Here is a 49,139-nt window from a genome sequence, read left to right on the forward strand (position 1 = left end):
CCGGCCCGAGCTCGACGACCTCGCCGAGATACATCACCAGCACGCGGTCGGAGATGTAGCGGACGACGTTGAGATCGTGGCTGATGAAGAGATAGGTCAGTCCGAACTCGCGCTTGAGATCGGCGAGCAAATTGAGCACCTGCGCCTCGACCGATTTGTCGAGCGCGGAGACCGCTTCGTCGAGGATCACCAGCCGCGGCGACAGCGCCAGCGCGCGGGCGATGTTGACGCGCTGGCGCTGGCCGCCGGAAATCTCGTGGGGATAGCGATTGGCGAAGGTTTCCGGCCGGAGGCCCACCTTGCCGAGCAGCTCGCGCGCCAGCGAGCGCGCGGCAGCGTCGGCCATGCCATGGACCTTGGGCCCGAACGCGATGGATTCTTCGATGGTCAGGCGGGGATTGAGCGAGGCATAGCTGTCCTGGAACACCATCTGCATGCCGCGCCTGAGCTCGCGCAGCGAGAGCGACGGGCCGACCTGCATGCCGTCATAGATGATGTCGCCGGCATCGCGCGCCATCAGATGCATCAACAGCCGCGCGGTGGTCGATTTGCCGCAGCCGGATTCGCCGACGATGCCGACGGTCTCACCCTTCATCACCGCGAACGAGACGTCATCGACGGCACGCACCGTCTTGCGCGGACTGAACAGCCCGCCGCGGACCGGGAAATGTTTCGTGAGTCCCCTGACCTGCAACAGCGGCTGCGCCGCTCCGCCGATGTCGGCGACCGGCTCCAGCATGTCGGCTGCGAGATTGGCGTCGCTCATAACTAGTTCCTGATGTCCATGGCGCTGCGCATGCCGTCGCTCAAGAGGTTGAAGCAAATTGAGACCGCAAAGATCATCGCGCCCGGCAGCGCGGCTACCCACGGGTTGACGTAGATCGCGGTGCGCAGCGTGTTCAGCATCAAGCCCCATTCCGGCTCCGGCGGCTTGGTGCCGAGGCCAAGAAAGGACAGACCGGCGGCCAGGATCATGGAGACCGAGATCAGACCGGTGGCGTAGACGAAGATCGGGCCGAGCACATTGCCGAGCATGTGTACGCGCATGATGGTGAAGGGACCGGCGCCGGAGGCGCGCGCCGCCTCGACGAAATCCATGTTGCGCACGCCCGTCGTCACGCTCTCGGCGACGCGGGTGATCTGCGGCACGAACACAATGGTCAGCGACACGATCGAGTTGACGATGCCGGCGCCCAGCGCGCCGGAGATCGCGATCGCCAGCAGCACCGAGGGGAAGGCGTAGAACACGTCGACCGTGCGCATGATCGCGGTGTTGAGCTTGCCGCCGACATAGCCGGCGACAAGGCCGAGCGAGGTGCCGATCACGAAGGCGAGGATGACGGGCAGGATGCCAACGATCAGCGACAGCCGGCCGCCATAAATCAGCCGCGCCAGCATGTCGCGGCCAAGCTCGTCGGTGCCGAGCGGATAGCCCGGCGCGCCGATATGGCGGAGGCGGCGGATCATCGAGCCCTGATAGGGATCGGCAAGGTGCAGCCACGGCGCCAGCAGCGCCGAGGCGAAGATCAGCACCAGGATGAAGGCACAAGCCATGCTGACCTTGTCGCGCGTGATGCGGCGCGCGACGGTGGACCAGTAGCCGCGCGCTTTCGTCGTCGGTGCGGCCTGCAAGGCAGCGTCTGTCATGATACTCATTGGTCAGCTCCGCTTGATGCGCGGATCGATCGCGGCCTGCGCGATATCGACCAGGAGGTTGAGCAGCACGAAGAACAGCGCCAGAACCAGGATCGTACCCTGCAGCAGCGGCAGATCGCGCTGGAAGATCGCCGAATTGAGCAGCAGGCCCGAGCCGGGCCACGAGAACACCGTCTCGATCAGGATCGAGCCGCCGAGCATGTATCCCAACTGCAGTCCCATCACCGCGAGCGCGGTCGGCGCGGCATTCTTGACGACGTGGCGGAACACCTCGGTCTCGCGCAGGCCCTTCGCGCGCAGCGCCTCGACAAAATCCTGGCTCAGGATATCGCCGGTCAACGCACGGACGGTGCGGGTGACGATGCCCATCGGGATCACCGACGTGGTGATCGCCGGCAGCACCAGATAGCGCAGATGCTCCCAGTCCCACGCCCAGGCGCCGGAGCCGCCGGGCCCGGCGCCGACCGCGGGCAGCCAGTTGAGCTGCACCGAGAAGATGATGACCAGCACCATGCCGAGCCAGTAATGCGGCAGCGAGACGCCGGCGATGGCAACCGATGTCGCGACCTTATCGACCCAGGTGTCACGGAAATAGCCGGCGATCAGGCCGAACAGCAGGCCGAGCGTGAAGCCGATCATTGCCGCCGCAACGGCCAGCATCACGGTGTTGCCGACCGCGCGCATCACCTCGGAGAGCACCGGACGCCCGGTCGCAATCGAACTGCCGAGGTCGCCGTGCAGCGCGCGCCACAGCCACAGTCCGAACTGCACCGGCAGCGGGCGATCGAAGCCGTAGGCCGTGCGCAGCTGCGCGGCAAGTTCCTGCGAGGCGTCGGCCGGCAGCACCGCGACCAAGGGATCGCCGGGCGTGATGTGCACCAGGAGGAAGCACACCAGCGCCACGCTGAGCACGATCGGAATGACGTAGACGATCCGTCTGGCAGTGTAGGCGAACACGTTGCACTCTTTCTTCCTTCTCCCCTTGTGGGAGAAGGTGGCGCGCTTTAGCGCGCCGGATGAGGGTATCTATCCGCGGATGCAATTCACATCGTCGGTGCGAGGGGCATCCGCGGAGACAACCCCTCACTCGGCTTCGCTTCGCGAAGCCACCCTCTCCCACAAGGGGAGAGGGTGCACCGGTCACCTGGCTAGCTTCTCACGGTGCGACCGTGACCGGCGAGAAGTCGACGAACCAGCTCTTCGGCTGCACGAAGCCCTTGATCTTCGGGCTCATCGCGCGCGGGGCGACATCGTGGGCGACGTAGAGGAACGCCGCGTCGTCGACCGAGGCCGCATGCAGTTCGGCGAGCGCCGCGTCGCGGGCCGCCGGCTCGAAGGTCTGGCGCGCTTTCTTCACCAACTCGTCGAATTTCGGGTTGTTGTTGAAGCCCCAATTGTTGGAGACCGGCGGCGCCATGCCCGACTGCAGGAAGCGCACCAGCGCGAAGAATGGATCCATCGCCGCATAGGTGACGTTGATCGCGTTCGAGCCGTTGGCCGTCGGGTCCTTGGCGCCGCGCCGCCAGTTGGTGAACAGCGTATTCCACTCGATAACGTCGAGCTGCACATCGAAGTAGCACTCGGCCAAAGCCTGTTGCAGGTACTCGTTCATCGGCAGTGGCAGCATCTGGCCGGAACCCGACGCCGAGGTCTGGATCTTGACCATCAGCTTCTTGCTCGGACCGAAGCCCGCCTCCTGCATCAGCTTCTGCGCGGCCGGCTTGTCATACTTGATCTGGAAAGTCGGGCTGCCGCGCCAGGGATGACCGGGCTCGAACGTGCCGGTCGCCGGCACCATCAGCCCCGCGAGCAGTCCATCGCGCAGGCCTTCGCGATCGATGCAGAGATTGGCCGCCTTGCGGACGCGGATGTCATTCCACGGCGAGCCCTCGACGCGGGAGAACTGCCAGGGCCAGACATGCGGCTCCTCGTTCGAATACAGCACGAAGCCGCGCTGTTTGATCTCGGGCAGCGCGTCCGGCGCCGGCGCCTCGACCCAGTTGACCTGCCCCGACAGCAGTGCCGCGGTGCGCGCGTTGGCTTCCGGCATCGGCAGCAGCACCATCTTGTCGGTCTTCGGCACCCGCGCCTTGTCCCAGTACTTGTCGTTCTTCACCAGCTCAAGCCGCTCGCGCGGGGTGAAGCTCGACATCTTCCAGGGGCCGGTGCCCGAAGCGTCCTTGGCGAACGCGGCCCAGGCGGCCTGCGACTTCGCCTTGGCATCGGCGCCCTCGGCCTTGTCGTAGAATTGCTGCCACTTGGCCGGGCTCGCCATGAACAGATTGGTGAGGTTGATCGGCAGGAAGCTGTCCGGCTCCTTGGTGGTCAGCTCGACCGTCATGTCGTCGATCTTGCGCGCTGAGACCAATGTCGGCATGCGCGAGGCGGTGACGCCGACCTGGCTCGGATCGAACTGCGGCGCATCCTGCTTCAGCACCTTCTCGACGTTCCAGACCACGGCGTCGGCGTTGAACGGCGAGCCGTCATGAAAGGTGACGCCGGAGCGCAGCTTGAACACCCATTTGGTTTTGTCGGCGTCGTCGACCTTCCACTCAGTGGCGAGGCCCGGGATCATCGCGCTGGCCTTGTCGGCTGACGAGAGGTCCCACATCGTCAGCGCGTCGTACATCGTGAGGCCGGTGAAACGGTTGCCTTCAAAGCCCTGGTCTGGCTGGCCGAGCGTGCGCGGAATGTCTGCAGCCGTCATGCCAATACGCAGCACGGTCTCGGCGCTGGCGATCGCCGGCATTGCCGTGGCCAGCGCAAACGCCAGCATCATCGCTGTCGCATTGGTCTTCCTGTTACGCATCTGAGCAACCCCTTCTTGTGACCCGGTTTGGGCGATTGTTCTGGTGACTATTTCTTGGGCAAGCGTATGCAATGCGTGTGCCAAGGGGAATAGTTAGTCACCAAATAACCGCAGGGCGCGTCAATTCTTCCCACCTTGCGCCTGAGCGGCACGAAGATGCCTATTCTGGCATCATGCTTGCAAGCTTGGCTCCGACTTCCCAGCAACGGAGCTTTTGTATGCGTGCGCGCAATTCGATCCTGATGGCGGCGGTCGCGCTTGCCCTCACAGCAGGCTGGCCGGCGAAGCAAGCACGAGCTGAATCCATTGTGCGCTACGGCATCTCGATGGCTGACATCCCGCTGACGACGGGTCAGCCCGATCGCGGCGCCGGCGCCTATCAGTTCACCGCCTACACGATCTACGATCCGCTGGTCGCCTGGGAGATGGACGTCGCCGACCGCCCGGGCAAACTGGTGCCGGGACTCGCGACCGAGTGGAAAGTCGACGACAACGACAAGACCAAATGGCGCTTCAGCCTGCGCAAAGGCGTGAAGTTCCACGACGGCAGCGACTTCAATGCCGATGCCGTGATCTGGAATCTCGATAAGGTGCTCAACGACAAGGCACCGCAATTCGACAAGCGGCAGAGCGCGCAGGTCAAGACCCGCCTGCCCTCGGTCGCGAGCTACGCCAAGATCGATGACTTCACCATCGAGATCACCACCAAGACCGTCGACTCCTTCTTCCTGTACCAGATGCTCTGGTTCCTGGTCTCGAGCCCCGCGCAATATGAAAAGCTCGGCAAGGACTGGGACAAGTTCGCGAGCCAGCCCTCCGGCACCGGCCCGTTCAAGCTGACAAAACTGGTGCCGCGCGAGCTCGCCGAATTGACAAGGAATCCGGACTATTGGGACCAGAAGCGGCTCGCGAAGGTCGACAAGATGATCCTGATCCCAATGCCGGAAGCGCTGACCCGCACCAATGCGCTGCTCGCCGGGCAGGTCGACCTGATCGAGACGCCAGCGCCCGACGCCGTGCCGCAGCTCAAGGCGGCCGGCATGAAGATCGTCGACAACGTGACGCCGCATGTCTGGAATTATCACTTGAGCGTGCTGCCCGGCTCGCCCTGGACCGACATCCGCCTGCGCAAGGCGCTCAACCTCGCCATCGATCGCGACGCGGTGGTCGGCCTGATGAATGGGCTGGCAAAGCCCGCCAAGGGCCAGGTCGATCCGTCGAGCCCGTGGTTCGGCAAGCCCACCTTTGAATTGAAATACGACGTCGCGGCGGCCAGGAAGCTGGTCGAGGAGGCCGGCTATTCAAAGGAGAAGCCGCTGAAGGCGACCTTCATCATCGCCCAGGGCGGCACCGGGCAGATGCTGTCGCTGCCGATGAACGAGTTCTTGCAGCAGAGCTTCAAGGAGATCGGCATCGACATCGACTTCAAGGTGGTCGAGCTCGAGACCTTGTACACGCATTGGCGCAAGGGCGCGGCGGACGAGATGAACGCCGGCATCACCGCCAACAACATCGCCTATGTCACGTCGGACCCGCTCTACGCCATTGTGCGCTTCTTTCATTCCGGCCAGGTCGCGCCGGTCGGCGTCAACTGGGGCGGCTACAAGAACCCGAAAGTCGACGCGCTGATCGACGAGGCCAAGCAGACCTTCGACACCGCCAAGCAGGATGCGCTGCTGGCGCAGGCGCACGCGCTGATCGTCGACGACGCCGCGCTGGTCTGGGTGGTGCACGATACCAACCCGCATGCGCTGTCGCCGAAGGTGAAGACCTTCGTGCAGGCGCAGCACTGGTTCCAGGATCTGACGCAGATCGGGTTGCAGTAGACCAATCGTCATTGCCGGGCTTGACCCGGCAATCCATCCCTCGGCAAAATTTCTTCTCGCGATGGATGCGCGGGTCAAGCCCGCGCATGACCGAGCGCGTCACTTCGTCAGCAGCGCGAATGCGCCGTTCCAATCGTCCGGCGGCGGCTGTTGCTGGAACGCCCGGATGCGGGCTTCGTAAAGATTGTAGAGATATTGCAGCGCCTGCGCCTCGTCGGTCTTGCGGCCGCGCTCGATCGCGGCGAGTGCGCCGTGCCAATCGCGGCTGCGGTAGCAGGCCAGCATTTCGATGGTCAGGTTGCGCAGCCGCTGGAAGCGGCCCGAATTGGCGACGTCCTCGCGGCCGGCGATCGCGTAGATCACCTCGGGCTCCTTCTTGCCCTTGACCATGATGAAGTCGAGCTCGAGGATCGCGAACCTGTCCTTCACCGCCAGCGCGGTGGTCGAGCCCACGATGATCGGGAAGCCGTATTCCTTGGACTGCCCCTCGAGCCGCGAAGCCAGGTTGACGCTGTCGCCGAACACCGAATAGTCGAAGCGCACGTCGGAGCCCATGTTGCCGACGACGCAGGTGCCGGTGTTGAGACCGACGCCGATATTGAGTGGCACGTAGACGTGGCCGCCCTCCCTCGCCTCCTCCTCGCGCTCGCGGTTGAGCGTATCGACCCGCTCTAGCATGTCGAGCGCGGCCTCGCAGGCGTTGATATGATGCTCCTTGTCGTCGAGCGGTGCATTCCAGAACGCCATGATGGCGTCGCCCATATATTTGTCGATCGTGCCCTTGCGGGCGAGGATCGCGTTAGAAAGCGGCGTCAGGAAACGGTTCATCAGCGCGGTGAGACCCTGCGGGTCACTCTTGTAGGTCTCCGAGATCGAGGTGAAGCCGCGCATGTCAGAGAACATGATGGTCATCTCGCGCTCCTCGCCGCCGAGCACGAGCCGCTCCGGCGCTTGCGCCAGCTGCTCGACTAGCGCCGGCGACATGTAGCGCACGAATTGCGTGCGGATCTGCCGTCGCTGCTGCTGCTCGCGCACGAAGCTCGCGAAGATCAGCGTGAGGTAGATCGCCGTCGTCGAGAACAGCGGATAGGTGAAATCGATCAGCAGCCGGTAGTTGATGTAGAAGAACCAGGACGTGCCGACCAGGACCGACGCGAACAGGCCGCCGACGAACACCAGCGTCACCGCGCCGAATCGCGGTGCGAACGCGATCACCAGCAGCCCCATGACGATCGCACCGATGAACTCCAGCGCGATGCCGTAGCCCGGCTGCTGCACCACGGCGCCGGTCAGCGCGCTCTCCAGCAACTGGGCGTGGATCTCCACGCCGGGCATATTGGATGACGCGGGCGTGGCCTTGATGTCGTTCAATCCGACCGCCGAGGTCCCGATCAGCACAAGCTTGCCGGCAATCTTGTCGGCCGGCACCTTGCCGTCGAGCACATCGGCGGCGGACACATAGATCGACGGATCCTGGCTCGCGAAATGCACCCAGAGCTGCCCGTTGCGATCGGTCGGGATCTCCAGCCCCCGCAGCGCGATGCTCTTGACCCCGACCTCGTCCGTCTTGATCAGCACCGTCGGCGTGGTGGTGACGACCCGCAGGATCTCGAGGCTGAGCGATGGCATCAGCTTGCCCTGCGCCACCATCACCATCGGCACCCGCCGGATGATGCCGTCGCGCTCGGTCTTGATCGTGAACAGGCCGCGCCCCGCCGCGGCACGCTCCAGCACGGGCACATTCCGCAGCAAGCCGGCAAACTCGTACAGGAACGGCTCGGCTGCACTGGCGGCGGCGCCTGGACCCGATGCAAGCGTCCCGAATCCCGTCGTCGGCAGGGTTTCGTCGAGTTCCGACCAGGCTTGCGCAAGCCCCGTCTCGCCCAGCACGACGCGCGAGCGGCGGATCGCATCGGATAAAATCTGATCGTTGCTCGGCAGCTCGCGCAGCCGCGTCCGGGTGACCTCGTCGATGAAGCGCATCTGTCCCGCGACCTTGTCCGGGTTGAGGCGGTCCGGCTCCGAGAACACCACGTCGAAGCCGATCGCAACCGCGCCGAGGCTGGTCAGATTGATGATGATGTCGGCGATGGTGGTCCGCGGCCACGGCCACTGGCCGAGCTTGGCGAGACTCTTCTCGTCGATATCGACGATGGTGACCGGACGGATCGTCTTCTTGCGGGGATCGATGCGCTGGTAGGCGTCGAAAACGCGGACGCGCAATTCTTCGACCGGCGCACCAGAATAGGCCCGGCTCTCCGGGCAGCCGTCATGTATGGCCGCCACTATTCACCATCGGGGCCGCTTCGTCTATGAAATGACGCCAACCCTGGATCACGGGCACCGATGTCCACCCCCCTGAGCGGAACGCTCCCGCAGCCTGCAGGTCGCTATGACGGCGTCCGCGCGCTGCTGCGGGCCGGCAAGAACGACCAAGCGATCGTGCAATTGTGCGCGATGACCGTCAGCCGCCCCGACGATCTGGTCGCAAAGGAATTGCTGTTCGATGCGTTCTTCCAGAAGCGCGACTGGCTTCCGGCGCTGGCCCTCGCCGAGGAGCTGAGCCGGCGCCAGCCCGACAATGCACGGCTGGAAAAGGCACGGATCGCCACCCTGACCAACCTGAAGCGCTATGACGAGACGATCGTGCAGGCGCTGCGCTACCTGGAGCGGCACGGCGACGATCTCACGGTCCTGGACACGTTGAAGGTCGCCAGCTTCTATCTCGGCAAGATCGACGACGCGATCCGTTATGGGCAGCACACCCTCGACCTGCGGGATGCCGAGGCCTGCCGCAATCCGCCTCCGTTCGCGTTGCAGGAGCCGCAGGGCCCGCCGTCGGGTGCGAACGTCATCTCGTTTTCGCTGTGGGGAGCTGCGCCGTTCTACGCCTACGGCGCCATGATCAACCTTGTGCTCAGCCGCACGGTCTATCCGGGCTGGACCTGCCGGTTCTATGTCGACGGCACCGTGCCGCCGGCCTGCGTCGCATTCCTGCGGGACAACGGCGGAGACATCCGCAACATCGAGGACGAGTATCCTCGCGTCGGGCTGTTCCAGCGCTTTCTGGTCATGAACGATCCGGCCGTCGGGCGCTTTCTCGTGCGCGACTGCGATGCGCGGTTGTCCACGGCGGAAGCCGACCTGGTCCAGCAATGGATCGAAAGCGATTATCCGTTTCACGTCGTGCGCGACCACGTCATGCACAACGAACTGATGATCGGGTGCACCTGGGCCGGCCGCACCGATTGCGGGCTCGACATCGTCGCGCTGATGCGACGCTACTTCCACGCCGGCCCGACCGCGAAGTATGGCCACGACCAGCGCATGCTCGGCCTGATGCTGTGGCCGCTGATCCGCAGCCGCTGCCTCGTCCACGACAGACATTACCGGCTAGAGGGCGTGCACACGCGGCCGCTTGCCGAGCGCAAGGGGCACTTCGGCGCCGGCCATCAAAACCTCGCCGCGGTGCTCGCCGAGGTCGACCGGCTTGGCATCCCTCGGCTGCCCTGACATCAGGTAATCACGCCGGGATGCAGAATGAAGTCGTTGGCGTGCAGGCTGCTGCGACTGACGTTCGAGAGCCGGATCGAGTCGCCGATGTCGAGATGGATCAGCGTGTCGTTGCCGACCTGCTCGACCGCGGTGTTGTCGCTGATCCACGCATTGAAGGACTCGGTATCGCCCGACGTGAACGGCATGCTGTCGAGCAGATCGATCTTGTCCTGACCGGGCGTGAAGTCGGTGATGGTGTCGCTGCCGGTGCCGGCCCTGAACACGAACTGGTCTGCGCCCGCGCCGCCCGTCAGCGTATCGCTGTAGCCGGTCGCGATGATGACGTCCTTGCCGCCGGTGCCTTGCAGCGAAACGTTACCCTCGCCCGCCACGTTGAAGATCAGGTTGACGATGTCGGTGGCGCCGAGGCCGTCCTTGACGGTTAGCGTAATCTTGTCGCTGAGTGGCACGTCCGGACCCGGTGCGTAGGTCAGGCCGCTATTCAGCGTCCCGCTGATGTCGTCCACCGAGCCTGTCTCATTCGAGGGCGTCACGAAGCCGGCGGTGGATTCCGCGTCGAATGTAAAGAATTCGGTGGACCCTGCATCAGGGTCGGAAACCGACAATCCGCCGATCGTAATCGTCTGGCCTTCCTCGAATATCTGCAGATTGTTGGTCACGATCAGCGGCGCCTGGTCGACATCGACCGTCGCATACAGGGTGCCGCTATCGTGGCCATTGTGATCGATGCCGTCGCCGTCGTTGAGCGTGAACTCCACGGTGCGCTGGCCGCCGACAGGATTGCCGTCGATGCTCTGGAAATGGATCGCCTGGATCAGATGCGCGATGGCGTCGCTGGTGGCCTTGTCGTTCAAGTCGATCGCCGGATCGACGCTGTCACTCAGCGTCCCGATCGCGACCGCGGGGGCCGATCCGTCACCATCGGCGTCGAACATCACCGTGGTTCCGGACACCGAGATGAAGTCGTCCGCCGTGATGGTCAGCAGATCGCCGTCGTGCCTGCCATCCGTAATGGTCGCCGTCAACGATCCGCCGTCAAAGTCGCTGCTGTCGATGTCGCTGACCGAGACGGTGTCAACGATAGCAACCGCGTCCCCGTGCGGCACATAGGTCAGCAGGAGATCGTTGGCGGTCACGACAGGTGCGTCGTTGGTGCCGTTGACCTCGATCGTGATGGCCTGTGTCGTGCCGTCGGCGGTCGTCACCGTGAGTGTGTCGTATGCGATCTGGCCCGCGGCCAGCTGGTCCACCCGATCGTGGACGAGGGCATAAGTCCAATGGCCGCTGTCGGGATCGAAGGTGAAGTCGCCATAGAAGCCGGTCAGCGCCGACTGATCCACCGGCAGGAAATAGTCCTGGTTGGGGTCGACGTCCTGTACGCTCAAGGTGCCGCTGTCAACGTCGTTCGCGATGGTTTGACCACTGGGGATCACGACGTGATCGTCTTCGTAGACGACGCCGGAGATATCGCCGGTGATCGTCGCCGGGTGATTGCCGTCGACATCGACCGATGCCGTGAAGGAGCTTGAATCGTTGGCGGCGCCGCTGCCGTCACGCAGCGTGAACGTCACTGTGCGTGTGCCGCCCTCCGCCGCCGTATCGGCGTTCTCGAATTCGATCGCTTGCGCGAGCGCCGCGACCGCCGCTGGATCGGCGTTGGCATTGAAGTCGACCGTCAGGTTGTCGAGACCGCTAGTCATCGTTCCGATCAGGACGGCACCCTCGCCGCCGACTCCGTCGGCATCGAACAGGACGTTGTTGTCGGCGTCGAGGAAGATGTGGTCGTTGCCGACGATTGTCAGCGTGTCGCCCGCGTGGCCGCCGCTGGTCACCGCCACCGTCAGCGACCCGCCGTCGAAGACGACGTTGTCGACATCCTGGGCCGCGACGCCGTCAACGAGCGCAACGGCACTGCTCCCCGGCATATAGGTGACCGCCAGATCGTTCCCGGTGAAGATCGGCGCATCGTTGATGCCCTCGACCTTGACGACGAGATGTCCATAGGTCCCGAGCGCGCCGTCGAAGGCCTGATAGGTGAACTGCTCCACCCCGTTGACGCCGCCGGGCAGGGCCGCGACCGCGGCAGCCTGCGCAGCCGTGACGCCGAGCGTATAAGTGTAGGTGCCGGTCAACGGGTCGACGACAAGCTCGCCATAGATCCCCTCGACCGTGAACTGACCGGACGTCGCGACCTCGTTGCCGACACCGCTGATCGAAAGCGCATTGTGCTCGGCATCGCTGTCATTGGCGAGCAGGCTGCCCGCGGCACTGCCGGTGTTGCCGGGGATCGAGACGACGTCATCTGTTGTGACCGGAGCGTCGTTGACGCCGGTCACGTTGATCGTCAGCGTCGCAGTCCCGTGTGCGCCATGCGCATCGATGGTCTCGACGGTGAACGTATCGGCATAATTGCCCGCGGTGAGCGCATCGATCGCCGCGGCGTCCGGAACATAGGTGTAGCTGCCGTCGGCATTTACGGTGAGCGAGCCGTAGAGACCGGTGACGGCGGTATTGACCGGATGGTCACCTGCATCGAGTGCCGCGTAGGTCAGCGTCGCGGTCTCGCCGTCATCGACGTCGTGCCCCTGGAGCAGGCCGGTGATGGAGCCGAAGCTGTCTTTTGCCGCCGTATCTGTGAGCGAGCCGGCATTGACGTCCGCAAGGGTCGGCGCGTCGTTCGAGCCGTTGATCGTGATCGTGATCGGCTCGGTGGTCACCGCGCCATGGTTGTCGGCAAGCTGGACCGTATAGGTCAGCGTCAATGTCTCACCGACGGCGAGGTAATCGAAATTGTGGTCGGCGGCCGTGAAGGTCCAGGCCCGCGAACCGGTGACGCCACCGGTCGAATCCGTCAGCGTCCCGAGCGACAACCAGCTCAGCACCGTTGCGTGGTCGGCGAGACCTGCGGTCGCGCCCTGCTCGGTCACACCGGTGATGGTCAGGCTGTGCGTGTCGCTGCGGTCGGCGTCGGCGAACGTCACAATGCCCGATGCCGTGTCGGGCTGCGCGGAACCGGTGGTGCCGTCAATCTCGGTGATCGCCGCGGTCTGCGGCGCCGAGGTGATGACCGGCTTGTCGTTGGTGCCGGTGACCGTGATGGTGACGGGCACGGTCACTACGCCGCCCTGCTGATCGTCGATCTGGATCTGATAGGTCAGCGTCAGCTTCTCGCCGGCGGCGAGATAGTCGAAATTCCGGTCGGCGGCCGTGAAGGTCCAGTCGCGCGATCCCGTCACGCCGCCGGTCGAATCGGTCAGCGTGCCCAGCGACAGCCAGCTCAGCACCGTCGCTTGGTCGGCGAGGCCCGAGGTGACGCCCGATCCGGTCACGGAGGCGATCGTGACGCGGTGGGTGTCGCTGAGGTCGAGATCGACGAAGCTCACCGTGCCGGATGCGGCATCGAGCTGCTGCGAGCCGGTCGCCCCGGCAGCTTCGGTGATCGCGGCCCTCTGCGCCGGCGAGGTGACCACCGGCGTGTCATTGGTGCCGGTGACCGTGATGGTAACGGGCAGCGTGACCAGACCGCCCTGATGATCGTCGATCTCGACGGTGTAAGTCAGCGTCAGCGTCTCGCCGGCGGCGAGATAGTCGAAATTCCGGTCGGTGGCCGCGAACGTCCAGTTGCGCGATCCTGTCACGCCATCGGTCGAATCGGTCAACGTCCCCAACGACAGCCAGTTAAGCACCGTCGCATGGTCGGCAAGGCCCGAGGTGACGCCGGACGCCGCGACGCCGATGATGGTCACCGTGTGGGTATCGGTCAGATCTGCATCGGTGAAGGTGAGCGTGCCGCTCACCCTGTCCGGCACGGCCGAATGCATCGCGTCGGGAATCTCAGTAATCGCAGCCGTCTGCGCTGCCGACGTCACCACCGGCGTATCGTCGGTGCCGGTGATCGTGATGGTGAAATCCTTGAATGTGGTCTCGTTGCTCGGCGCGAAATTGTTGTCGACGCGCGCCGTATAGGTCAGCACCAAGGTTTCGCCGGCGGCCAGGAAATCAAAGGCGCCGTCGGCAAGGCTGTAGGTCCAGGTCGCGGAGCCGACATTGGTGTTGTCGGGCGCGTGCACGAGAAGCAGCGGAGCCTCGACGGCCTTGATCGCGGCAATCTGCGCCGCCGTCAGCGACGAGGTGACGTCATTGCTCGCTGCATCATGGTAGGTGAAGTCGGCAAACGTCACCGTGGCGCTTGGCCTATCGCCCTCGTTGACGTCCAGCCATTTGATCTGGTTCACGACCGTGTCGAGCAGCCCGCTGTGGGTCACACCGGCCCGCTCGGTGAAGCTCTCGTTGAACGTCGCGACCGCCGGCGGTCCGGGGATGTGGTCGGCCAGACTGCCCCCGGCGTGGCCACCGTGGTCCGATCCGTCGGGAAGGATGCGCAGCAGCAGAGTTTGCGTGACGACGTCGCCGCTGGCCAGCTTGAAGGTGGTCGTGATCGGGACGACGCTGTCGGTGAAATTCGTCGTGAGCTTGGTGTTGGGATTGTTGTTGTCGGTGAACTTCAGCGCGAAGACGTCGGAGATCAGCTTCTGCGCGTCGGCCGACAGGTTTGCCGACGAGATGAAGCTGACGCTGCCCTGACCGTTGACGACGGTCTGGGTGCCGGCCCGATCGACGGTCGCGATCGGATTGAGCGTCGTCTTGTCGAACAGGATGTAGGAGCCGGTGGTGCCGTCGGGCTCGACCAGCACCTGGAATTTGGCCGGCGGCACGCCGCCGGTGCCCTGCACGTCGAAGTCGATTTCGACCAGCACCGCGGTGCCGCGAATGCCCATGGTCGCGACCGGGGTATCGACCTTCATGTCGCCATGCTTGGCGGTCGCGCCGGCGACGAAAGAGATAGTACCCTGAACGAGGCTGAGCAGCGCCGAATTGCTCGACCCGTTCGGGTCGTAGACCATCTCGTTCAGCACCATCTTCGCATTCGGTCCGAGACCGAACACGGTGCCGTCGATGAAAGTGATGCCGAGCGTCGAATCGGAGCCGGACTGGACGACGTCGCCCTTGTTGACGTTGTCGCCCTGGTTGAGGACGATCGCGACGCCGTTGCGGATCGCCGTGGCGTTGCCGATCAGCTTGGTGACGTGACCGATGACCTTGGCCGAATCGGGAGCGCCGCCGGCCTGGGCATATTGGGTGTATCCGGTGAGCGCGTTGACGAGGTCGCCGGTGAGATGCGCGCCGTCGGGCGATGCCAGCGCCGCGCGCTTCTCGCCCTTGAAGTAGTCGTGCAGCACCAGTTCGCGGTCGTCCTTCGACAGCACGAGGTCGAGGCCGGCGCGCTTGAAATCCGCGGTGAAGAGGAATTTACCGTCCTCGACGACGATCGCGCCCGGCGGTGCGTGCGCAGAAACGCTGTCGACATGGACGGACCCATGCGAGTGAGCATCCAGCTTCGGTAAAAAGCCGTCGAATTTCTCGACAAAGTTCACCGGGGGGTCACCGCAATGAGGTTAATATTACGAAGAATATGCAAAGAACTAAGCTTGCATATCATCGGACAGCACCTGACGAAACTGTCCTGTGCTTGTCCCGCCAGCCGCCCGGCGGCTGACCATAACGAATCGATCGCCGGCCTCTCGACCCGATTCCAAGTATTCCGGATTTATTGTTAGGTATCGTAGGGCGGGATTCGAACCTGAATTCGTATTCATCCACGTATTCGTGGTATTGGCTGGCATTTCTCTTCTGTACCTCTATTCCATCCGGGATTCCGTGCGGGACTTGAACCCATTTTTGCGGCTAAAGCTGTGAATTGGTTTACAAATCGTGGAATTTTCGCGCCGGCCGCCCATTAACCAGAAAGTCAGCATAAGGCGTCGCGAGTCGGCAAAAGGTTCGGCGAAACCTGTTCACAAAACCGGTAAAGTTTTCGGGACTCGCACGAGGCGACCTTTAGGGTCTTTGCGGCTCTCCCTACATGTTTAAACGGATTCGAAGCGCCGTCTGCCACGCTGACGGAAAGGAAACGATCTGGTCGCGTGCGCGGTAACATCATCCGCCGATGCCCGGACGGGGGTGTCAGATGGGAATCGCTTGTTACTCGCGTGCGCTGCGCGCCGTCGTGCTGGCTTGCGGCCTCGCTTTGATCGCGCCGCTCGGCCAACTCAGCGCAGCCTCGCTGCTCTCGCCCGGCCCGGCCGAACTAATGAAGAAGTCGGGCGAACCCTTCGGGCAGCCGACCAGCCTGCTCGCGGAAGGCGGGCTGCGCGACAAATGGCTCGGCCTGCAACACCATCTCACCGACGATCTGGTGCAGCTTGCGATCTGCGAAGGCAACCGTGCCGGCTGCGGATCGCCCGAGGCGCTGCGCTTCCTCGCGATCGTCGATGCCGGACGGGCGCGCAGCGGCCGTGCCCGGCTCGGCGAGATCAACCGCGCCATCAACCTTGCGATTCGCCCCGGCACCGATCTCGCGCAATACGGCGAGATCGATGTCTGGAGTTCGCCGCTCGCGACCTTCGGCCGAGGTGCCGGCGACTGCGAGGACTACGCGATCGCGAAATTCGTGGCCCTGCGGATGGCCGGCGTCGCGGCGGAGGATCTGCGCATCGTCGTGATGCACGATTTGCTCGGCGGTGAGGATCATGCCGTCGTCGCAGCGCGGCTCGACGGCCACTGGCTGACGCTCGACAACCGCCGCATGGCGATGATCGAGGACACCTCGATCAGGAGCTTTCGCCCCAGCTTCGTCATCGATCAGCGCGGCGTCAGCAAATATGTCGATGCGCTGCCCGTTACCGAGGTTGCATTGCGGCCGGCGACGCGGGTGAATTGACCGATCGACACTCTATTCCGTCATTGCGAGGAACGAAGCGACTAAGCAATCCACTGATCCGCATGTGGCGGCGTGGATTGCTTCGCGGAGCGTGTCATCGGGCGCGCATTCGCGCGACCCGTTGGCTCATAACGACGTCCGGAAGAGATCTCCTCAGAACATCAGATTGTCCTTCACCAGAACCCAGCGGCCGCCCTTGACCTGCTGCACCTGGGTGATGGTGTTGGCGAGGTGGTCGGTCTTGGAGAACTTGGTTGGCGGCGAGTTGAAGATGTCGAGGAACTTATCACCTGATTCCAGCGCGTCGAGCATCTTCTGTCCGGTGAGGTCCTTGCCCGCCTTTTGAGCGTAGAAAGCGAAGGTCATCACCGCGTTGTAGCCGATGATCGCCTGGGTATTGGCGTCGGCGTTGAACATCTTCTTGTAGTTGATGAGCCAGTCCTTCACCTTGCCCTTGGCCGTATCCTCATAGGGAATCTCGAACCCCGACGCGGCATAGAGCCCTTCGACCGCCTCCTTGCCGAGCGCCGGCACTTCGAGCACGTTGGTCGGCGTGGCGCCGAGGAAAGTGACATCCCAACCGAGCTTCTTGGCTTCGCCCATCGCGCCGATGGTCTCGCGGATCACGGTGCCGAGCACGACGAGGTCGCAGCCGTCGGCCTTCATCTTGGCGACCTGGGCCGAGAAGTCCGAGGCGCCGCGCTTGTAGCTGGTGACCGAGGCCGGCTGCAGCTTCATCGTTGTGAGCTGCTGGGTGAAGCCATCGAGCACATTCTTCCCGTACTCGTCGTCCTGATGCATGATGCAGGGCTTCTTGAAGTTCTTCCACTCCACCATGTATTTCAGCGCGGCACGCGTGCTCTCGACATAGGGCAGCAGGTTGTTGAACTTCAGCCGCTCCTGCGGCTTGCTCGGATCGAACTTGAAGGTGAACTCCGCAGCGGTGAGCGGGAACAGTTGCAAGACGCCGGCATCGAACAGCACATCCTGCGCGGCGAGCACGGTCGGCGAGCCCATCGCGCCGATCATCGCGAAGATCTTGTCGCGCTCGACCATTTTCTGCGACGCCAGCACGGCCTTCTTCGGATCGTAGCCGTTGTCTTCGAGGATCAGCTTGATCTTGCGGCCGTTGATGCCGCCCGCGGCATTGATCTCCTCGACTGCCATCTTCATGCCGTTGGACACCGGAACGCCCCAGACCTTGATCGGGCCGGAGAGGTCCTGATGCGTGCCGATCACGATCTCGGTCGGCGAGATCCCCTCGTTGGTCACCTTGGTCTGGGCCGCGGCGGGCAGGCAGGTCAGCGCCAGAGCGCTCACCGCAAGGCCCAGCGCTTTCAGCGATTTCGACATTGCAGTCTCCTCCTTCAATGGCCCCTTGTTGAGCGAAGGGTCGGGCCTGCTCAGGCCTTCGCCGTTTCGGTTTGCCGCCTCCTCGACGCGGCCGCTCTAGGCGACTGCGCGTTCGCCATACATGGCGTCGATCTCGGCGGCGTAGCGCTTGTTCACGAAGCTGCGCTTCAGCTTCATGGTCGGCGTCAGCTCCTCGTCCTCGGGCGTGAGCTGGCGCTCGATCAGATAGAACTTCTTGATGGTCTCGACCCGCGCGAACTTGGCGTTGACCGCCTCGATCTCGCGCTGGATCAGATCCTGGACCTCGCGGGCGCGGCACAGGCTGGCGTAATTGGTGAATGGGATGTCGTGATCCTGCGCGAATTTCTCGACATTCTCCTGATCGATCATGATCAGGCAGGTGAGGTACGGCCGCTTGTCGCCGATCACCACCGCATCCGAGACGTAAGGTGAGAATTTGAGCTGGTTCTCGATCTCCGACGGCGTGATGTTCTTGCCGCCCGAGGTGATGATGATGTCCTTCATCCGGTCGGTGATCTTGACATAGCCTTCATTATCGATCGTACCGACGTCGCCGGTGTGCAGCCAGCCCTTGGCGTCGATCGTCTCGGCGGTCTTCTCCGGCTGGTTGAGATAGCCCATGAACAGGAAGTCGCCCTTGATCAGGATCTCGCCCTTCGGGCAGATCATCACCTCGCCCCAGGGGGCGGCCTTGCCGACCGAGCCGAGCTTTATGCGCTCCGTCGGCATGATGGTGGCGACGCCGCAATTCTCGGTCTGGCCGTAGACTTCGCGCATGTCGATGCCGAGCGCGAGATACCAGCGGATCAGGTCCGGCGAGATCGGCGCCGCGCCGGTGAAAGCGATCCGGCAGCGGTCGAGCCCGAGCATGCGGCGGATGTTGCGGAACACCAGCCAGTAGGCGGCTCGGTTGGCGAGCCGCAGCGACAGCGGTGGCGTCTGGCCTTCGAGCCGGCACTCGGTCATGCGGTTGCCGATCGCGAGCGCGCGGGCATACATCCAGTTCTGGAACGGGGTCGCGTCCTTCAGCGCGATGGTGATGCCGGAATAGAATTTTTCCCAGATCCGCGGCACCGCGAGGAACGCGGTCGGCTGCACCTCGCGCAGATTGTCCGGCACGGTTTCGGGGCTCTCGGCGAAATTCATCACCGAGCCGAGCGCGACCGAGATGTAGTAGCCGCCGACCCGCTCGGCGACGTGGCACAGCGGCAGGAACACCAGCCGCTCCTCGCTGTCGGTCGAGGGGAACAGATCGTTGGCATGGCGCATCTGGTGCGTCACGCTGCGATTGGCGTGCATCGCACCCTTGGGCGGGCCCGTGGTACCCGACGTATAGACCAGGATCGCGAGGTCGGATGCGGTGCGGCTGCCGATCATCTCGTCCCACAGCGCCGCGTTACCCTGCGCGTGGTTGCGGCCGAGCGCCGTGAACTCGGCGAGCGACAGCACCATCGGATCGGAGAAGCCGCTGAGGCCCTCCATGTCGAACACGACGATCTTCTCCAGTGTCGGGCAGCGCGCCCGGCAGGCCAGCACCTTGTCGAGTTGCTCCTCGTCTTCGACGAAAATGACCTTGGTACGGGAGTCATTGACGAGGTATTCGACCTGCGCCGCCGAGTCGGTCGGGTAGATGCCCGACGACACGCCCCCGGCGCACAGGATGCCCATGTCGGCATGGACCCATTCCGGCACCGCGTTGGCGATGATCGAGGCGACATCGCCGGGGCGGAAGCCGATCGCATGCAGGCCGTAGGCGATGTCCTTTGAAATCTGCAGCCATTCGCGCCAACTGGTCGGCTGCCAGATGCCGAACTTCTTCTCGCGGATCGCGGGCTTGTCGCCACGCGTCTCCACCGCGCGCAGAAAACTCCTTGCGATCGTGTCGGCGACCGTCAGCACCGCCGGTCCGGCCATGCGCGTTCCCTCCTCTGTCGCCCGCCGCGCGCGCCGGTCTTGGTGCCGGTCTTGTTCGCTCAGCAGGCCTGAAATCTAGCTCCAAGTCCCTCGCGACGCCAAATCTACCTTAGTCGTCCCTGGCGCTATCCCGGATCACCAGGCCGGCCTAGCGCCAGGTCTTCTTCTTCTTCCAGCGCCGCTCGCCCCGCGCGCCTTGCTCCTTGGCGCCGAGATAGAACTCCTGGATGTCGGGCGAATGCATCAGCCGCTCGCAGGTGTCATTCATGACGACGCGGCCGATCTCCAGCACATAGCCGTAATGCGCCGTCTCCAGCGCGATCTTGGCATTCTGCTCGACCAGCAGGATCGACATGCCCTGCTCCTCATTGACGCGGCGGATGATGGTGAAGATCTCCTTCACCAGGATCGGCGAGAGGCCCAGCGACGGCTCGTCGAGCAGCAGCAGCGTCGGACGGTTCATCAGCGCCCGCCCGATCGCGAGCATCTGCTGCTCGCCGCCCGAAAGCTGCCCGGCGGGCTGGCCCAACCGCTCCTTCAACCGTGGAAAATAGCCGTAGACACGCTCCAGGTCCTGCGCCACGCCGTCGCGGTCCTTGCGCGGATAAGCGCCCATCATCAGGTTCTCGCGCACCGACAGAAACGGAAACACCTCCCTCCCCTCCGGCACGTGGCTGAGGCCGAGTCGCACGATCTTGTCGGCCTCCATGCGCTGGATCGGCTTGCCGAGGAATTCGATCGATCCCTTCTGCGGATCGAGGATGCCGGAGATCGTCTTCAGCACCGTGGTCTTGCCGGCGCCGTTGGCCCCGAGCAGCGTCACGATCCGGCCGCGCGGCACCTCGAGGCTGATGCCGCGGATGGCCATGATCGGCCCGTAATAGCTCTCGATATTGCTGAGCTTGAGGATGATGTCCGGCGTGCTCATGGCATCATCCTCATGCACCAAGATACGCCGCGACGACATCGGGATGATGCTGCACCTCCGACGGCGAGCCCATCGCCAGCACGCGGCCGTAGTTCAGCGCGATGACGCGGTCGGAGACCCGGTTGACCAGCGTCATGTCGTGCTCGACCATCAGCACGGTAATGCCGAGCTCGCTCTTCATGTCTCGGATCCAGAACGACATGTCGTCGGTCTCCTCGACATTGAGCCCCGAGGACGGCTCGTCGAGCAGGATCAGCTTCGGCTCCGAGCACAGTGCGCGCGCCAGCTCGATCACCTTGCGCACGCCGTAGGGCAGGCCGGAGATCAGCTTGTCGCGATAGGGCTCGAGATCGAGGAATTCGATCACCTGCTCGACGCGGCGGCGATGCAGCTTCTCGCTGGCGCGCACGCTCGGCATGAACAGCAGTTCCTGCCAGAGCCGGGTGGTGGAATGGCGATGGCGGCCGACCAGCAGGTTGCTCAGCACAGTCGCATTCTCGAACAGCTCGATGTTCTGGAAGGTGCGGGCAATGCCGAGCTTGGCGATGTCGTAAGGCGGCTGCTGCGTGATGTCCTGATCCTCGAAGAAGATCTTGCCCGAGGTCGGCGGATAGATCCGCGAGATCAGATTGAAGATCGAGCTCTTGCCGGCGCCGTTGGGCCCGATGATCGAGAGGATCTCGCCCTTCTCGACCGCGAAGCTGACGGCGTCGACAGCCTTCAGGCCGCCGAAATGCAGCGAGAGATTCTCGGCGCGGAAATAGCTCATCTGTTCCGCTCCGATTTCACATAGATCTTCTGCCGCTTGAAGGTCGCGCGCTTGTAGAGCGGAAACAGTTGGAAGAAGAGCTTGATCTTGAGCCAGCGGCCATACAGCCCCAGAGGCTCAAACAGCACGAACACCACGATGATGATGCCGTAGATCGCCCCCTTCAGCCCGTTGGCGGAGGCAAACGCGGCGACGGCATCCTGGATATGGGCGGCGCGCTCGGTGCCGGCGCCGAATGTCGCGGCGACGCCGGCGATCACGCCGGGCATGTCGTCCTTCAGATAGGTCAGGAACGGATCGATCATGACCAGGAAGATCGCGCCCAGCACCGCGCCGTGCAGGCTGAAGGTGCCCCCGATCAGGATCATGATGATGAACTCGATCGAAAGCTGCAACGTGAACATCTCGGGCGAGATGAAGGAAAGCTTGTGCGCAAACAGCACCCCGGCAAAACCGGTGATCGCCGCCGAGATCGCGAACGACTTGACCTTGTAGAGCGCGACATTGATGCCCATGCTGCGTGCCGCTGTCTCGCTGTCGCGGATCGCGACGAACGCTCGCCCGGTCGGCGAGCGCAGCAGATTGAGCGTGCCGACGATGGTCAGCACCAGCACCGCGAGGCAGAGATAGTAGAACACCGGGCCGTCGCGCGACATCGAGGTGCCGAGCAGCTGGATGGTCTTGACCCGCATGCCTTCATTGCCGTGGGTCACGCTTTCCCAGCGCGCCAGGATCTCCTCGACGATGAAGGCGAAAGAGATCGTCGCGATCACGAGATAGATGCCCTGCAGCCGCAGCGCCGGGAAGCCAACCAGCGCGCCGACCACGCCGGTGAGCAGCCCCGCCGCGAGGAAATAGACCGGGAACGGCACGTTGTGTTGCTGCAAATAGGCCGCGGTGTAGGCGCCGATCGCCAGGAACGCGGCGTGGCCAAGCGAGGCCTGTCCGGTGAAGCCGGTCAGGATCATCAAGCCGACGCCGACAGTCGCGTAGATGCAGACGAAGACCAGCTGGCTCATCAGATAGCTGGAGAGCACATACGGCGCGAGCAGCAGCGCGGCGAGCAGCAGGCCGTAGGTGTAGATGTAGCCGGAATGCGGAAACAGCCTGATGTCGTCTTCGTAGTCGGTCTTGAAGAGAAACCGCATCAGCTCAGACCTTCTTGCGCACGTGCAGGCCGAACAGCCCCTCGGGCTTCAGCAGCAGCACCGCGAGCAGCACGATGTAGGGCGCGACATCCTTCCAGCCCTGCGGCAGATAGAAGCCGGCCATGCTCTCGATCACGCCGATCAGGACGCCGCCGACCACGGCGCCGGGAATCGAACCGAAGCCGCCGAGCACCGCGGCAGGAAACGCCTTCAGCCCCAACACCAGGCCGACATTGGAATGGATGAAGGTGATCGGCGCCAGCAGCACGCCGGCGCAGGTCGCCACCGCCGCCGAGATCGCCCACACGATCGAGACCACGCGCTTGACCGGAATGCCCATGTAATAGGCAGCCAGCATGTTCTCGGAACTTGCCCGCATCGCGGTGCCGAGCGTGGTGCGGTTGAAGAACAAATAGAGCAGCGCACAGAGGATGATGGTGGCGGCGATCACCGAGAGCTTGTCATAGGCCAGCACCAGGCTGCCGATCCGCAGCACGCCCTGGCTGAATGGGGTCTCGATCTTGAAATCGTCGGTGCCCCAGATCATGCCGGAGATCGAGCGCAGGAAATAGCCGAGGCCGATCGTCGCCATGATGATGGAGAATTGCGGATAGCCGAGGATCGGCCGCACCACGAGCCGCTCGGCCAGCATGCCGAACAGCGCCATGCAGATCACGGCGCCGGCAAAGCCGATCCAGTAATTCAGCCCGAGCAGGCCGATGAAGGTGAAGGCAAAGAAGCCGCCGAGCATCATCAAATCGCCCTGCGCGAAATTGACGACCTCGGTTGCCTTGTAGACCAGCACAAAGCCGAGCGCGATCAGGCCGTAAACGCAGCCGAGCGCAATGCCGCTGACGAGCTGCTGAACGAAGTCCAGCATCCTTTTCCCTCCCCGATGCCCGGCGATTCTTTTCGATCGCCTGGTGCATCCGCCTTCGCGCCCTTGTGTCGCAAGCGCTGAAAGCCGCCTATGTCCGTTCCGGATTGAGCCAAAAGGCCCGATCCGTGTCAACAAAGCGCTGGCCCCGCCAACATCATTACATTTGCGGAGAATTGCCGCAGCACGGACTATTACGGATATCGCCTCCGATTTGCCTGGCGCGATTCACCGCACCGAAACGGTTTTGCCACAGGGTGCACAACCGAAGAGCGCAGCACCGGACCGCCGCCTGTCATGACATCAGAGCCATCCGCACTCGCCGTGCGAGGGTTAACCAAGCGTTTTGACCGCCCGGCGGTCGATGCGCTCGATCTCACCGTGCGTATCGGCGAATTCTACGCGCTGCTCGGCCCGAACGGCGCCGGCAAGACCACGACGCTGCGCATGGTGGCGGGGCTGCTCAAGCCCGACGCCGGCTCGGTGTCGATCCTCGGCATCGATGCGCTGGACGATCCGGTCGCAGCCAAGCAGATCACGGCCTGGGTCTCGGACGAGCCGATGATCTACGACAAGCTGACGCCGCTGGAATACCTCGAATTCGTCGCCGGCCTGTGGGGCGTCGATCCCAGCCAGTCGGAGATGACGGCGCGCGACCTGCTGGTGTCGCTCGGACTCGAACGGCATCTCAATGAACGCTGCGAGGGGTTTTCGAAGGGCATGCGCCAGAAGGTGGCGCTCGCCGGCGCGCTGGTGCACGACCCGCGCCTGATCATTCTCGATGAACCGCTGACCGGGCTCGACGCGCTGTCGGCGCGTCATGTCAAGGGATTGTTGCAGGAGCGCGTGCGCGCCGGCTGCACCGTGATCATGACCACTCATATTCTCGAGGTCGCCGAGCGGATGGCCGACCGGATCGGCGTCATCGCGGCCGGCCGCCTGATCGCCGAAGGCACGCTGGCCGAGCTGCGCCAGCAGAACGGACGCAACGACACCAGCCTGGAAGATATGTTCATCGCGCTGGTCGATACCGAAGCGGCCGCCGCGTGAACTCCGCCGCCCATCTCGCCTGGTTCGCCCGCCACGAAATTCGCCTCGCCTGGCGCGAATGGCTGGCGATGATGACCGGCGGCCGGCGCCGGCGCAATCGCGCGGTGATCGGCCTCGTGATCTTCGCCGTGGTGCTCCACCTGCCGGCCTATGCCGTGATTGGACGCTTTGCCGGCCTGCAATTCCCGCTCGATCCGTCGTCGCTGCTCGTGCTGAGCGCGACGATCTTCCTGTCATGGGCGCTGTTGCTGTCACAGGCCATCGAATCCGTGACACGGGTGTTCTATGCACGCGCCGATCTCGACCTGATCATGTCGTCGCCGGTTCAGCTCACCAACATCTTCTCGATCCGCATTGCCGCCATCGCGCTGACCGTGACCTGCATGGCATTGCTGTTTTCGGCGCCGTTCATCGACGTGCTGGCATTTCTCGGCGGCGCGCACTGGCTCGCCGGATTCGGCCTGGTCATCGCGCTCGGCCTGTCGGCGGCGGCCGCCGCGATCACGGTGACCGTCTGGCTGTTCCGCCTGATCGGACCGAGCCGGACGCGGCTGGTGGCGCAGATCGTCTCCGCGGTCATCGGCGCGGGTTTCGTCATCGCATTGCAGGTCGTTGCTGTGCTGTCCTACGGGACGCTGTCGCGCTTTGCCGTTCTGACCACCGACACCGCGGCACGAATCGCGCCCGATCCCGACAGCTTCGTCTGGTGGCCGGCGCGCGCGGCGCTCGGCAACCTCGACATCATGATGCTGCTGATCGCCGCCGCGCTGGTGCTGCTCGGCCTCGTCATGGCGGTGTTCGCGCCGCGCTTTGCCGACACGGTGGTCAGCGTCGCAGCCAATCCGGCGGTGGCCGCGCGCGGGCGCAGCCGCGCATTCCGCGGCGGCTCACGGCCGCAGGCGCTGCGCTGGAAGGAATTTCTGCTGCTGCGCCGCGATCCGTGGCTGCTGTCGCAGAGCCTGATGCAGATGCTCTATCTGGTGCCGCCGGCGCTGATGCTGTGGCGCAGCTTCTCCGATTCCTCGACCGCGATCGTGCTGATCACGCCCGTCGTCGTGATGGCCGCGGGGCAGCTCGCCGGCGGACTGGCCTGGCTGACAATCTCGGGCGAGGACGCCGCCGATCTGGTGGCGACAGCACCGCTGCCGCCGTCGCGGGTAATCCGGGCCAAGATCGAGGTGGTGCTGATCGCAATCACCGTGATCTTCGCACCGATGATCGCAGCATTGGCGTTCGCCTCGCCGGTGCAGGCCGCCGTCACCGCAATCGCGGTGATGGTCGTGACCACATCCGCCGCCGCGATCCAGCTCTGGTTCCGCGCGCAGGCGAGGCGCAGCCAATTCCGCCGGCGCCAGACCTCATCGCGCATCGCGACCTTCGCGGAAGCGTTCTGCTCGATCGGCTGGGCCGCGACCGCTGCGCTGGCGCTGACGATCCCGATTGCGGCCGCCGTCAGCGGCATTCTGACGCTGATGGTGCTCGTCGCAGCCTGGAAGATCAGCCCGCGGCGCGGCTGACGGCGCAGCGCCGGAAAATATTCACTATCCCATTGAACCCGATACGGATTTCCACCGACTGGGATAGCAGAGACGAATCCGGCGGTGTCATCGAATCGTTCGAGTGCGATCGTTATCTTGCTGGAATTCTGACCCGACACCATTTCTTGCCCGAGGTTCCTGCCAGGGGCGAAACACAGGAGAGGAAGCGGATGAGCGAGACCATCAATGTCCCGGCGGTGATGGTGGATGCGTCCGCAGTCGCGCGTATCAGGTCCGAGATCGACATCGCCGACCGGTCACGCATTGTCACTTTCGGCGATCGCGCGCAGCGCTCGGTCGTCGAGTTCGCCGACCGCATCCTGGCGCAGACCCAGAACCGCGAGCTGGGCCCGACCGGCAAGCTGCTGTCGGACATCCTCGCCAAGGCACGCAGCCTCGATCCGGCCTCGCTCAAGGACGGCAACTTCCTCACCCGGCTGTTCTCGTCGATGGAAGCGCGGCTGCGACGCTTCACCGAGCAGTTCGGCGACGTCGCCTCGCAGATCGATCGCGTCTGCGTCGAGCTTGATCGCAACAAGGAAACGCTGCGCCGCGACATCGCGGTGCTGGACGAACTGCATGAGCAGACCAAGGAGTCGCTGGTCGATCTCGATTCGCACATCGCGGCCGGCAAGGCCTTCGTGGAGGACTTTCGCCGCGGCAAGCTGCTCGAGCTGGAGCAAGCCGCGAAGGGAGCGGCCGGCGGCAGCGACGCGCTGTTGGCGGCGCAGACCTTCCAGGATGCGGCCCAGGCGCTCGACCGGCTCGAAAAGCGCATCTTCTATTTGCAGCAGGCGCGCCAGATCGGCATCCAGCAACTGCCGCAGATCCGCATCGTGCAGTCCGGCGACGAGACGCTGATCGAGAACTTGCAGGCCACCACCGAGCTGACCATTCCGGTCTGGAAGCAGAAGATGATTCTGCTGCTCGGCCTCAGCAGGCAGAAATCGGCGCTCGACCTGCAGAAGACGGTCACCGATGCGACCAACGAGATGATGCGGCAGGCGTCCGAGATGATGAAGACGCAGGCGATCGAGATCGAGAAGCAGTCGCAGCGCGGCATTGTCGACATTGAGACGCTGGAGAAGACCAACCGCGATCTGCTCGATACGATCACGGGCGTCTTCAATGTCCAGGAGCAGGGCCGCAAGAAGCGCGCCGAGATCGAGCAGCGCATGGCGCAGCTGACTGACGAGCTGAAATCGGCGTTGTCCAAGTCACCCACATGAACCTCGCCACCACACGGCATGCCGCGATGATGTTCGCGGCCGGCCTGTTGCTCGCGCTCGGAATCGGCGCCTGCTCGGCGCCGGGGCCGCAATTCACCATCCTGTCCGGTTCGGAGAACGAGGTACTGGCGCCGATGGTGCAGGAGTTCTGCGAACAGCGCCGTGCGACCTGCACGGTGCGCTACCAGGGCTCGCTCGACATCGCGCTGGCGCTCAAGCCGGGCAACGATCCCGATGCCGACGCCGTGTGGCCCGCGGCGTCGATCTGGATCGACATGTTCGACACCGCAAGGCGCGTCAAGTCGGTGAAGTCGGTTGCCCAGATGCCGGTCATCCTCGGCGTCAGGCGCTCGAAGGCGCAGGCGCTGGGCTGGGTCGGCGCCGAGGTGACGACCAGGGACATCCTCTCCGCCGTCGAAAGCGGCAAGCTGAAATTCCTGATGACGTCGGCGACGCAATCGAACTCCGGTGCCGCCGCCTATCTCGCCATGCTGGCGGCCGGAATCGGCAAGCCCGACCTGATCGAGGCCGGCGATCTCGACAAGACCGAAGTGTTAGCCACCGTGCGCGGCCTCCTGCGCGGAGTCGAACGCTCGTCCGGCTCCAGCGGCTGGCTCGCCGATCTCTACCGCGACGGCCAGCGCACCGGCGCCAAGTATGACGCCATGTGGAACTACGAGGCCGTCATCAAGGAGACCAACGACAAGCTGATCGCCGACCGCCAGGAACCGCTTTATGCCGTCTACCCCGAGGACGGCGTGTCGGTCGGCGATTCCCCGCTCGGCTTTGTCGATCGCGGACGCGGCAAGGAAGTCGAGGCGTTCTTCAACGATTTGCAGGCGTTCCTGCTCAAGAACGAGACCCAGGCCCGGATCGCCGCGACCGGACGCCGGGTCGAGCTCGGCCGCGCCGCTCCGCTCAAGGCCGACACCGCCACCAATCTCGACCCCGGCCGTCCGCTGACCGTGGTGCGGCCGCCGGAACCCGCCGTGATCCAGAAGGCGCTCGCGCTGTACCAGGAGGCGCTGCGGCGGCCGTCGCTGACCGCGCTGTGCCTCGACGTGTCAGGCAGCATGCAGGGCCATGGCGAAACGCAACTGCTCGACGCGATGCGGTTCCTGTTCACGCCGGCACGCACCCGCGAGGTGCTGGTGCAATGGTCGAAGGACGATCAGATCATCGTGCTGCCGTTCAGCGACCACGTGCTGTGGGCCGCGGCCGCCGGCGGCGACGATGCCGCCCAGGCCGGTCTGCTGGACAAGGCGCTGCAGCTGCGCGCCAATGGCGGCACCGATTTCTACACCTGCGCGGCACGAGCGCTCGACGCCATGAAGCCGTTTCTCGACCGTGGACAACATCTGCCCGCCATTGTCATTATGACCGATGGCAAGAGCCAGGGCGTGATGACGACGTTCGAGCTGCCGTGGCGGGAGGACGGGCACCGTGTGCCGGTGTTCGGCGTCACCTTCGGTGACAGCGCCGACCGCAGCCAGCTCGACAAGCTGGCGGCGCTCACCGGCGGCCGGGTGTTCGACGGCACCAAGAGCCTGACCCAGGCGTTTCGTGCCGTGCGGGGATACAACTGAATGCCATCGGCACGGTCAGGAATGAACTGGATCGCCGGCGGCGCCGGCGCGGCCGTGCTGTTGCCGCTGCTCGCGATCGGCGTCGGCATGCCGTTCTGGGCCGCCGCGCTGATCAGCGTCGTCGCCGGCGGCGGCGTGGTGGCCCTGCTCGCGCCACGCAAGATGTTCGAGGGGCTGGATGCGAGCGGCGCGGCGCGCGGCAAGATCGAGTTCGCCCGCGAACTCTTGACCGATGCCGAACCGCTGGCGATCCGGCTCGAGGTCGCGGTCAGCACGATCCGCACCAAAAAGGTCGCCGAGCGCGTCCGCCATCTGGCGAAGACCTCGCGCGAGATCTTTGCCGGCGTCGAGGAAGAGCCGTTGCGGATCGATCGCGTGCGCCGCTTCCTGACTTACTATCTGCCGCGCGCCGCCGATCTCGCCGAAGCCTATGCCGTGCTCGAGAAGAGCGGCAGCCGCGACCCGGCACGGCTGGTCACGACCAGCGACCTGATCGACCGCCTGGATACCGCCTTCACCCATTACGCCGCGAACCTGCAGGAAGCCGATCTCGACAATCTCGACGTCGAGCTCAAGCTGCTGAAGAGCTCGCTCGACGAGGACCTCGGGCCGGCGGCGCTGCCGGCCCCGTCGGATCCGGACAAGAGGAGAGCCTGATGGCCATTTCCCGTCGGGCGTTCGGTCTCGGCCTGCTCGCCGCCAGCGCCGCCGGCACCGGCGGCTATGTCTATCTGCGGCAGCATCCGGAGATCGCCGGCCGGTTCGGCGAGCCGAAGCGGCTGTTCGGCTTCTCCGGCGGCGAGAAGGAAGGCTTTCTCGCCAATGCCCGCGTCCGCAGCGTGCTGGAGCGTCGGTTCGGTCTGATCCTCGATGCGCGGCGCGCTGGTTCGGTCGAGATGGTGCGCGAACGCACGCTGCTCGACCAGAAGCCGCAATTCCTGTGGCCATCCTCGTCCGTGCTGGTCGACGTCGCGCGCTCGTCCGGCGTCAGAATCTCGCGCGACCAGGTGATCTTCAACTCGCCGATCGTGCTGTATTCCTGGGACCGTATCGCCGACGGTCTGGTCAAGGGCGGCTTCGCCGAGCCGGCCGGCGGCCCGCGCTACACCGTCGACCTTCTGAAGGTGCTCAAAGCGATCATCGCCGGCGAGACATGGGAGGCGATGGGCGTCGCCGGCCTGTTCGGCCGTGCCCGCGTTGTGTCGACCGATCCCAACAGGTCGAACTCCGGCTTCATGTTCGCAGGGCTGGCCGCGAGCCTGCTCAGCGGCGACGTCATTGCGCTGGATTCGCTCGGCAAGATCGACGGCGACGTCGCCACCGTGTTCCGCCGCATGGGCTACAAGCCGCCGTCATCAGGCAAGCTGTTCGACGACTATGTCGCGGGCGGCGCCGGCGCCCAGCCGCTGATCGTCGGCTACGAGAACCAGCTGATCGAGTGGGTGCTGCAAGACGCCGAGCGCTGGAAGCGGGTCGAGGCCAACGCACCGTCCAAGCCGGTGATCCTGTATCCGAAACCGACCGCCTTCTCGGCCCATCCGCTGATCAGCATCGACCGCGCCGCCGACGAACTGATCGATGCGCTGGTCAGCGAAAGCCTGCTCGAACTCGCCTGGGAGGAGCACGGTTTTCGCGGACCGCTCGGCACCATCGGCAAGGCGCGCAACGCGCTGCTGCAATCGCGGCTGATTGAACGCATCGACGCCGTGCTGCCGATCCCCGACGCGCCGGTCATGCTGGCGTTGCTCGACCGGCTCTCGACCGCGTAGGCTGCGGCACCCGTCACGCGTTGATCAGCTCCATCACCGCCGCGGCGAACGCCCCCGGCTCTTCCTGCGGCAGATTGTGGCCGGCGCGCGGGATCACGCGATGTACCCGGCGTCCGCTGAACTTTGCGGCGCTGGCGCTGCCGTCGGTCACGACCGCAACGCCGTCGCCGGCACCATCCAGCGTGATGGCGGGAACGGTGATGACCGGCAACGCGGCAAGCCGGCGCTGCAGCTCGGCATAGCGCGGGTCGCCGTCGGCAAGACCGTAGCGGTGCCGGTAACTGTGGATCACGACGTCGACATAGTCGGGATTGTCGAAGGCGACCGCCGTCCGTTCGAAGCAGGCGTCGTCAAACTGCCAGTTCGGCGACCATTGCGACCACAGGATTCTCGCGATGCCGCGCCGGTTGGCAGCAAGACCGGCGCGACCGCGCTCGATCTGGAAGTAATATTGATACCAGAGCGGGACTTCGCGCTCCGGTCGCGCCGGCACCATCGCATTGGCGATGTCCTGGATCAGATAGCTGTTGACGCTGACGAGCCCGATGCAGCGCTCCGGCCACAGCGCGGCGCCGACGCAGGCCGCACGGCCGCCCCAGTCATAGCCGGCGAACACCGCACGCTGGATCTGGAGCGCATCCATCAGCGCCATCATGTCGGCGCCGATCGCCGCCTGCTCGCCCGAGCGCGGCGTCTCCGCATCACGAAACACCGTCGGCCCGTAGCCGCGCAGATACGGCACGACGACCCGGCAGCCCTGCGCCGCCAGCATCGGCGCGACATCGACATAAGAATGGATGTCGTAGGGAAAGCCGTGCATCAGCATCACGGCCGGGCCGTCGGCGGGGCCGGCCTCGTAGTAGGCGATGTTGAGCACGCCGGCATCGACGTGGCGCAGCGGCTCCAGCCGCTTGGTCGAGGGCGCGCGTGGCGCGGAAGCAGTGTCGATCACAGCAGACTCCTGATCGTGTCGTTTGCGGCATGGTAGCCTGTTCGGCCGGACGGATCGCGTGCAGTCCGCGCGATGGAGCGATGCGCCCGCGTCATCATGACGGCACGGCAATTCGGCGCTAGTCTGGCGGCCGCGCGGATGTCCCCGAAGACGGAACATGTCATGCTGAGATTGCTCGCCGTGCTCGTCCTGCTGGTCACGTTCACCGGCAATACCTGGGCGCAGGACGCCCAGCGCAGCGAATGCCTGGCGATGGCGGGCGCTCCGCCGCGCGCCATCCCCGTCAACTACCGGCGCGTCGCGGCAAAGGCCGACGAGGTCGCCATCACCTATGCCGGCCACTCGACCTACTACATCGACACGCCCGGCGGCATCCGCATCGCGACCGACTACAACGGCGTCTACCGCACCGGACGGTTGCCCGACGTCGCCACCATGAACCGCGCGCACGAGACCCACTACACGCTGTTTCCGGATCCGAAAATTCCCCACGTCATGCACGGCTGGGGTGAGAAGGGGCAACCCGCGCACTACGCGATGCGGATCGGCGACGTCTATATCCGCAACGTCACCACCGACATCCGCCGCTATTGGGGCGAGGATTCCGGCGGCGCGATGATCAAGGACGGCAATTCGATCTTCATCTTCGAGGTCGCCGGGCTCTGCATCGGCCATCTCGGCCATCTGCATCACAAGCTCGATGACAGCCATTTCGCCGCGATCGGCCGGCTCGACATCGTGATGGTGCCGATCGACGGCACCTATACGATGTCGCTCGACGGCGTCTCCGAGATCACGAAGCGGCTGCGCGCGGCGGTGGTGCTGCCGATGCACCGCTTCGCGACCCCGCTCGAGGAGTTCATGCGCCTGATCGGCCAGCAGTTCGAGATCGACCGCCGCGGCGGCGAGCGCACCTTGCGGATGTCGCGTGACACACTGCCGACGACACCGACGGTGATTATCCTCGACGGCGTTTGATGTCTCTCTTCAACAACAAGCAAAAACGGGAGTGAAATCGATGGCCAGCACCTTACCCGCCTCCGCCAGCGGACTTTATGCCAATCCGCGTGAGGACTGGCTCGCGCAGTATACCGAGGAGGTGATCGATCCCGCCCGGCCGATCGTCGATCCGCATCATCATCTCTGGGACCGCGGTGGGCTGCGCTATCTGATCGAGGACATGCGCGACGACATCGCCTCCGGCCACAACATCGTCGCCACCGTCTATGTCGATTGCCGCTCGATGTACCGCGCCGACGGCCCGGAGGCCTTCAAGCCGGTCGGCGAGGTTGAGTTCGCCAATGGCGTTGCCGCGATGTCGGCCAGCGGCGGCTACGGCAAGGCAAAAATCTGCGCCGGCATCGTCAGCCACGTCAATCTTCTGATCGGCGATCAGGCCAAGGCCGTGCTGGAGGCGGAGATCGCGGCGGGCAACGGCCGGTTCCGCGGCATCCGCCACTCGTCGGCCTGGGACGAAGACCCTCACGTCGCCCACATGTATGCGAACCGGCCGAAGGGCATCCTGCTCGATCCGACCTTCCGCAAGGGCTTTGCCTGCCTTGCCCCGCTCGGCCTCAGCTTCGACGCCTGGCTGTTCCACCCGCAGATCGGCGAGCTCACCGACCTCGCCCGTGCCTTTCCCGACACCAGGATCGTACTCGACCATTGCGGCGGCCCGGTCGGCACCGGCCGCTTCGCCGGCAAGCGCGCCGAGGTGTTTCCGGTCTGGAAGGCATCCATCCAGGAGATCGCCAAATGCCAAAACGTCGTCGTCAAGCTCGGCGGGCTGGCGATGTGCCTGCTCGGCTACGATTTCCATCTCCGCCCCAAGCCGCCGTCGTCGGAGGAACTCGCGGCCGCCTGGCGGCCTTATATCGAGACCTGCATCGAGGCGTTCGGCCCGAGCCGTTGCATGTTCGAGAGCAACTTCCCACCTGACAAGGGTCAGTGCAGCTATCAGGTGATCTTCAACGCCTTCAAACGGCTAGCTTCACAATATAGCGAAGTCGAGAAGACGGCCCTGTTCTTGCAGACGGCAAAGGATGTTTATCGGCTCGATATCGGATAAGCTTGGCAGCCATGGATGACGGCATCACCATCCGGCCGCTCCGGGAGACCGATGCGGAAGCGGTTGTTGCGCTCTATACAAGGGCGGCCGCGGTGGAACCGCGGCTCGGCCCGGTCACGCTGCCGCAATGGGATCAATTCCTGAAGCTGCCGCAGAACCGCGGCGGCCGCGATTTTCGTGTCGCCGGGCGGGGCGGCCGCCTGGTCGGGCTCGCGGAGTCGTCGCTGCGCCATCACGGCGCGCACCAGTCCCGCTTCCTCAAGATCGTCGTGGCGCCAGAGGCGCGGCGCCGCCACGTCGGCCTGGCGCTGCTCGACGACGTGCTGGCGATCGACGCCGAGGCTGACCTCACCGTGCAGACGCAAGTCAGCCCCGACTGGCCGGCCGGCATGGCCTTCGTCACCGTGTTCGGCTTCGTTCATGTCGGATCGGAAATCGGCATGAAGTGCGTGGAACCGCTGCAGCCAGCTCGCACGCTGGCCGCCGCGCGCGCCTCGATCGAGCAGGTCGGCGACGTGACCACCTGTGCCGCCGAGGTCGCGCGCATCCATAACGCTGCCTATGCCTCGGACGCCGCATTCCGCCTGTACTCACCGGAGGAGATGGCGCAGCTTCTGACCGAGAGCGAAGTCTGGATCGCATCCGAGGACGGGCAGGTGTCCGGCTTCTGCCTGACCGAGCCGGAGCAGAACTCGATGTGGATCGAGTCGATGGCCGTCGATCCGGCGCGGCAGGGACGCGGGCTCGGCCAGCTCCTGCTCTATCGCGTGCTGACCGCGCACGACGTCTCAGTTGAGCACCCGTGCTGGCTCAATGTCTCGAGCCGCAACGCCGCCGCGCTGAAGATCTATCGCCGTCTCGGCTTCCGCCCGCAGCACGAAACCTGCCGCTTCAGCGCCACGCGAGCCGAGCTGATCGCCGCACGCGAGGGGCGATTTCAATAGAGCAGAATGAGTTAACTATAACCGGAGCGACGAACTCCGATCACCTCGCCCCGCGTGCGGGGAGAGGTCGGAACGCATCGTTAGACCGGGTGAGGGGGAACCTCCGCGAATCCAGCTGTCACCGTGTTTGCGCAGACGACCCCTGACCCCACCCCTCTCCCCGTAAGAACGGGGCGAGGGAGCGCCCTGCCGTCGCGCCGCAAGTTGACCTGATCTCTAGCCGAGCCCTTACGCCCACTCGCCCTTACGGAACACGGGCACGCTGCGGCCGTCGGCGTGGATGCCGTCGATATCGGTATGGGCGGAGCCGATCATCCAGTCGATATGGATCAGGCTCTTGTTGCCACCCTGCTCGGCGATCTGCTGCGGTGTCAGTTTGTCGCCGCCAACGAAACATTTCGAATAGCACTGGCCGAGCGCGATGTGCGAGGCGGCATTCTCGTCGAACAACGTGTTGAAGAACAGCAGCCCGCTCTTGGAGATCGGCGAGGAGTGCGGCACCAGCGCAACCTCGCCGAGCCGGCGCGCGCCCTCGTCGGTATCGAGCACCTTCTTCAGGACTTCCTCGCCACGCGAGGCCTTGGCCTCGACGATGCGGCCTTCCTCGAACTTGACCGAAATGTTGTCGATCAGCGTGCCCTGATAGGACAGCGGTTTCGAGCTGACGACATGGCCGCTGACGCGCCGGCAATGCGGCGTGGTGAAGACCTCCTCGGTCGGGATGTTGGCATTGCAGACGATGCCGTTCTTGGCAGTCGAGGCGCCGCCTTCCCATTCATGTCCGTCGGCGAGCCCAACCGTCAGGTCCATGCCGGGGCCGGAATATTTCAGCGCATGGAAGCGCTGGCCGTTCAGCCACTCGGTGCGCTCGCGCAGTTTCGCATTGTGCTTCTCCCAGGCGGCGACGGCGCCGTCTTGGTCGACCCGCGACGCCGAGAAGATCGCGTCGGCGAGTTTTGCGACCGCGACGTTCTCAGCATCATCAGGAAAAACCTGCCTGGCCCAGGATGCGCTGGGATAGGCGATGATGTTCCAGTTGGTGTCGAAATTGACGATCTTCTCCAGCGCCGGCTGGTAGGCGATCGAATTGGCCTTGCTGGCGCGCGCCACCTTGGTCGGGTCCTCGCCCGACAGCAGCATCGGATTGTCGCCGACGATCGCCAGCCGCGCGGTGTTGGCGCCGAACGCCTTCGCCATGCCCTCATAGAGCCAGCTCGCGGCTCGATCGAAGCTCGCGTCGTTCGCATAGCGGTAGCGCGCCAGCGTGATCTCCTCATCCGATAAGAACGGAGTCACGAGACCCGCACCGGCCTTGTAGGCATGCTCGGCGATCCGCCGCACCAGCGGCATCGCGACCGCGGGCGCGGTCAGCAGCAGATCCTGCCCCGGCTGGAGCTGCAGCCCGACCTTGACCGCGACTTCGGCGAGCCGGTCGAGCTTTACGGGATCGATCGAGGCGGAAAGATTGCGCTGATGTGCAGTCATGAAGCATCCGGTGTCGATTGGGGAATTGACCGATTCGTAGTCCAATTCGAGCCGGGTTCGCAAGGTTCCCGCCTCGATCACCGATCACGCGACGGCGACCGAACGCACAATTTACCGCTTCACTGATCCCAGCACGCGATCGACCATGTCAGGCGCGAGCCCGAGATAGTTTTTCGGCGCCGCGAGGCGGTCGATGGTCGCGCGATCGATCCGGCTCGCCACGCGTTGATCCGCCGCCAAGGCCTCGGCCAGGGTCAGCCCCCTCTCGTTGGCGAGGCGGCAGGCGTCGTAGACCACGTCGTGTGCCTCCTGCCGGCCGAGATCTGGCGCCAACCCCATCATCACGGCTTCGGCTACGATCAGCCCGCGGCTGATGTCGAGATTGTCGGCCATCCGCTTCTCGTCGACGATCAGGCCGCCGAGCGCGAACTTCGCCTGATGCAGTGCACCCGCGGTGAGCACGAAGCTTTCCGGGATCGCCATCCACTCGGCGTGCCACGGCCCGGTGGCGCGCTCGAAATCCTGCACCATCGCGTCCAGCATCAGGCCGGCATGCTGACGCACGGCCTTCGAGGCCGCCAGCATCAATTCCGACGAGATCGGGTTGCGCTTTTGCGGCATGGTCGAGGACGCGCCGCGCCCCTTCACGAACGGCTCATAGACCTCGGCGAATTCGGTCGATGCCATGATCATGATGTCGAGCGCGATCTTGCCGAGCGTCCCGGTGACCAGCGCCAGGAAGTTGACCGCTTCCGCGAGGCCGTCGCGCGCGACATGCCAGGTCGAGACGGGCACGCCGAGGCCGAGCGCTTCGCACAGCGCCTGCTGCACCTCGAATCCCTTGTCGCCGAGCGAGGCAAGCGTGCCGGCGGCACCGGCAAACTGGCCGATCAGCACGCGTGGCTTCAGCTCCGCCAGCCGCGCCGCGTGGCGATCGAACGCAGCCAGCCAGATCGCGGTCTTGTAGCCGAAGGTGACCGGCAGTGCCTGTTGCAGATGGGTGCGGCCGGCCATCGGCGTGTCGCGATAGCGCTTCGACAGATCAACGAGGATGCCACGCAGCGCGGCGATGTCGTCCTCGACGATCTTCAAGCCGTCGCGCAGTTGCAGCACCACCGCGGTGTCCATGATGTCCTGCGTGGTGGCGCCCCAATGCACGTAGCGGCCGGCCTCGCCGCATTGCTTCACCATCTGATGCACCAGCGGCAGGATCGGATAGCCGACGACATCGGTCTCCTGGCGCAGCAGATCGAAATCGAACGCCGCGACGTCGGTACGCTTTGCGATCTCCGCGGCCGCCTCGGCCGGGATCACGCCGCAACGCGCTTCCGCCTTGGCCAGCGCGACCTCGACCTCGGCATAGCGCGATATCAGCCGCAGGTCGGAAAACACCTCGCGCATCTCGCTCGTGCCAAAGGCATCGCGGAACAGCACGGAATCGAGCACGGTGGTCGAGGTCGAAAACGCGGGCATGGGCATATCCTGTGGCCGATCGCAGTTCGGCCAGTCCCTAACACGACCCGCGCGGAGCCCCTACCCCTCTGCTGGCAACTCGCCGAACACCTCGGCTGCGATCGTGCTGGTCTCGATCGCGGCGGGAACGCCGCAATACATCGCGACCAGCAGCAGCACGTCCTGCACCTGCGCCGCGGTACAGCCATTGGCCCGCGCGCCCTTGGCGTGGACACGGAATTCGGCGGCCTTGCCGCTCGCCGCGGTAATGCCGAGCATGACCAGGCTGCGGATCTGGTCGGACAGGCCGCTGCGCTCCCAGACGTCGCCATAGACATAGGCGTTGATGACGTTCTGCAGCGGCGCGCCGAAATCGCCGGCGGCCGCCATCCGCTTGGCAACATCGGCTTCGCCGAACATCTTCCTGCGCCGGCGCAGCCCGCGGGCGTGCAGATCGCTGACGTCCACCATCGTCGTCTGGCTCCCTGTTTCGAACATATATACGGATAATTATGACAGGCCTCAACCCATCCGGCAGCGCAGAGCTTGCGCTGCGACGGTATTTGTCCGTATAAATTTATCAAAACAATGGGAGGGGATCGGGATGAAGTCGCGCCTGGGCTTGCTTGTCGTCCTGCTCCTTTCCGGGTTCGCGGCACCGCCGGCGCCCGCCGCGGACGGATTCCCGCAGCGGCCGATGAAGATCATCGTGCCGTTCCCGGCCGGCGCCGGTCCCGACAATGTCGCGCGGCTGATCGGCCAACACCTGCAAGACGCCTTCGGCCAGACCGTGCTGATCGAGAACCGCGCCGGCGCGCTGGGCAGCATCGGCGCGCTGGAGGTCGCGCGCAGCGCCCCGGACGGCTACACGCTGCTGATGGGTACCAACACCACCCATGCCAGCAACGTGGCGAGCTTCAAGAGCCTGTCCTATGATCCGGTGAAGGATTTCGCGCCGGTCATCCGCACCACGACGACGGCGATGGTGCTGCTGATCAGCCCCAAGTCTCCGGCCAAGGACCTCGCGCAATTCCTCGACTATGCCAAGACGCATCCGAACTTGACCGCGGGCTATGGCTCGGGTGCTTCGCAGATCTCGGTCGCGCAGTTGCAGTCGCGCGGCGGCCTGTCGCTGGTCGCAGCCTCCTATCGCGGCGTTCCGCAGGCAATGACCGACGTGATGGCCGGCGTCATCGATCTGACCTTCGGTGACTTCTCGGTCGCGATCCCGCAGATGCAAGGCGGCACCCTGCGCGGCATCGGCGTGACCTCGGCGTCGCGCAACGAGCTTACCCCCGGCCTGCCGCCGCTCGCCGACGTGATGCCGGGCTTCGAGGCCACGATCTGGTACGGGCTGTTCGCCCCGGCCGGCACGCCGGCGCCGGTCGTGGATCGCATCTATGCCGAATGCGCGAAATTCCTGGCGATGCCGGAGACGAGGAAGAAGCTTGCCGATGTCGGCGTGATCGTCTCGCCGCTGGCGCCGGCGGAGTTCGGTGCTTTCGTCAAGGGCGAGGTCGTGCGCTGGTCGGCCGAAATGAAGGCGGCCGGAATCCAGCCGCAATAGACGGAAGCGGCAAGGTCGTGCCATGAACAGCAACGCACCGGTCGGGGTCATCGGGCTTGGGCTGATGGGATCAGCCCTCGCCGCCCGCCTGATCGATGCCGGCGTCGGAGTGATCGGCTTCGACGTTGATGCAGCCAAATCGAGTGGGTTGAGAGCCAGCGGTGCCGAATTCGCCGCTTTCGCGGCTGATGTCGCGGAGCGCTGCCGGACCATCGTTATCGCGGTGTATGACGCCGCACAGGCCAAGAGCCTGCTGCCCGACCTCGCCAACGCAAAACTGCCGCCGCTGGTGATCTGCACCACCACCTGCACACCGGGGGAAATCGCCGTCATCGCCGAATTCGCGGCGCGCTCGCATCTCGGCTTCATCGAGGCGCCGATCTCGGGCACCAGCGCCGAGGTCCGCGCCGGCACCGCCACCGTGCTGGTCGCGGGCAACGCCGAGGCGATCGATGCAGCTACAGCGACGCTCGACATCATCTGCCCGCAGCGGATCAATGTCGGCGCGATCGGCAATGCCAGTCGCACCAAGCTCGCCATCAACCTGATCCTGCAATCCAACCGCGCAGCGCTCGCCGAGGGCATCGCCTTCGCCGAATGCCTCGGCCTCGACGGCGCCAGCTTCCTTGCGACCGTGCGCCAGTCGGCGGCCTATTCCAAAGTGATGGACAGCAAGGGCGAGAAGATGCTGGCGCGGGATTTCTCGCCGCAATCGCACATCGCGCAGACGCTGAAGGATGCCGAACTGATCCTGTGCGAGGCCGACAGGCACGGCCAGCCCTTGCCGATGACGACCGCACAGGCCAGCCTGCTGCGCACGGCGATCGCATTGCAAGGCCCGGACAGTGATAGCGCCGCGGTGATCGAGGCGATTCGCACCAGGCGTGGCCACGGCGGAGGACCGACATGATCAATTGTGCGATTGCAGGCCTCGGACGATGGGGGCGAGCGCTGGTCGAAGCCGCGCGAAGCGAACCGCGACTGCGGATCGTCAGCGCGGTGGAGCCCGACGCTGGCCACGCCGAGAGCTTTTGCGCGATGCATGGCCTCACGCTCACGAGCATGGACGCCGTGCTGGCCGATCCTGCCGTCGATGCCGTGCTGCTGGCGACGCCGCATTCGCTGCACAAGCGCCAGGTGATCGCAGCCGCCGCGGCGGGCAAGCAGGTGTTTTGCGAGAAGCCCCTCGCCCTGAAGCGCGACGACGCGGCTGAGATGTTCGCCGCCTGCCGCAGCGCCGGCGTGGTGCTCGCGGTCGGGCATAATCGCCGGTTCTGGCCGTCGATGCAGGCGCTGCGGACGATCGTCACCAATGGCGAGCTCGGCACCGTGCTGCATATCGAGGGGCACAACAGCAATGAGAACTCGCAAGCCATCACGCAGGGCTGGCGGCTGTCATCAGAGGAATCGCCGGGCGGTGGGCTGACCGGCGCCGGGCTGCACGTGCTCGACGGCTTTGTCAGCCTGCTCGGACCGGTCCGTCAGGTCTATGCCCGGTTGAGTGCGCGCGAGGCTGGTCCGCCGCCACTCGACACTGCAACCCTGGCGATTGAATTTGTGAATGGCGTCAGCGGCACTCTTGCGACGATCCGCGCAACGCCGTTCTATTGGCGCGTGCATGTCTTCGGGACGAAGGGATCAGCCGAGGTGCTGGGCGAGGTGACGATGGTGCTGCGAAAATCCGGCGAGGCGCCCGCGACAATGCATTATTCTGTGGTCGACACGCTCGCCGCGGAACTCGCTGCCTTTGCCGATGCGGCTTTGGGCATCAAGGCTTTCCCGGTGCCGGAAGCCGATGTGCTGGCGACGCTCAGCGCCTTCGAGGCCGCGTTGCAGTCGATGCAAACCGGGCACCCGGTCAGCTGCCACGTGGCATACCAGTAAGCCGCGATGTCCGAGAAACCCGGCAAGGCGAGATCGTCCCGCTACCGCGACATCGCCACCGGGCTGCAAAAGGATATCCGGCTCGGCACCTACGCGGTGGGCAACCTGCTGCCGACCGAGACCGAGCTGATGGCAAGCTATCAGGCAAGCCGCCAGACCGTGCGCGAGGCGCTGCGCATCCTGATCGAGCAGGGCCTGATCGTGCGCCGTGCCGGCCTCGGCTCGGTGGTGATCGCCTCCGAACCGCCGGTGCTGTTCACCCACAGCGTCAAATCGCTGGGGGAATGGCTGCGCTATTCCAACGAAACCTATCGCGACGTCGTCAGCAGCGGCGACATCGTCGCCGACCGCAAACTCGCCGCGCTGCTGAAATGCGAGCCCGGCAAGAGCTGGTTCCTGATCGAGGCGGTGCGCCGCTCGGACCAGTTCGCGGCTCCGCTCGGCTGGGCCGAAATCTATGTGCTGCGCAAATTCGCCGACGTCGTGAAGCGCAGCGACCACGGCCGCACGCCGGTGCACGAGCAGATCGCCAAGACCTACGGTCAGGTCACCGAGCACGCGCAGATGGAGATCTTCGTGCGCGGCATGCCGGCGCCGATTGCCAAATCGCTCGGCGTCAAGACCGGCTCACCGGCGCTCACCGTGGTGCGCCGCTACTATGGAGTGCGCGAGGAGTTGTTCGAGGTGACCATCACCACGCATCCCGAAGGGCGCTATACCTATACGATGGACATGCAACGCTCGCCGCGGCCGGCGCTGTAATCCGGAAAACGTGAGGCGGCGATCGCGAATCGCCCGTGCGACATCGTCGCCGAGGTCAGGTTAGCGGATACCGGCGTGATGCTGCCGCACCGAGGTGTGCGCCATCTGCGGCGATCCGACCGCACCCCAGATCGCAACCGCGATCAGGACGGCCGCCCACATATACGGCATGGCACTCGGCTGTTTCATCGGCAACGTTACCCCCACAGGACGATCAGGCATTTCCCGGACGATCCGTCCTCGCCAGGAATTTCCTAAGCCTAGAGCGTGTCCGTTTCAGGACGCCTTCATCGAAATCCAAAAATGATTTCGCGGCAATTCGAAATAGGTCTGATGAAGAAGCTCCGTCTGCATTTTCGGCGAATGCGACGGATTTGGTCGATGCGGCAAGCTCCACCGGAGAATGCTTTGCTCAATTTCGAGTCAGCGGCATGGGAGATATTCCAAAAGACCGACCCTAAATACTTTTTGATTGCTGGTTTGAAACCAGCCGTGCGAAGACTCCGCGTGACAGTACGATGACAAGGGTTCCCCTGTGACCACTCGCCCCGCAAGCCGCCATGGCGCCCAGCGCGCCCGCTCCAAGGAACTGCAGGAGGAGGTTGCGCGGTCGCTGGAACGGGAGCTCAAGCTGCTGGCCGAAGACCGCCAGGAGCGCGCCCGCATGCTCGGCCTCGACATCGGCACGGCGGCCGCCAAGGTCGCGGGTCAGGCGTGACCTAAGTCACGCGCCCCAGCCTGCTGCCGAATCACCAGCCCTCCGGCGAATCGCACGACTGTCTCTCCGACGGATGCACCTGCATGAAATCAGGTGCGTCGCCGCCATGAAGCGGGGCTGTCGCGCGGACCAAAGCACCGGACTGCCGCAGGCCCGAAGGGCCGCGCCGTGCTGCGCGACTTCCGGCCAATCGCGAAATATCTGTGAGTGTCACGCGGTCCGAAACGAATGACCCGCCCAGGGGGATCGCCGGGCGGGTCGGGAACGGCACGGGGTGGATGAGGACCCGTGCCGAGCGCGGGATCCACAGCCTGGAGCCTTCAGCTCCAGATTCTCGTTTGACGCGTTTTCTTCACGCGAACCAGCGCCCACTTCGCTTGAAAACGCTATGAAGAAATTCGCCGATCAGTAGTAGCAGGTGCGCACGCGGCCAATGTAGTTGCCGTAGGCGTCGTACTGCCGCACGAAGCCGCAGCGGCGATAGCCGCTATAGGCGCCGTAGCCGTTGTAGTAGTAGCCGTCGCTGGCCGCGATCGCGCCGCCGACGATGGCGGCACCGACCAGCCCCGCACCGACGCCATAACCCCAGCCGAGCGGCTTGGCTTCGGCCTGCGAGGTGGTGGACGCGATGCTGCCGGTCACGGCGAGCGTAGCGAGAGCGAGGGCGGCGAACTTGGTCTTGATCGACATTGGATACTCCATCCTGTCTGGGCGCGGCGCCGGTGTGGTCCGCAACGCCCGTTGGACGGAGCCGCACAGGTTCCGGTTCGAAAGGACCGCTGGAAATATGGCTTCGTGAATTGTTTCGTCGCGGCTGCGCCGGCGAAACAAAGCCGCTTTACCGGCCGTGCAGCGATTTTTCGACGTCGAACCGGTCGACGTCCGCGAGCAATTCGCAGAACGCGCGCGCGCCGTGATCGAGCAGCTTCTCGCCCTTCGCGGCGGTCGCCTTGGTCGCGTCGCCGACCGCGCCGCTCGGATGCAGATCCTGCGCCTGCCAGGCGAACGGCGCCGGCCGCTGCGTCGACAGATGGCGGTGCTGCTGCTCGATCGCGATGCTCGCCGGCGTGAAGTTCGCGATCGCATCCTTGCGCACGGCTTGCGGATACTTCGCCAGCATGATCGAGGTCTCGACCGCGCCGCCATGGATGCCGTGGCGCAGTTCGTCGGCATCGAACAAACCGTCCGGCGCGCCGAACCGCGACCAGCTCGTGGTCACCACCAGCATGCCGTGCTGAGCGCGCAGATCCTGCGCGACCAGCGACATCGCGGCGGAATTGCCGCCATGGCTCGTCACCATCACGAGCTTCTTCACGCCGGTGCACGCGACGCTTGCGCCGATCGCCATCCAGCCCTTCAGCGCCACCTCGGTCGGCAAGGTCAGCGTGCCCGGAAAATCGATGTGCTCGGTCGAGATGCCGACCGCTTGCAGCGGCAGGAACGTCGCCGGGATCGCTGCCGGCAGCAACTCGCGCACCCGTGCAAGGTAGGCCTCGCCGATCATGACGTCGGTTCCGACAGGCAGATGCGGCCCATGCTGCTCGGTCGCGGCCAGCGGCAGCACCGCGATCCAGCGCGCCGGCGCGCTCTGGGCGATCTCGGGCCAGCGGATGGCGGTCCAGTCACGGGGCGGAAGCTGAGCGGTCATCAGGACAGGCGTTTCAATGGATGAATTTGCAGGGTAGTTTGTTCATCATTTGCGGGGACGTTCCGCGCTCCTCCGGGGCGTTCCCGCGTCCCCTCCGGGCGCGGTCCACGTCCTCTGCCTTCCCATCATGGGCCAGAATGATCGACGGAGTCCAACCATGAAGCCGGCCTTTTTGTCGCCAGCGTTAACCACTGGCCTGTTTGCCGCCGCCGTTACGGCGCTGGCGGTCCTCACTCCCGCGAACGCGCAGACCCTGGACAAGGTCTCCTTCGGCACCAACTGGGTGGCCGAGGGCGAGCATGGCGGCTTCTTCCAGGCGGTCGCCGACGGCACCTACCAGAAATACGGCCTCGACGTCACCATCGTGCCCGGCGGCCCCAACGCGAACAACCGCTCGCTGCTGATCGCGGGCAAGCTCGACTTCTTCATGAGCGCGAACTCGCTGCAGACCTTCGATGCCGTCACCAACAAGGTGCCGCTGGTCGCGGTCGCCGCCATGTTCCAGAAGGACCCGCAGGTCTTTCTCACCCATCCCGAGATCAAGGTCAGCAAGATCGAAGATCTGAAGCCGCTGACGCTTTTGATCTCCAAGGAAGGCATCACCAGCTATTTCCAGTGGCTGAAATCCGAATACGGCTTCAGCGAGAGCAAGGTGAAGCCCTACACTTTTAACCCGCAGCCCTTCATCGTCGACAAGCAGACCGCGATGCAGGGCTACGTCACCTCGGAGCCGTTCGCGGTCGAGAAGGCCGCAAACTTCAAGCCGAACGTGCTGCTGCTCGCCGATTACGGCTTCAACACCTATTCGACCCTGATCGAGACCCGCCGCGACATCGTCGACAAGAAGCCCGACCTCGTGCAGCGCTTCGTCGATGCCTCAGTGGTCGGCTGGTATCACTACATCTACGGCGACAACTCGGCCGGCAATGCCATGATCAAGAAGCTCAACCCGGAGATGACCGACGAGCTGCTCGCCTATTGCGTCGCCAAGATGCGCGAGCACGGCATCGTCGATTCCGGCGATACCGTCAAGAACGGCATCGGAGCCATGACCGACGAGCGGATGGCCAGCTTCTTCGACAAGATGGTGCGCGCCGGCGTCGTCAAGAGCACCATCGACTATCGCCAGGGCTACACGCTGCGCTTCGTCAACAAGGCAGTCGGCGTCGAGCTGCGGCCGAAGAACTGACGGCCGGGCCCGTGGCGTCGGATACCAAGGCGGCCGCCGTGCGCCTGCGCGGCGTCACGAAAATCTATGACACCGGCGTCGCGGCGCTCGGGCCGCTCGACCTCGACGTCATCAGCGGCGAATTCGTCTCACTGCTCGGGCCGTCCGGCTGCGGCAAGTCCACCGCGCTGAGGCTGATCGCCGGGCTGTCGGCGCCGAGCGCCGGCACGGTCGAACTCGCGCACCGCGGCGCGCTACGGCCCGGCAGTCACAGGATCGGCTTCGTGTTCCAGGAGCCGACCCTGATGCCGTGGGCCACCGTGCGCGACAATGTCCGCCTGCCGTTCCGCCTCGCGCACGCACCGGCTGCCGATGCCGACGTGCGCATCGATCAGGCGCTCGATCAGGTAGGACTCGCTGAGTTCGCCGACGCCTATCCGCGCGAATTGTCCGGCGGCATGAAGATGCGGGTGTCGCTGGCGCGCGCGCTGGTCACCGATCCCGATATTCTCCTGATGGACGAGCCGTTCGCCGCGCTCGACGAGATCACGCGCTTCCGTCTCAACAATGATCTGCTGACGCTGTGGCGCAGCCTGCACAAGACAGTCATCTTCGTGACACACTCGGTGTTCGAGTCGGTCTATCTCTCGCAGCGCGTGATCGTGATGACGGCGCGGCCCGGCCGCATCGGCGCCGAGTTTCGCATCACGTCGCCGGAGCCGCGCGGCGAGGCGTTTCGCACCTCGGCCGAATACGCCGCCTTCTGCCGCGAGGTCTCGAGCGCGCTGGCGCCGTCTTATGCAGGGCAGCCGGGCGCATGACATCGCCACGCGACATCATCCGCTTCCTGCTGCCCGTCGTGGTGCTCGCCGCCGGCCTCCTGCTGTGGGAAGCCATCGTCCGCGCCTATGACATCCAGCCCTATGTGCTGCCGAGCCCGCTGCTGGTGCTGCAGACCCTGGTCGGCGACTGGGACGTACTGTCGCAATCGCTCGGCGTCACGCTGCTCACCACGCTGGAAGGCTTTGTCGCGGCCGCGGTCGGCGGCATCGCGCTGGCGCTGCTGTTCAACCAGTCGAAATGGCTGGAATACTCGCTGTTCCCCTATGCCGTGGTCCTGCAGGTCACGCCCGTCATCGCGATCGCGCCGCTGCTGCTGATCTATCTGCAGCAGCAGACCGCCGTGATCGTCTGCGCCTGGATCGTCGCCTTCTTCCCGGTGCTCTCGAACACCACGCTCGGCCTCAACTCGGTCGATCGTAACCTGTCCGGATTGTTTCAACTTTATGGCGCTTCACGGCTGCAGACACTGCTGTTCCTGAAACTGCCGGGTGCCCTGCCCTATATCCTCGGCGGCCTGCGCATCGCCGGCGGATTGTCGTTGATCGGCGCCGTGGTCGCCGAGATCGCGGCGGGCAGCGCCGGCGCCGGCTCGGGGCTCGCGTTCCGGATCGCCGAATCCGGCTACCGGCTGAACATTCCCCGCATGTTCGCCGCGCTTTTGCTGCTATCGCTGGCCGGGATTGTCATCTATGGGCTGCTGGCGCTAGTTTCGCACCTGTTGTTGCGGCGCTGGCACGAGAGTGCGCTAGGAAAGGAAAGCTGATGGCCTCGATTTCTTCCGACAAGATCGATCTGTTGATTTACGGACCGATCCGGCCGATCCTCGAGAACGGCTTTTCCGATCAATATGTGCTGCACAAGGCCGAGAGCCGCGGCGACCTCGAGCGGCTGACGCCGGACACGCTGGCCAAGATCCGCGCCATCGCCGTCACCTATCACACCATGGCGACCGACAAGACCGCGCTGGCGATGTTTCCCAAGCTCGAGATCGTCGGCAGCTTCGGCGTCGGCTACGACCACGTCGATTCCCACTACGCGCGCGATCACAACATCGTGGTCACCAACACACCTGATGTGCTGACCGAGGAGGTCGCCGACGTCGCGATGGGCCTCCTGATCGCGACGCTGCGCGAGTTCGTCAAAGCCGACCGTTACGTGCGCTCCGGCCTGTGGCAGACGCAAAACTATCCGCTCAGCGTCGGCTCGCTGCGCGACCGCAAAATCGGCATCGTCGGCATGGGCCGGATCGGCCAGGCGATCGGCCGCCGGCTCGAGGCCTCGCTGGTGCCGGTGTCCTATCACTCGCGCAATCCCGCCGCCGACGTCTCCTACAAGCACTATCCCGATTTGATCGAGATGGCGAAGGCGGTCGACACCTTGATCGTCATCGTGCCGGGCGGCGCCTCGACCGCGAAGATGATCAATGCCGACGTGCTGAAGGCGCTCGGCCCGCGCGGCGTCGTGATCAACGTCGCGCGCGGCTCCGTCGTCGACGAGCCGGCGCTGGTCGCGGCGCTGAAGTCCGGCACCATCCTCGCCGCCGGCCTCGACGTGTTCGCGGCCGAGCCGAACGTGCCGGACGAATTGAAGGCGATGCAGAACGTCGTGCTGCTGCCGCATATCGGCTCGGCCTCGGTGGTGACGCGCAACGCGATGGACCAGCTCGTGGTCGACAACATCAAGGCATGGTTCGCCGGCAAGCCGCCGCTGACGCCGGTCGCCGAAACCCCGGTGAAGGGACGCTGATGCCGCTGTCCCGCTTCAGCGCCGCGCTCGCTCTGCTGCTCGCCGCATCCGGCGGCGCAGCGGCGCAGGACGCCTCGACGCTGAAGAAGGACATGATCGGCCAGTGGGAGCTTGCCACCACCGACCGCAGCAAGACCTGCGTCGTGACATTGAAGGGCGACGCGGCGCCGCAGGGCTTCAAGCTCGAGCTCGAGCCGGCCTGCGCCGCCGCACTGCCATTCAGCAAGGACATCGCCAGCTGGAGCATCAAGGGTCTCGGCGACATCGTCCGGCTGCAGAGTCCGACCGGCGAAGCGGTGATTGACTTCACCGAAGTCGAGACCGGCATCTTCGAGGGGCTGCGCACCAACGAAGGCGTCTACATCCTGCAAAACCTCGCCGCCGCTCGCTCGCTTGCAAAATCGATGGACCAGATGATCGGCGATTGGTCGATGGTCCGCGGCAACGGCCAGGCGATCTGCACGTTGGTGCTGACCAACACCGATGCCGGCAACGACAATTTCCAGGTGTTCGTGAAGGGCAAATGCGACCCCGCGGTCACCGCCTTCAATCCGAGCCTGTGGCGGCTCGACCACGGCCAGATGCTCTTGATGTCGGCCAAGGGCGAGACCTGGCAGTTCGAGGCCGACGACAACGCCCAATGGCGCCGCGTCCCCGACAGCGCCGCCCCGCTGATCATGCTGCGCGAGCAGTAGGGGACGGGCGACGAGCTCGGCGCCTCCGCGCTTTGGACTCAAAGCGCGGTTAGGCTCGATGGACGATCATCGAACCGGGAGCTGCAATCATGACCAAGCCATCGGTGCTGGCGATCGGCCTTGACCCGGCCTGCGTCGACCTCTCCGTCCTGCCCCAATTCACGCCGGAACTGGTCCGCAGCTATATCGACGCGCAACTCGAAGGCCTGCGCACGCTGGGCTATGACGTCGAGAGCTGCCTGATCGACCTCGGCGACACCGCCGAGCCGGTCGCGACGGCGGCACTGCGGGCAAAGCGCTATGATTGCGTCGTGATCGGCGCCGGACTGCGCGAACCGCCGGAGCGGTGCTGTTCGAGACCATCCTCAACCTCGTACACCGCCTCGCCCCCGATGCCCCGATCTGCTTCAACACCAGCCCGGCCGACACCGCCGCCG

At 64.8% G+C, this 49,139-nt stretch carries 41 protein-coding genes and 1 pseudogene (1 of these 42 only partly in view); 23 read left to right on the forward strand and 19 right to left on the reverse strand.

The genetic code is table 11. From position 1 onward, the window contains the following. The 4 genes from J6500_RS15625 to J6500_RS15640 form a co-directional block, all read right to left on the reverse strand. A protein-coding gene (locus tag J6500_RS15625; protein ID WP_225713589.1) for an ABC transporter ATP-binding protein crosses the window boundary here: on the reverse strand, positions 1-766 show its 5' portion. Its footprint begins 308 nt before the window's first position; only the first 766 of its 1,074 coding nucleotides appear in the window; the start codon lies at positions 764-766; its stop codon lies beyond the left edge, outside the window. Between the two features lie 2 nt (positions 767-768). After that, complete coding sequence (locus J6500_RS15630; RefSeq protein ID WP_376707811.1) at positions 769-1,647, reverse strand: ABC transporter permease; 879 nt, start codon at positions 1,645-1,647, stop codon at positions 769-771. 12 nt (positions 1,648-1,659) lie between these two features. Next, positions 1,660-2,613 (reverse strand): ABC transporter permease, encoded by a 954-nt coding sequence (locus tag J6500_RS15635; RefSeq protein WP_225713591.1) that lies wholly within the window; start codon positions 2,611-2,613, stop codon positions 1,660-1,662. Positions 2,614-2,812: 199 nt separating this feature from the next. Continuing rightward, a complete protein-coding gene (locus tag J6500_RS15640) occupies positions 2,813-4,435 on the reverse strand; it encodes an ABC transporter substrate-binding protein (RefSeq protein WP_225713632.1) in 1,623 nt (540 codons plus the stop codon). Between the two features lie 248 nt (positions 4,436-4,683). Here J6500_RS15640 and J6500_RS15645 point away from each other — a divergent pair, with 248 nt between their 5' ends. Continuing rightward, complete coding sequence (locus tag J6500_RS15645; RefSeq protein ID WP_225713592.1) at positions 4,684-6,291, forward strand: ABC transporter substrate-binding protein; 1,608 nt, start codon at positions 4,684-4,686, stop codon at positions 6,289-6,291. A gap of 99 nt (positions 6,292-6,390) precedes the next feature. Here J6500_RS15645 and J6500_RS15650 read toward each other — a convergent pair whose 3' ends face one another. Further along, on the reverse strand, positions 6,391-8,577 hold the full coding sequence (locus J6500_RS15650) for a CHASE2 domain-containing protein (protein WP_225713593.1): 2,187 nt from the start codon (positions 8,575-8,577) through the stop codon (positions 6,391-6,393). Positions 8,578-8,637: 60 nt separating this feature from the next. On the opposite strand from J6500_RS15650, the gene J6500_RS15655 reads away from it, so the two are divergent. Then, entirely contained in the window at positions 8,638-9,804 is a 1,167-nt protein-coding gene (locus J6500_RS15655; RefSeq protein WP_225713594.1) for a tetratricopeptide repeat protein, read from the forward strand. Between the two features lie 2 nt (positions 9,805-9,806). On the opposite strand, the gene J6500_RS15660 is transcribed toward J6500_RS15655, so the two are convergent. Next, positions 9,807-15,242 (reverse strand): VCBS domain-containing protein, encoded by a 5,436-nt coding sequence (locus tag J6500_RS15660; protein ID WP_225713595.1) that lies wholly within the window; start codon positions 15,240-15,242, stop codon positions 9,807-9,809. Between the two features lie 593 nt (positions 15,243-15,835). Between J6500_RS15660 and J6500_RS15665 the strand changes: the two genes are divergently transcribed. Continuing rightward, entirely contained in the window at positions 15,836-16,588 is a 753-nt protein-coding gene (locus J6500_RS15665) for a transglutaminase-like cysteine peptidase (protein ID WP_225713596.1), read from the forward strand. Positions 16,589-16,741: 153 nt separating this feature from the next. On the opposite strand, the gene J6500_RS15670 is transcribed toward J6500_RS15665, so the two are convergent. The 6 genes from J6500_RS15670 to J6500_RS15695 all read right to left on the reverse strand — a co-directional run bounded on the left by J6500_RS15670 (position 16,742) and on the right by J6500_RS15695 (position 23,601). Next, on the reverse strand, positions 16,742-17,941 hold the full coding sequence (locus J6500_RS15670; RefSeq protein WP_225713597.1) for an ABC transporter substrate-binding protein: 1,200 nt from the start codon (positions 17,939-17,941) through the stop codon (positions 16,742-16,744). 96 nt (positions 17,942-18,037) lie between these two features. Further along, on the reverse strand, positions 18,038-19,876 hold the full coding sequence (locus tag J6500_RS15675) for an AMP-dependent synthetase/ligase (protein ID WP_225713598.1): 1,839 nt from the start codon (positions 19,874-19,876) through the stop codon (positions 18,038-18,040). Positions 19,877-20,024: 148 nt separating this feature from the next. Beyond that, on the reverse strand, positions 20,025-20,804 hold the full coding sequence (locus J6500_RS15680) for an ABC transporter ATP-binding protein (protein ID WP_225713599.1): 780 nt from the start codon (positions 20,802-20,804) through the stop codon (positions 20,025-20,027). A 10-nt stretch (positions 20,805-20,814) separates the two neighbouring features. Beyond that, on the reverse strand, positions 20,815-21,573 hold the full coding sequence (locus J6500_RS15685; protein WP_376707809.1) for an ABC transporter ATP-binding protein: 759 nt from the start codon (positions 21,571-21,573) through the stop codon (positions 20,815-20,817). Next, positions 21,570-22,721, reverse strand: coding sequence for a branched-chain amino acid ABC transporter permease (locus tag J6500_RS15690; RefSeq protein ID WP_225713600.1), 1,152 nt, complete (start codon positions 22,719-22,721; stop codon positions 21,570-21,572). Before J6500_RS15690 ends, J6500_RS15685 begins: the two co-directional genes overlap by 4 nt. Before the next feature lie 4 nt (positions 22,722-22,725). Further along, entirely contained in the window at positions 22,726-23,601 is an 876-nt protein-coding gene (locus tag J6500_RS15695; protein ID WP_225713601.1) for a branched-chain amino acid ABC transporter permease, read from the reverse strand. Positions 23,602-23,895: 294 nt separating this feature from the next. Between J6500_RS15695 and J6500_RS15700 the strand changes: the two genes are divergently transcribed. The 6 genes from J6500_RS15700 (at position 23,896) to J6500_RS15725 (ending at position 30,770) form a co-directional block, all read left to right on the forward strand. Further along, positions 23,896-24,648 carry an ABC transporter ATP-binding protein gene (locus J6500_RS15700; protein WP_225713602.1) on the forward strand — a complete coding sequence of 251 codons (753 nt, stop codon included), beginning with the start codon at positions 23,896-23,898 and terminating at the stop codon, positions 24,646-24,648. Then, complete coding sequence (locus J6500_RS15705) at positions 24,645-26,165, forward strand: permease (RefSeq protein ID WP_225713603.1); 1,521 nt, start codon at positions 24,645-24,647, stop codon at positions 26,163-26,165. The genes J6500_RS15700 and J6500_RS15705 overlap by 4 nt, the downstream gene beginning before the upstream one ends. A gap of 191 nt (positions 26,166-26,356) precedes the next feature. After that, positions 26,357-27,415: a toxic anion resistance protein gene (locus J6500_RS15710; protein WP_225713604.1), complete on the forward strand. Its 1,059-nt coding sequence runs from the start codon at positions 26,357-26,359 to the stop codon at positions 27,413-27,415. Then, positions 27,412-29,001 (forward strand): substrate-binding domain-containing protein, encoded by a 1,590-nt coding sequence (locus J6500_RS15715; protein ID WP_225713605.1) that lies wholly within the window; start codon positions 27,412-27,414, stop codon positions 28,999-29,001. The genes J6500_RS15710 and J6500_RS15715 overlap by 4 nt, the downstream gene beginning before the upstream one ends. After that, positions 29,002-29,658 (forward strand): 5-bromo-4-chloroindolyl phosphate hydrolysis family protein, encoded by a 657-nt coding sequence (locus J6500_RS15720; RefSeq protein WP_225713606.1) that lies wholly within the window; start codon positions 29,002-29,004, stop codon positions 29,656-29,658. Further along, complete coding sequence (locus J6500_RS15725; protein ID WP_225713607.1) at positions 29,658-30,770, forward strand: hypothetical protein; 1,113 nt, start codon at positions 29,658-29,660, stop codon at positions 30,768-30,770. The genes J6500_RS15720 and J6500_RS15725 overlap by 1 nt, the downstream gene beginning before the upstream one ends. 13 nt (positions 30,771-30,783) lie before the next feature. On the opposite strand, the gene J6500_RS15730 is transcribed toward J6500_RS15725, so the two are convergent. Next, complete coding sequence (locus tag J6500_RS15730) at positions 30,784-31,722, reverse strand: alpha/beta fold hydrolase (RefSeq protein WP_225713608.1); 939 nt, start codon at positions 31,720-31,722, stop codon at positions 30,784-30,786. 162 nt (positions 31,723-31,884) lie between these two features. On the opposite strand from J6500_RS15730, the gene J6500_RS15735 reads away from it, so the two are divergent. The 3 genes from J6500_RS15735 to J6500_RS15745 are packed head-to-tail and all read left to right on the forward strand — an operon-like array spanning position 31,885 to position 34,734. Continuing rightward, positions 31,885-32,700 carry an MBL fold metallo-hydrolase gene (locus tag J6500_RS15735; RefSeq protein ID WP_225713609.1) on the forward strand — a complete coding sequence of 272 codons (816 nt, stop codon included), beginning with the start codon at positions 31,885-31,887 and terminating at the stop codon, positions 32,698-32,700. A 40-nt stretch (positions 32,701-32,740) separates the two neighbouring features. Continuing rightward, complete coding sequence (locus J6500_RS15740; protein ID WP_225713610.1) at positions 32,741-33,790, forward strand: amidohydrolase family protein; 1,050 nt, start codon at positions 32,741-32,743, stop codon at positions 33,788-33,790. A gap of 11 nt (positions 33,791-33,801) precedes the next feature. Further along, on the forward strand, positions 33,802-34,734 hold the full coding sequence (locus tag J6500_RS15745; protein WP_225713633.1) for a GNAT family N-acetyltransferase: 933 nt from the start codon (positions 33,802-33,804) through the stop codon (positions 34,732-34,734). A 228-nt stretch (positions 34,735-34,962) separates the two neighbouring features. On the opposite strand, the gene J6500_RS15750 is transcribed toward J6500_RS15745, so the two are convergent. The 3 genes from J6500_RS15750 to J6500_RS15760 all read right to left on the reverse strand — a co-directional run bounded on the left by J6500_RS15750 (position 34,963) and on the right by J6500_RS15760 (position 38,142). Then, positions 34,963-36,219, reverse strand: a complete 1,257-nt coding sequence (locus tag J6500_RS15750) for an aminopeptidase (RefSeq protein ID WP_225713611.1) — start codon at positions 36,217-36,219, stop codon at positions 34,963-34,965. Between the two features lie 111 nt (positions 36,220-36,330). Continuing rightward, positions 36,331-37,692 carry a class-II fumarase/aspartase family protein gene (locus J6500_RS15755; protein ID WP_225713612.1) on the reverse strand — a complete coding sequence of 454 codons (1,362 nt, stop codon included), beginning with the start codon at positions 37,690-37,692 and terminating at the stop codon, positions 36,331-36,333. 60 nt (positions 37,693-37,752) lie between these two features. After that, positions 37,753-38,142 (reverse strand): carboxymuconolactone decarboxylase family protein, encoded by a 390-nt coding sequence (locus J6500_RS15760; protein WP_225713613.1) that lies wholly within the window; start codon positions 38,140-38,142, stop codon positions 37,753-37,755. Between the two features lie 133 nt (positions 38,143-38,275). On the opposite strand from J6500_RS15760, the gene J6500_RS15765 reads away from it, so the two are divergent. Genes J6500_RS15765 through J6500_RS15780 form a run of 4 tightly spaced genes read left to right on the forward strand, consistent with a single transcriptional unit; the run spans position 38,276 to position 41,884 of the window. After that, positions 38,276-39,238: a Bug family tripartite tricarboxylate transporter substrate binding protein gene (locus J6500_RS15765; protein WP_225713614.1), complete on the forward strand. Its 963-nt coding sequence runs from the start codon at positions 38,276-38,278 to the stop codon at positions 39,236-39,238. A 22-nt stretch (positions 39,239-39,260) separates the two neighbouring features. Next, the gene (locus tag J6500_RS15770; RefSeq protein WP_225713615.1) at positions 39,261-40,148 is read left to right on the forward strand and encodes an NAD(P)-dependent oxidoreductase; all 888 of its coding nucleotides are present in this window, start codon (positions 39,261-39,263) and stop codon (positions 40,146-40,148) included. Next, complete coding sequence (locus tag J6500_RS15775; protein WP_225713616.1) at positions 40,145-41,122, forward strand: Gfo/Idh/MocA family protein; 978 nt, start codon at positions 40,145-40,147, stop codon at positions 41,120-41,122. Before J6500_RS15770 ends, J6500_RS15775 begins: the two co-directional genes overlap by 4 nt. Before the next feature lie 6 nt (positions 41,123-41,128). Continuing rightward, positions 41,129-41,884, forward strand: a complete 756-nt coding sequence (locus tag J6500_RS15780) for a GntR family transcriptional regulator (protein ID WP_225713617.1) — start codon at positions 41,129-41,131, stop codon at positions 41,882-41,884. Positions 41,885-41,944: 60 nt separating this feature from the next. On the opposite strand, the gene J6500_RS31990 is transcribed toward J6500_RS15780, so the two are convergent. Beyond that, entirely contained in the window at positions 41,945-42,073 is a 129-nt protein-coding gene (locus tag J6500_RS31990) for a hypothetical protein (protein ID WP_283842924.1), read from the reverse strand. Positions 42,074-42,419: 346 nt separating this feature from the next. Here J6500_RS31990 and J6500_RS15785 point away from each other — a divergent pair, with 346 nt between their 5' ends. Beyond that, the gene (locus J6500_RS15785) at positions 42,420-42,602 is read left to right on the forward strand and encodes a hypothetical protein (protein WP_225713618.1); all 183 of its coding nucleotides are present in this window, start codon (positions 42,420-42,422) and stop codon (positions 42,600-42,602) included. Between the two features lie 405 nt (positions 42,603-43,007). Here the strand turns inward: J6500_RS15785 and J6500_RS15790 are convergent, their stop codons facing one another. Both J6500_RS15790 and J6500_RS15795 read right to left on the reverse strand, forming a co-directional pair. Next, positions 43,008-43,292, reverse strand: coding sequence for a hypothetical protein (locus J6500_RS15790; RefSeq protein WP_225713619.1), 285 nt, complete (start codon positions 43,290-43,292; stop codon positions 43,008-43,010). A 148-nt stretch (positions 43,293-43,440) separates the two neighbouring features. Then, positions 43,441-44,250 (reverse strand): creatininase family protein, encoded by an 810-nt coding sequence (locus tag J6500_RS15795; RefSeq protein ID WP_225713620.1) that lies wholly within the window; start codon positions 44,248-44,250, stop codon positions 43,441-43,443. A gap of 157 nt (positions 44,251-44,407) precedes the next feature. Between J6500_RS15795 and J6500_RS15800 the strand changes: the two genes are divergently transcribed. The 6 genes and pseudogenes from J6500_RS15800 to J6500_RS15825 all read left to right on the forward strand — a co-directional run. Then, the gene (locus J6500_RS15800; RefSeq protein WP_225713621.1) at positions 44,408-45,439 is read left to right on the forward strand and encodes an ABC transporter substrate-binding protein; all 1,032 of its coding nucleotides are present in this window, start codon (positions 44,408-44,410) and stop codon (positions 45,437-45,439) included. An 11-nt stretch (positions 45,440-45,450) separates the two neighbouring features. Next, entirely contained in the window at positions 45,451-46,239 is a 789-nt protein-coding gene (locus J6500_RS15805; protein WP_225713622.1) for an ABC transporter ATP-binding protein, read from the forward strand. Next, entirely contained in the window at positions 46,236-47,024 is a 789-nt protein-coding gene (locus tag J6500_RS15810; protein WP_225713623.1) for an ABC transporter permease, read from the forward strand. Before J6500_RS15805 ends, J6500_RS15810 begins: the two co-directional genes overlap by 4 nt. Continuing rightward, positions 47,024-48,007 carry a 2-hydroxyacid dehydrogenase gene (locus tag J6500_RS15815; RefSeq protein ID WP_225713624.1) on the forward strand — a complete coding sequence of 328 codons (984 nt, stop codon included), beginning with the start codon at positions 47,024-47,026 and terminating at the stop codon, positions 48,005-48,007. Before J6500_RS15810 ends, J6500_RS15815 begins: the two co-directional genes overlap by 1 nt. A 92-nt stretch (positions 48,008-48,099) precedes the next feature. Continuing rightward, positions 48,100-48,702: an AprI/Inh family metalloprotease inhibitor gene (locus J6500_RS15820; protein WP_376707812.1), complete on the forward strand. Its 603-nt coding sequence runs from the start codon at positions 48,100-48,102 to the stop codon at positions 48,700-48,702. Between the two features lie 89 nt (positions 48,703-48,791). Further along, a pseudogene (locus J6500_RS15825) lies at positions 48,792-49,139 on the forward strand (hypothetical protein); the annotation flags it as partial.

This window comes from Bradyrhizobium semiaridum, from assembly GCF_020329505.1.
Lineage (GTDB): Bacteria > Pseudomonadota > Alphaproteobacteria > Rhizobiales > Xanthobacteraceae > Bradyrhizobium > Bradyrhizobium semiaridum.

Excerpts from the sequence above, each read along its gene's own strand:
- J6500_RS15630 (WP_376707811.1), bottom strand. The coding sequence starts at position 1,647 with ATGACAGACGCTGCCTTGCAGGCCGCACCGACGACGAAAGCGCGCGGC.
- J6500_RS15640 (WP_225713632.1), bottom strand. The coding sequence starts at position 4,435 with ATGATGCTGGCGTTTGCGCTGGCCACGGCAATGCCGGCGATCGCCAGC.
- J6500_RS15645 (WP_225713592.1), top strand. The coding sequence starts at position 4,684 with ATGCGTGCGCGCAATTCGATCCTGATGGCGGCGGTCGCGCTTGCCCTC.
- J6500_RS15655 (WP_225713594.1), top strand. The coding sequence starts at position 8,638 with ATGTCCACCCCCCTGAGCGGAACGCTCCCGCAGCCTGCAGGTCGCTAT.
- J6500_RS15665 (WP_225713596.1), top strand. The coding sequence starts at position 15,836 with ATGGGAATCGCTTGTTACTCGCGTGCGCTGCGCGCCGTCGTGCTGGCT.
- J6500_RS15670 (WP_225713597.1), bottom strand. The coding sequence starts at position 17,941 with ATGTCGAAATCGCTGAAAGCGCTGGGCCTTGCGGTGAGCGCTCTGGCG.
- J6500_RS15675 (WP_225713598.1), bottom strand. The coding sequence starts at position 19,876 with ATGGCCGGACCGGCGGTGCTGACGGTCGCCGACACGATCGCAAGGAGT.
- J6500_RS15680 (WP_225713599.1), bottom strand. The coding sequence starts at position 20,804 with ATGAGCACGCCGGACATCATCCTCAAGCTCAGCAATATCGAGAGCTAT.
- J6500_RS15685 (WP_376707809.1), bottom strand. The coding sequence starts at position 21,573 with ATGAGCTATTTCCGCGCCGAGAATCTCTCGCTGCATTTCGGCGGCCTG.
- J6500_RS15690 (WP_225713600.1), bottom strand. The coding sequence starts at position 22,721 with ATGCGGTTTCTCTTCAAGACCGACTACGAAGACGACATCAGGCTGTTT.
- J6500_RS15695 (WP_225713601.1), bottom strand. The coding sequence starts at position 23,601 with ATGCTGGACTTCGTTCAGCAGCTCGTCAGCGGCATTGCGCTCGGCTGC.
- J6500_RS15700 (WP_225713602.1), top strand. The coding sequence starts at position 23,896 with ATGACATCAGAGCCATCCGCACTCGCCGTGCGAGGGTTAACCAAGCGT.
- J6500_RS15710 (WP_225713604.1), top strand. The coding sequence starts at position 26,357 with ATGAGCGAGACCATCAATGTCCCGGCGGTGATGGTGGATGCGTCCGCA.
- J6500_RS15715 (WP_225713605.1), top strand. The coding sequence starts at position 27,412 with ATGAACCTCGCCACCACACGGCATGCCGCGATGATGTTCGCGGCCGGC.
- J6500_RS15720 (WP_225713606.1), top strand. The coding sequence starts at position 29,002 with ATGCCATCGGCACGGTCAGGAATGAACTGGATCGCCGGCGGCGCCGGC.
- J6500_RS15725 (WP_225713607.1), top strand. The coding sequence starts at position 29,658 with ATGGCCATTTCCCGTCGGGCGTTCGGTCTCGGCCTGCTCGCCGCCAGC.
- J6500_RS15735 (WP_225713609.1), top strand. The coding sequence starts at position 31,885 with ATGCTGAGATTGCTCGCCGTGCTCGTCCTGCTGGTCACGTTCACCGGC.
- J6500_RS15740 (WP_225713610.1), top strand. The coding sequence starts at position 32,741 with ATGGCCAGCACCTTACCCGCCTCCGCCAGCGGACTTTATGCCAATCCG.
- J6500_RS15745 (WP_225713633.1), top strand. The coding sequence starts at position 33,802 with ATGGATGACGGCATCACCATCCGGCCGCTCCGGGAGACCGATGCGGAA.
- J6500_RS15750 (WP_225713611.1), bottom strand. The coding sequence starts at position 36,219 with ATGACTGCACATCAGCGCAATCTTTCCGCCTCGATCGATCCCGTAAAG.
- J6500_RS15755 (WP_225713612.1), bottom strand. The coding sequence starts at position 37,692 with ATGCCCGCGTTTTCGACCTCGACCACCGTGCTCGATTCCGTGCTGTTC.
- J6500_RS15760 (WP_225713613.1), bottom strand. The coding sequence starts at position 38,142 with ATGGTGGACGTCAGCGATCTGCACGCCCGCGGGCTGCGCCGGCGCAGG.
- J6500_RS15765 (WP_225713614.1), top strand. The coding sequence starts at position 38,276 with ATGAAGTCGCGCCTGGGCTTGCTTGTCGTCCTGCTCCTTTCCGGGTTC.
- J6500_RS15770 (WP_225713615.1), top strand. The coding sequence starts at position 39,261 with ATGAACAGCAACGCACCGGTCGGGGTCATCGGGCTTGGGCTGATGGGA.
- J6500_RS15775 (WP_225713616.1), top strand. The coding sequence starts at position 40,145 with ATGATCAATTGTGCGATTGCAGGCCTCGGACGATGGGGGCGAGCGCTG.
- J6500_RS15780 (WP_225713617.1), top strand. The coding sequence starts at position 41,129 with ATGTCCGAGAAACCCGGCAAGGCGAGATCGTCCCGCTACCGCGACATC.
- J6500_RS31990 (WP_283842924.1), bottom strand. The coding sequence starts at position 42,073 with ATGAAACAGCCGAGTGCCATGCCGTATATGTGGGCGGCCGTCCTGATC.
- J6500_RS15790 (WP_225713619.1), bottom strand. The coding sequence starts at position 43,292 with ATGTCGATCAAGACCAAGTTCGCCGCCCTCGCTCTCGCTACGCTCGCC.
- J6500_RS15795 (WP_225713620.1), bottom strand. The coding sequence starts at position 44,250 with ATGACCGCTCAGCTTCCGCCCCGTGACTGGACCGCCATCCGCTGGCCC.
- J6500_RS15800 (WP_225713621.1), top strand. The coding sequence starts at position 44,408 with ATGAAGCCGGCCTTTTTGTCGCCAGCGTTAACCACTGGCCTGTTTGCC.
- J6500_RS15810 (WP_225713623.1), top strand. The coding sequence starts at position 46,236 with ATGACATCGCCACGCGACATCATCCGCTTCCTGCTGCCCGTCGTGGTG.
- J6500_RS15815 (WP_225713624.1), top strand. The coding sequence starts at position 47,024 with ATGGCCTCGATTTCTTCCGACAAGATCGATCTGTTGATTTACGGACCG.
- J6500_RS15820 (WP_376707812.1), top strand. The coding sequence starts at position 48,100 with ATGATCGGCCAGTGGGAGCTTGCCACCACCGACCGCAGCAAGACCTGC.